At 62.9% G+C, this 57,019-nt stretch carries 53 protein-coding genes (1 of these 53 running past the window's edge); 14 read left to right on the forward strand and 39 right to left on the reverse strand.

The genetic code is table 11. The features are described 5' to 3' along the window. From tatC to LPB04_RS05385, 30 genes are all read right to left on the reverse strand, one after another. A protein-coding gene (gene tatC, locus LPB04_RS05240; RefSeq protein ID WP_193687682.1) for a twin-arginine translocase subunit TatC crosses the window boundary here: on the reverse strand, positions 1-661 show its 5' portion. It extends 98 nt beyond the left edge of the window; 661 of the gene's 759 nt are visible here — the first part of the coding sequence; the start codon lies at positions 659-661; its stop codon lies off the left edge, out of view. Continuing rightward, the gene (gene tatB, locus LPB04_RS05245) at positions 661-1,152 is read right to left on the reverse strand and encodes a Sec-independent protein translocase protein TatB (RefSeq protein WP_193687683.1); all 492 of its coding nucleotides are present in this window, start codon (positions 1,150-1,152) and stop codon (positions 661-663) included. The genes tatC and tatB overlap by 1 nt, the downstream gene beginning before the upstream one ends. Positions 1,153-1,167: 15 nt before the next feature. Further along, the gene (gene tatA / locus LPB04_RS05250) at positions 1,168-1,416 is read right to left on the reverse strand and encodes a Sec-independent protein translocase subunit TatA (RefSeq protein ID WP_193688860.1); all 249 of its coding nucleotides are present in this window, start codon (positions 1,414-1,416) and stop codon (positions 1,168-1,170) included. A 94-nt stretch (positions 1,417-1,510) separates the two neighbouring features. Beyond that, positions 1,511-1,885 carry a histidine triad nucleotide-binding protein gene (locus LPB04_RS05255; RefSeq protein WP_193687684.1) on the reverse strand — a complete coding sequence of 125 codons (375 nt, stop codon included), beginning with the start codon at positions 1,883-1,885 and terminating at the stop codon, positions 1,511-1,513. A 108-nt stretch (positions 1,886-1,993) separates the two neighbouring features. Beyond that, positions 1,994-2,335: a phosphoribosyl-ATP diphosphatase gene (locus LPB04_RS05260; protein WP_193687685.1), complete on the reverse strand. Its 342-nt coding sequence runs from the start codon at positions 2,333-2,335 to the stop codon at positions 1,994-1,996. Next, positions 2,332-2,763: a phosphoribosyl-AMP cyclohydrolase gene (gene hisI, locus LPB04_RS05265; RefSeq protein ID WP_193687686.1), complete on the reverse strand. Its 432-nt coding sequence runs from the start codon at positions 2,761-2,763 to the stop codon at positions 2,332-2,334. Before hisI ends, LPB04_RS05260 begins: the two co-directional genes overlap by 4 nt. A 2-nt stretch (positions 2,764-2,765) precedes the next feature. Further along, positions 2,766-3,527 (reverse strand): imidazole glycerol phosphate synthase subunit HisF, encoded by a 762-nt coding sequence (gene hisF / locus LPB04_RS05270; RefSeq protein WP_193687687.1) that lies wholly within the window; start codon positions 3,525-3,527, stop codon positions 2,766-2,768. Between the two features lie 18 nt (positions 3,528-3,545). Continuing rightward, positions 3,546-4,322, reverse strand: coding sequence for a 1-(5-phosphoribosyl)-5-[(5-phosphoribosylamino)methylideneamino]imidazole-4-carboxamide isomerase (gene hisA / locus LPB04_RS05275; protein ID WP_193687688.1), 777 nt, complete (start codon positions 4,320-4,322; stop codon positions 3,546-3,548). Between the two features lie 52 nt (positions 4,323-4,374). Further along, positions 4,375-5,016 (reverse strand): imidazole glycerol phosphate synthase subunit HisH, encoded by a 642-nt coding sequence (gene hisH, locus LPB04_RS05280; RefSeq protein ID WP_193687689.1) that lies wholly within the window; start codon positions 5,014-5,016, stop codon positions 4,375-4,377. A 4-nt stretch (positions 5,017-5,020) separates the two neighbouring features. Beyond that, complete coding sequence (gene hisB, locus LPB04_RS05285; protein WP_193687690.1) at positions 5,021-5,611, reverse strand: imidazoleglycerol-phosphate dehydratase HisB; 591 nt, start codon at positions 5,609-5,611, stop codon at positions 5,021-5,023. Positions 5,612-5,629: 18 nt separating this feature from the next. Further along, a complete protein-coding gene (gene hisC / locus LPB04_RS05290) occupies positions 5,630-6,727 on the reverse strand; it encodes a histidinol-phosphate transaminase (RefSeq protein ID WP_193687691.1) in 1,098 nt (365 codons plus the stop codon). Continuing rightward, positions 6,724-7,566 carry a DNA-methyltransferase gene (locus LPB04_RS05295; RefSeq protein ID WP_193687692.1) on the reverse strand — a complete coding sequence of 281 codons (843 nt, stop codon included), beginning with the start codon at positions 7,564-7,566 and terminating at the stop codon, positions 6,724-6,726. The genes hisC and LPB04_RS05295 overlap by 4 nt, the downstream gene beginning before the upstream one ends. Next, on the reverse strand, positions 7,563-8,891 hold the full coding sequence (gene hisD / locus LPB04_RS05300) for a histidinol dehydrogenase (protein ID WP_193687693.1): 1,329 nt from the start codon (positions 8,889-8,891) through the stop codon (positions 7,563-7,565). The genes LPB04_RS05295 and hisD overlap by 4 nt, the downstream gene beginning before the upstream one ends. Before the next feature lie 3 nt (positions 8,892-8,894). Beyond that, on the reverse strand, positions 8,895-9,578 hold the full coding sequence (gene hisG, locus LPB04_RS05305) for an ATP phosphoribosyltransferase (RefSeq protein WP_193687694.1): 684 nt from the start codon (positions 9,576-9,578) through the stop codon (positions 8,895-8,897). Between the two features lie 18 nt (positions 9,579-9,596). Continuing rightward, positions 9,597-10,847, reverse strand: a complete 1,251-nt coding sequence (gene murA / locus LPB04_RS05310) for a UDP-N-acetylglucosamine 1-carboxyvinyltransferase (RefSeq protein ID WP_193687695.1) — start codon at positions 10,845-10,847, stop codon at positions 9,597-9,599. Next, complete coding sequence (locus LPB04_RS05315) at positions 10,848-11,084, reverse strand: BolA family protein (RefSeq protein WP_193687696.1); 237 nt, start codon at positions 11,082-11,084, stop codon at positions 10,848-10,850. Between the two features lie 39 nt (positions 11,085-11,123). After that, a complete protein-coding gene (locus LPB04_RS05320) occupies positions 11,124-11,891 on the reverse strand; it encodes an ABC transporter permease (RefSeq protein ID WP_193687697.1) in 768 nt (255 codons plus the stop codon). Then, positions 11,888-12,808, reverse strand: a complete 921-nt coding sequence (locus LPB04_RS05325) for an ABC transporter ATP-binding protein (protein WP_193687698.1) — start codon at positions 12,806-12,808, stop codon at positions 11,888-11,890. The genes LPB04_RS05320 and LPB04_RS05325 overlap by 4 nt, the downstream gene beginning before the upstream one ends. Before the next feature lie 263 nt (positions 12,809-13,071). Beyond that, entirely contained in the window at positions 13,072-13,347 is a 276-nt protein-coding gene (locus LPB04_RS05330) for an STAS domain-containing protein (RefSeq protein WP_193687699.1), read from the reverse strand. Between the two features lie 2 nt (positions 13,348-13,349). Next, entirely contained in the window at positions 13,350-13,997 is a 648-nt protein-coding gene (locus tag LPB04_RS05335) for an MlaC/ttg2D family ABC transporter substrate-binding protein (RefSeq protein ID WP_193687700.1), read from the reverse strand. Positions 13,998-14,076: 79 nt separating this feature from the next. After that, positions 14,077-14,877 (reverse strand): MlaA family lipoprotein, encoded by an 801-nt coding sequence (locus tag LPB04_RS05340; protein WP_407943878.1) that lies wholly within the window; start codon positions 14,875-14,877, stop codon positions 14,077-14,079. Continuing rightward, positions 14,874-15,347, reverse strand: coding sequence for an outer membrane lipid asymmetry maintenance protein MlaD (mlaD, locus tag LPB04_RS05345; RefSeq protein WP_193687701.1), 474 nt, complete (start codon positions 15,345-15,347; stop codon positions 14,874-14,876). The genes LPB04_RS05340 and mlaD overlap by 4 nt, the downstream gene beginning before the upstream one ends. Positions 15,348-15,403: 56 nt before the next feature. Continuing rightward, positions 15,404-16,186 (reverse strand): lipid asymmetry maintenance ABC transporter permease subunit MlaE, encoded by a 783-nt coding sequence (gene mlaE / locus LPB04_RS05350; protein WP_193687702.1) that lies wholly within the window; start codon positions 16,184-16,186, stop codon positions 15,404-15,406. Continuing rightward, entirely contained in the window at positions 16,183-16,986 is an 804-nt protein-coding gene (locus LPB04_RS05355; protein WP_193687703.1) for an ABC transporter ATP-binding protein, read from the reverse strand. The genes mlaE and LPB04_RS05355 overlap by 4 nt, the downstream gene beginning before the upstream one ends. A gap of 271 nt (positions 16,987-17,257) precedes the next feature. After that, positions 17,258-18,721 carry a glutamate synthase subunit beta gene (locus tag LPB04_RS05360; RefSeq protein WP_193687704.1) on the reverse strand — a complete coding sequence of 488 codons (1,464 nt, stop codon included), beginning with the start codon at positions 18,719-18,721 and terminating at the stop codon, positions 17,258-17,260. Positions 18,722-18,802: 81 nt separating this feature from the next. After that, positions 18,803-23,524, reverse strand: a complete 4,722-nt coding sequence (locus LPB04_RS05365; RefSeq protein WP_193687705.1) for a glutamate synthase-related protein — start codon at positions 23,522-23,524, stop codon at positions 18,803-18,805. Positions 23,525-23,795: 271 nt separating this feature from the next. Then, on the reverse strand, positions 23,796-24,506 hold the full coding sequence (locus tag LPB04_RS05370) for a transposase (RefSeq protein ID WP_193687706.1): 711 nt from the start codon (positions 24,504-24,506) through the stop codon (positions 23,796-23,798). A 195-nt stretch (positions 24,507-24,701) separates the two neighbouring features. Further along, complete coding sequence (locus LPB04_RS05375; RefSeq protein ID WP_193687707.1) at positions 24,702-25,382, reverse strand: response regulator transcription factor; 681 nt, start codon at positions 25,380-25,382, stop codon at positions 24,702-24,704. Between the two features lie 16 nt (positions 25,383-25,398). Next, positions 25,399-26,577, reverse strand: a complete 1,179-nt coding sequence (locus LPB04_RS05380) for a PAS domain-containing sensor histidine kinase (RefSeq protein ID WP_193687708.1) — start codon at positions 26,575-26,577, stop codon at positions 25,399-25,401. A 261-nt stretch (positions 26,578-26,838) separates the two neighbouring features. Next, entirely contained in the window at positions 26,839-29,955 is a 3,117-nt protein-coding gene (locus tag LPB04_RS05385; RefSeq protein ID WP_193687709.1) for a DEAD/DEAH box helicase, read from the reverse strand. Between the two features lie 223 nt (positions 29,956-30,178). On the opposite strand from LPB04_RS05385, the gene LPB04_RS05390 reads away from it, so the two are divergent. Together LPB04_RS05390 and LPB04_RS05395 are read left to right on the forward strand one after the other, a co-directional pair. Further along, entirely contained in the window at positions 30,179-32,533 is a 2,355-nt protein-coding gene (locus tag LPB04_RS05390; protein ID WP_193687710.1) for a Tex family protein, read from the forward strand. 1 nt (position 32,534) lies between these two features. Continuing rightward, positions 32,535-32,999: a GNAT family N-acetyltransferase gene (locus LPB04_RS05395; RefSeq protein ID WP_193687711.1), complete on the forward strand. Its 465-nt coding sequence runs from the start codon at positions 32,535-32,537 to the stop codon at positions 32,997-32,999. A 78-nt stretch (positions 33,000-33,077) separates the two neighbouring features. On the opposite strand, the gene LPB04_RS05400 is transcribed toward LPB04_RS05395, so the two are convergent. Next, a complete protein-coding gene (locus tag LPB04_RS05400; RefSeq protein WP_193687712.1) occupies positions 33,078-33,386 on the reverse strand; it encodes a hypothetical protein in 309 nt (102 codons plus the stop codon). A 147-nt stretch (positions 33,387-33,533) separates the two neighbouring features. Between LPB04_RS05400 and grxD the strand changes: the two genes are divergently transcribed. Then, on the forward strand, positions 33,534-33,845 hold the full coding sequence (gene grxD / locus LPB04_RS05405) for a Grx4 family monothiol glutaredoxin (protein ID WP_193687713.1): 312 nt from the start codon (positions 33,534-33,536) through the stop codon (positions 33,843-33,845). Further along, positions 33,845-34,441 carry a UbiX family flavin prenyltransferase gene (locus LPB04_RS05410; protein ID WP_193687714.1) on the forward strand — a complete coding sequence of 199 codons (597 nt, stop codon included), beginning with the start codon at positions 33,845-33,847 and terminating at the stop codon, positions 34,439-34,441. The genes grxD and LPB04_RS05410 overlap by 1 nt, the downstream gene beginning before the upstream one ends. An 8-nt stretch (positions 34,442-34,449) precedes the next feature. On the opposite strand, the gene LPB04_RS05415 is transcribed toward LPB04_RS05410, so the two are convergent. The 3 genes from LPB04_RS05415 to LPB04_RS05425 form a co-directional block, all read right to left on the reverse strand. Beyond that, complete coding sequence (locus LPB04_RS05415) at positions 34,450-34,620, reverse strand: hypothetical protein (RefSeq protein ID WP_193687715.1); 171 nt, start codon at positions 34,618-34,620, stop codon at positions 34,450-34,452. Between the two features lie 116 nt (positions 34,621-34,736). Continuing rightward, positions 34,737-35,150, reverse strand: coding sequence for a hypothetical protein (locus LPB04_RS05420; protein ID WP_193687716.1), 414 nt, complete (start codon positions 35,148-35,150; stop codon positions 34,737-34,739). A 301-nt stretch (positions 35,151-35,451) separates the two neighbouring features. Beyond that, positions 35,452-36,507 carry an MBL fold metallo-hydrolase gene (locus LPB04_RS05425; protein ID WP_193687717.1) on the reverse strand — a complete coding sequence of 352 codons (1,056 nt, stop codon included), beginning with the start codon at positions 36,505-36,507 and terminating at the stop codon, positions 35,452-35,454. Between the two features lie 150 nt (positions 36,508-36,657). Between LPB04_RS05425 and LPB04_RS05430 the strand changes: the two genes are divergently transcribed. The 7 genes from LPB04_RS05430 (at position 36,658) to LPB04_RS05460 (ending at position 44,049) form a co-directional block, all read left to right on the forward strand. After that, a complete protein-coding gene (locus tag LPB04_RS05430) occupies positions 36,658-37,092 on the forward strand; it encodes a MerR family transcriptional regulator (RefSeq protein ID WP_193687718.1) in 435 nt (144 codons plus the stop codon). 132 nt (positions 37,093-37,224) lie between these two features. Then, positions 37,225-38,409 (forward strand): isovaleryl-CoA dehydrogenase, encoded by a 1,185-nt coding sequence (locus LPB04_RS05435; RefSeq protein ID WP_193687719.1) that lies wholly within the window; start codon positions 37,225-37,227, stop codon positions 38,407-38,409. A gap of 80 nt (positions 38,410-38,489) precedes the next feature. Then, on the forward strand, positions 38,490-40,274 hold the full coding sequence (gene aceK / locus LPB04_RS05440; RefSeq protein WP_193687720.1) for a bifunctional isocitrate dehydrogenase kinase/phosphatase: 1,785 nt from the start codon (positions 38,490-38,492) through the stop codon (positions 40,272-40,274). 35 nt (positions 40,275-40,309) lie between these two features. Beyond that, the gene (locus LPB04_RS05445; protein WP_193687721.1) at positions 40,310-41,509 is read left to right on the forward strand and encodes an acetyl-CoA C-acyltransferase; all 1,200 of its coding nucleotides are present in this window, start codon (positions 40,310-40,312) and stop codon (positions 41,507-41,509) included. Between the two features lie 148 nt (positions 41,510-41,657). Then, complete coding sequence (locus LPB04_RS05450; protein WP_193687722.1) at positions 41,658-42,326, forward strand: SDR family oxidoreductase; 669 nt, start codon at positions 41,658-41,660, stop codon at positions 42,324-42,326. Between the two features lie 30 nt (positions 42,327-42,356). Next, complete coding sequence (locus LPB04_RS05455) at positions 42,357-43,484, forward strand: acyl-CoA dehydrogenase family protein (protein WP_193687723.1); 1,128 nt, start codon at positions 42,357-42,359, stop codon at positions 43,482-43,484. A gap of 13 nt (positions 43,485-43,497) precedes the next feature. Continuing rightward, a complete protein-coding gene (locus tag LPB04_RS05460) occupies positions 43,498-44,049 on the forward strand; it encodes a GNAT family N-acetyltransferase (RefSeq protein ID WP_227496627.1) in 552 nt (183 codons plus the stop codon). Here the strand turns inward: LPB04_RS05460 and LPB04_RS05465 are convergent. The 3 genes from LPB04_RS05465 to LPB04_RS05475 all read right to left on the reverse strand — a co-directional run bounded on the left by LPB04_RS05465 (position 44,042) and on the right by LPB04_RS05475 (position 49,918). Next, positions 44,042-45,103, reverse strand: coding sequence for a S66 peptidase family protein (locus LPB04_RS05465; RefSeq protein ID WP_193687725.1), 1,062 nt, complete (start codon positions 45,101-45,103; stop codon positions 44,042-44,044). The two genes, LPB04_RS05460 and LPB04_RS05465, sit on opposite strands and share 8 nt — an antisense overlap. A gap of 75 nt (positions 45,104-45,178) precedes the next feature. Continuing rightward, complete coding sequence (locus tag LPB04_RS05470) at positions 45,179-47,944, reverse strand: TonB-dependent receptor (RefSeq protein WP_193687726.1); 2,766 nt, start codon at positions 47,942-47,944, stop codon at positions 45,179-45,181. A gap of 186 nt (positions 47,945-48,130) precedes the next feature. Then, a complete protein-coding gene (locus LPB04_RS05475; RefSeq protein ID WP_193687727.1) occupies positions 48,131-49,918 on the reverse strand; it encodes an ABC transporter substrate-binding protein in 1,788 nt (595 codons plus the stop codon). 216 nt (positions 49,919-50,134) lie between these two features. On the opposite strand from LPB04_RS05475, the gene LPB04_RS05480 reads away from it, so the two are divergent. The 3 genes from LPB04_RS05480 (at position 50,135) to LPB04_RS05490 (ending at position 55,585) form a co-directional block, all read left to right on the forward strand. Then, a complete protein-coding gene (locus LPB04_RS05480; RefSeq protein WP_193687728.1) occupies positions 50,135-51,373 on the forward strand; it encodes a nucleoside recognition domain-containing protein in 1,239 nt (412 codons plus the stop codon). A gap of 8 nt (positions 51,374-51,381) precedes the next feature. Continuing rightward, the gene (gene dacB, locus LPB04_RS05485; protein WP_193687729.1) at positions 51,382-52,842 is read left to right on the forward strand and encodes a D-alanyl-D-alanine carboxypeptidase/D-alanyl-D-alanine endopeptidase; all 1,461 of its coding nucleotides are present in this window, start codon (positions 51,382-51,384) and stop codon (positions 52,840-52,842) included. Positions 52,843-53,125: 283 nt separating this feature from the next. Beyond that, a complete protein-coding gene (locus LPB04_RS05490; RefSeq protein ID WP_193687730.1) occupies positions 53,126-55,585 on the forward strand; it encodes a TonB-dependent receptor plug domain-containing protein in 2,460 nt (819 codons plus the stop codon). A gap of 99 nt (positions 55,586-55,684) precedes the next feature. Here LPB04_RS05490 and LPB04_RS05495 read toward each other — a convergent pair whose 3' ends face one another. Both LPB04_RS05495 and LPB04_RS05500 read right to left on the reverse strand, forming a co-directional pair. Continuing rightward, the gene (locus tag LPB04_RS05495; protein ID WP_193687731.1) at positions 55,685-56,299 is read right to left on the reverse strand and encodes a hypothetical protein; all 615 of its coding nucleotides are present in this window, start codon (positions 56,297-56,299) and stop codon (positions 55,685-55,687) included. Positions 56,300-56,318: 19 nt separating this feature from the next. Next, positions 56,319-56,936: a hypothetical protein gene (locus LPB04_RS05500; RefSeq protein ID WP_193687732.1), complete on the reverse strand. Its 618-nt coding sequence runs from the start codon at positions 56,934-56,936 to the stop codon at positions 56,319-56,321. Positions 56,937-57,019 lie beyond the last annotated feature (83 nt).

The raw sequence follows: 57,019 nt of genomic DNA on the forward strand, positions 1-57,019 counted from the left end.
GCTGGCTGACCACGTCGGGCGGGGTGACGATCGCCGCGATGACGAAGGCGCCGACGATGATATAGGGACGCACGGATTTCAGTTTTTCGATGCTGACGATCCCCATCCGCACCAGGATCACGACCACCACCGGCACCTCGAAGGTGGCACCAAAAGCCAGGCACATCGACATCACGAAATCGAGGTAGTTCTCGATGTCGGGCATCACGGCGATCGAGGTCGGCGCGAATTCGGAAATGAAGTGGAACACGCGTCCGAACACGAGGAAATAGCAGAAGGCGACGCCGGCGATGAACAGCAGGGAGGACGAAATCACCAGCGGCAGCACCAGCCTCTTTTCGTGGGCGTACAGCCCCGGCGCCACGAAGGCCCACAGCTGATAAAACACCCAGGGCAGCGCCACGATCAGCGCGAACATCAACGTCACCTTCATCGGCACCAGGAAGGGCGAGACGACGCCGGTGGCGATCATCTTCGCGCCCGGGGGGAGCGAGGCGATCATCGGCATGGCGAGGAAGTCGTAGATTTCCTTCGGCCCCGGCCAGATGAACAATCCGATGCAGACGATCGCCACGCCGATGATGGCTTTTACCAGGCGGTCGCGCAGTTCGACGAGGTGGGAGATGAAGGTTTCTTCGACTGGCGCTTCTTCGGTGGTCATTAGAAAAAGGAAGTATTGGATTTCACGCCGGGCCGGAACTTGCGCACGCGTGCGGCGCCCGACAATACCCGGGTCTTGCCGCCATGGCGGTGCTTGTACCAGGCCGGCACGGCGCTTGAACGCACCAGCTTCTTGCGGCGGAAGTCCCTGGCCTTGCGTTCGAGGTCGTCCATGCTGGCGCTTGGCGCCGGCGCATTCGGCTGGATGTCGCCGTGCCAGGCCGATTCGACCTCCTGCAGGGTGCTCGACATGTGGTGCTCGACGTCGGACTTGAATTCGGCGGCGCTGTCGGCCACCTCTTTCTGCAGGTTGCGCAGTTCGTCGAGCTGGATCTCGCGGCTGACCTCGGACTTGACGTCGTTCAGGTAGCGCTGGGCGCGGCCGTACAGGGTGCCGGCCATGCGCGCCACCTTCGGCAGCTTTTCAGGGCCGATCACGATCAGCGCCACCACACCGATGATGGCGATCTTCGACAGTCCCAGGTCGATCATACGGCGGCGACCGGATTACGAACGGTGCTTTTCGCGGGTCTCGACGTCGATCGTCGACTTGTCCGCGACCTGCTGGGTCGGGTGGACGGTGGTCGTGGTCGTCGTCGTGTTGACGGTCTTCTCTTCCTCGCCCTTGACGCCATCTTTAAAGCCTTTGACGGCCTTGCCGATGTCGGAACCGACATTGCCCAGCTTCTTGGTACCGAACAGCAGCACCACCACGACCAGCACGATTACCCAGTGCCAAATGCTCATCGAACCCATCATTATCTCCTCAGTGGGCGCAGGCGCCCGCAATCATTGAAGCGTACCGCGCCAGTATAAGCCATGCAGGCGCCAGTGATGCCTAGAAAAAGTCTCAGGTACCCAGGCCGCGCCATGGGCGCGGACCGCCGTACACGTGCAGGTGCAGGTGATAGACTTCCTGCCCGCCGTTCGGGCCGCTGTTGATCAGGGTTTTATAGCCGCCGCCGCGCTTGCCGTCGGCAGCGGTCGTCACGGCGATGCCATGCTCAAGCGCCAGCTTGGGCGCCAGCGCCAGCATCTTACCCAGCAGGGCCGTATGCGCGTCCGTCGCATCGGACAGGGTGTCGATGTGCTGCTTCGGGATCACCAGCAAATGCACCGGGGCGGCCGGATTGATGTCCTTGAAAGCCAGCACCTCGTCGTCTTCGAAGACGACCTCGGCCGGGATCTGCCTGGCTGCGATTTTGCAGAAAATGCAATTATCCATCTTGTCTCCAGTCTCTGTGGCTGCGGCGATGAGGCCGCAGGTCAATCCGATCAATCTTATCCGAGAACAATGACCTTGGAATGACAGATCGCTTAAGGGCGATCTGGGTCAAGCATCTTTGCGCGCTGCTTTTTCGGCGAGCCCGGATAGCCCTTCACGGCGTGCCAGTTCGTCCAGCACCTGCTGCGGCGTGAGGTCGAATTTCGCCAGCAGCACCATCGAATGGAACCAGAGGTCGGCCACTTCGTAGAGCAGGCCGGATGCGTCCCCGGAGACGCGCGCGTCCTTGGCCGCCATCACGGTTTCGGTCGCCTCTTCTCCGATCTTTTTCAGGATCGCGTCGTCGCCTTTGCTGAACAGTTTCGCCACATACGAGGTCGCAGGGTCGCCGCCGTGTTCGGGTTTGCGCGATTCGATCGTTTGCGCCAGGCGCGCCAGGGTCGTGCTCATGGGGTCTTCTTTGGGTTGGTATAGATCGTTTCCGGATCCTGCAGCACGGGTTCCACCGCTTGCCAGTCTTCGCCGTCGAATTTCTGGAAGAAGCAGGAGTGACGGCCGGTATGGCAGGCGATGCCGCCGGCCTGCTCGATTTTCAGCAGGACCACGTCTTCGTCGCAATCGAGCCGCATCTCCAGCACCTTCTGGGTGTGGCCCGACTCTTCTCCCTTGTGCCACAGCTTCTTGCGGGAACGGCTCCAGTACACGGCTTCCCCGAGTTCCGCGGTGCGCGCCAGGGCGTCGCGGTTCATCCAGGCGAACATCAATATGTCGCCCGTCGACGCTTCCTGGGCGATCACCGGCACCAGGCCGTTTTCGTCCCAGCGTACTTTTTTCAGCCATTTCGCATTGGCCGCCGCGCTTGTCGATGAATTCGGCATGCTTACTCCAGGCGCATCGGGATACCGCGTTCGGCCATGAAGCGCTTGGCCTCCTGGACCGTGTGCTGCCCGTAGTGGAAGATCGACGCGGCCAGGACCGCATCGGCATGGCCGTCAATGACGCCGTCGGCCAGGTCCTGCAGGCTGCCGACGCCGCCCGAGGCGATCACGGGAATCCCGACCGCATCCGATACGGCGCGCGTCAGGCCCAGGTCGAAACCGGATTTCGTGCCGTCGCGGTCCATGCTGGTGAGCAGGAGTTCGCCCGCGCCCAGTTTTTCGAGTTGGATCGCCCACTCCACCGCATCCATGCCGGTGGCGTTGCGCCCGCCATGGGTGAACACTTCCCAGCGGCCGGGAGCCACCTGCTTGGCGTCGATCGCCACCACGATGCACTGGGAACCGTGCTTTTGCGAGGCGTCGAACACCAGTTGCGGGTTCTGCACGGCCGAGGTGTTCATGCTGACCTTGTCGGCGCCGGCATTGAGCAGGCGCCGCACGTCCTCGACCTTGCGCACGCCGCCGCCTACCGTCAATGGAATGAACACGGTGGAGGCCACCGCTTCGATGATCGGCAGGATCAGGTCGCGGCCGTCGGAGGAAGCGGTAATGTCGAGGAAGGTGATTTCGTCGGCGCCTTGTCCGTCATAGCGGCGTGCGATCTCGACCGGATCGCCGGCGTCGCGCAGTTCCGTAAAATTGACGCCCTTGACGACGCGGCCGCCGGTCACGTCGAGGCAGGGGATGATGCGTTTTGCCAGCATAGTCTTTCCAGAGGCTTGTTAAGCCTGTTCGCCCTCGGTCAGTTCGTCGGCGCGGGCCTGGGCCGACGCCAGGTCGATCGTGCCTTCGTAGATCGAGCGGCCGCAGATCACGCCTTCGATGCCCTCGTCCTGCACCGCGCACAGGGCCTCGACGTCGGCCAGGTTGTGCAGGCCGCCGGAAGCGATGACGGGGATGCGCACCGCCTGCGCCAGGCGCACGGTCGCTTCGATGTTCACGCCGCCCATCATGCCGTCGCGGCCGATGTCGGTATAAATGATCGATTCGACGCCGTAGCCCTCGAATTTCTGCGCCAGGTCGATCACTTCGTGGCCCGACATCTTGCTCCAGCCGTCGGTGGCCACTTTACCGTCTTTGGCGTCGAGGCCGACGATGATGGAGCCGGGGAAGGCGCCGCAGGCGTCGTGCAGGAAGCCCGGGTTCTTGACGGCGGCGGTGCCGACGATGATGTAGCTGATGCCGTCGTCCAGGTAGCGCTCGATGGTGTCGAGGTCGCGGATGCCGCCGCCCAGCTGGACCGGGATCTCGTCGATGCCGTTCTGCTCCGCATACTCCTGGACCATTTTGAGGATCGATTTGATCGCCGGCTCGTTCTTCGGTTTGCCCGCGAAGGCGCCGTTCAGGTCGACCAGGTGCAGGCGGCGCGCGCCCCGTTCCAGCCAATGCAGGGCCATTTGGGCGGGGTCTTCGGAGAAGACGGTGGCGAGGTCCATATCGCCCTGTTGAAGGCGAACGCAGTGACCGTCTTTCAGGTCGATGGCGGGGATCAGCAGCATGGTCGTAGTGAGTAATTAAGCGGTGGAGTGGACGTCGACGTGAAAATGAGAGTCACGGCTTCCAGTGGATGAAATTGCGGTACAGGCGCAGCCCGGCGGCCGCGCTTTTCTCGGGGTGGAACTGGGTGGCGACGATATTCTCGCGCGCGACGGCACAGGTGTACAAGCCGCCGTAATCGGTTTCGCCGATGGTGTCGTCCTCGACTTCCGGCGCAACATAATAACTGTGCACGAAATAAAAATAGCTGCCGTCCTCGACGCCTTCCCACAGCGGGTGGGAGCGGGTCTGGCGCACGCGGTTCCAGCCCATCTGCGGGACCTTGAAGCGCGAGCCATCGTCCTGCACTTTTCCATCTAACTGGAACCGCACGACTTTACCCGGCAGCAGGCCCAGGCCCGGCGTACCCCCATTTTCTTCGCTTTCGTCGAACAGCATCTGCTCGCCGACGCACACGCCCATCACCGGACGGTTCTTCACCGCGCGCAGCAGCGCTTCCTCGGCGCCCGATTCGCGCAGGCTGTTCATACAGTCGCGCATCGCGCCCTGGCCCGGCAGCACGATGCGGTCGGCCGCATCGATGTCGGCGGCCAGGTTCGACACCAGGATGTCGGCTTCGGGCGCGGCGGCGCGCAGCGCCTGCGCTACCGAACGCAGATTGCCGAGGCCGTCGACCACTACGATCTTGTTGCTCATGGTGTTACAAACTGCCTTTGGTCGAAGGGATGATGCCGGCGGCGCGTTCGTCGAGCGTGGTCGCCATCCGCAGCGCGCGCCCGAATGCTTTAAAAACGGTTTCGCACTGGTGGTGCGCGTTCACGCCGCGCAGGTTATCGATGTGCAGGGTCACGCCGGCGTGGTTCACGAAGCCGCGGAAGAATTCGCCCGTCAGGTCGACGTCGAAAGTGCCGATCATGGCGCGCGTCCACGGGATGTGCATCTCCAGGCCCGGACGGCCGGAAAAATCGATGACCACGCGCGACAGCGCTTCGTCGAGCGGCACGTAGGAGTGGCCATAGCGGGTCATGCCCTTCTTGTCGCCGACCGCCTTGGCGATCGCCATGCCGAGCGTGATGCCGGTGTCCTCGACCGTGTGGTGGGCGTCGATGTGCAGGTCACCGACGGCCTCGACCTCGAGGTCGATCATGCCGTGGCGCGCGATCTGGTCGAGCATGTGGTCGAGGAAGGGCACGCCGGTGTTGAGTTTCTGGCGGCCGGTACCGTCGAGATTGACCGAGACGCGGATTTGCGTCTCGTTGGTGTTGCGGGTGATGTCTGCGGTACGGGTCATGAAAAGGTGCTCGTCGATTCAGGCGGCCTGGAGGGCGGCCTTGAGGGCATTCAGGAATGCGGAATTTTCTTCCGGGGTGCTGACCGTGACACGGATGCAATTGGCCAGCGATCCATGCATTTTACTCAAATTTTTGATCAGCATCCTTTCAGCCAGGAGTTTCGCGACCACATCCGCGGCATCGGGAACGCGCAGCGAGATGAAATTCGCAGCCGACGGAAATACTTCGACCCCGGGCAGGGCCGCCAGTTCGGCGGCGAGCCGCTCGCGCTCGGCATTGATCGCTGCCGCCTGGGCGTCGAGCACCTCGATATGGTCGAGCGCGAACTCGGCCGCGACTTGGGTGAGCACGTTGACGTTGTAGGGCGGGCGCACCTTCTCGAACTCGGCAAGCAGCTGGGGCGCGGCCGTCATGTAGCCGAGGCGGATGCCGGCCAGGCCGAGTTTCGAGACGGTGCGCATCACGACCAGGTTCTCGAATTCGCCGAGCCGGTCCATGAAGGTTTGACGCGCGAAGGGTTGATAGGCCTCGTCCAGCACGGCGATGCCGTTCTCGCCCAGCGCGTGCAGGATCGCTTCGATATCCTCGACGGCGAACAGGTTGCCGGTCGGGTTGTTCGGGTAAGCCAGGAACACGACGGCCGGCTTGTGCAGGGCGATCGCCGCCAGCATCGCTTCCATGTCGAGGGAGAAGTCGGGGTTCAGCTTGACGCCGACAAAGTCCGCACCCGCGAACTGGGCCGAGCGCGCGTACATGACGAAGGCCGGCACCGGCGCCAGGATCGCGGCGCGGCGCTCCTGGCTGGCGACGCTGGTGGCGACGATCTGGATCAGTTCATCGGAGCCGTTGCCAAGTAAAACGTCGTAGCCGGCCGGGATGCCGAGTTTGGCGCTGACCTTTTCCTTCAGGGTCGCGTAGGAGGCGACCGGATAACGGTTCAGCACGGCGTCGGCCAGGCGCTGGCCCAGTTCCTTGCGCAGTTCAAGCGGCAGCTCGTACGGATTCTCCATCGCGTCGAGCTTCATGTAGCCGGAAGAATCGGGCACGACATAGGCATGGGTGGTGCGGACGTCCGCGCGGATCACGTTGGCGATCAGGTTGTCGATAGAGCTCATGCTTGTTCCTCGGTGGCGCTGGCGGCGCGGATGACAGCCTTGGCTGCCCGCGCAATGCTCTTGCGCTGTTTGATGGTGGGTTGCGGTTCGGGCGCGGCGAGGCGCGCCTCGATGATGGCGCAGTATTCCGGGTTCAGTTCGAAACCGGCAAACTGGCGGCCCTGGCGGCGGGCCGCGATCGCGGTGGTGCCGCTGCCCATGAAGGGGTCAAGCACGACGCCGCCTGGTGGGCAGGACGCCTTGATCATGCGTTCGATGATCTCCAACGGTTTTTGGGTGGGGTGGTCGGCGCGCTCCGGATGCTCGCGGTGCAGGCGCGACACGCTCCATACATCTTTCGGGTTGTAGCCGACCTCCAGCCATTTCGCGCCGACGAAGATCGAGCGCGATCGCGCCTTTTTCGTCGCCGCATCGTAGGGGATGCGCACGGCATCGAGATCGAAATAGTAATCCTTGCGGTTCACGAAGAAGCCGATCGTGTCGTGCACGGATGAAAAGCTGCGCACGCTGCCGCCCATCGAGGGCACCCGGCGGTCCCAGATGATCTCGTTCATCATCGTCATGCGCTTTTTCAGCATCACGAAGATCTCGGGCGCGAAGCGCCAGGTCAGGAAGATGTACAGGCTGCCGTTGGGTTTGAGTTTCGGCAGCGCGGCGTCGATCCAGCTTTCGGTCCAGGCGAGATAGGCTTCCACGCTTTGCTGGTCGGAGCCGTTGCCGTAGTCCTTGCCGAGGTTGTACGGCGGGTCGGTCAGGATCAGGTCAATGGAAGCATCCGGGATGCGCGCCAGTCCCGCCAGCGCATCCTCGCAGAACACCTGGTCGACCCAGTCCGTCATGGCCGGGGCTTGGGCTGACTGAGGAGGCGTAGCTCGGCACTGCGCGCGTGCGCCTGCAGCCCTTCTCCATAGGCCAGCTCGGCCGCAACCTTGCCCAGGGTCTGGGCGCCCGCCTCGCTCACGTGCAGGATCGACGAGCGCTTCTGGAAGTCATACACACCCAGGGGCGACGAAAAACGCGCCGTGCGCGAGGTCGGCAGCACGTGATTCGGGCCGCAGCAATAGTCGCCCAGTGCTTCGCTCGAGAACTGGCCGAGGAACATCGCGCCGGCATGGCGAATCCGGTCGGCCCACTGCTGCGGGTGCTCGGCGGAGATTTCGAGGTGTTCGGCGGCGATGTCGTTGGCGATCGCGCAGGCTTCTTCCATGTCGCGCACTTTGATCAATGCGCCGCGGTCGCTCAGCGAGGTCGTAATGGTCTCGTGGCGCGGCATGGTCGGCAGCAGCTTGTGGATGCTCGCTTCGACTTGCGCGATGTAGTCCGCGTCCGGGCACAGCAGGATCGCCTGCGCCAGTTCGTCGTGCTCGGCCTGCGAGAACAGGTCCATCGCAACCCAGTCCGGATCGGTAGTGCCGTCGCACAGCACCAGGATCTCCGATGGACCGGCGATCATGTCGATGCCGACCGTGCCGAACACGCGGCGCTTGGCGGCGGCGACATAGGCGTTACCCGGACCGACGATTTTATCCACGGCCGGAATCGTCTCGGTGCCGTAGGCCAGCGCGGCCACGGCCTGGGCGCCGCCGATGGTGATCACGCGCGTCACGCCGGCAATCGCGGCAGCAGCCAGCACCATCTGGTTTTTCACGCCGTCCGGAGTCGGCACCACCATCACGATGTCTTTTACCCCAGCCACCTGCGCCGGGATCGCGTTCATCAATACCGACGACGGATACGCCGCTTTACCGCCGGGTACATAGATGCCGACGCGGTCCAGCGGCGTGACGCGCTGGCCGAGGACCGTGCCATCGGGCTCGGTATAGCTAAAACCGTTCAGTTCCTGCTTCTGGCGTTCGTGGAATGCACGCACGCGCTCGGCCGCTGTCTGCAGCGCCTCGCGCTGGGCAGGCGGCAGCGCGTCGAGCGCCGCTTGCAGTTCTTCCTGCGACAGGTCGAAGGCGGCCATGCTCCCGGCGCTGACGCGATCGAACCGGTTCGTGTATTCGAGCACGGCAGCGTCGCCGCGCTGCTTCACGTCAGCCAGGATTTTACTGACGGCCGTTTCGATCGCATCGTCGGTCGCGGCCTCGAAAGCCAGCAGCGCATGCAGCTGCTGCGTAAAACCGTCGTGGGTGGAGTCGAGTTTGCGGATCTGTACAGCCATGGGTCAGCCTTGTTGCGGTTGGAGTGTCGAGGCCTTCTCAAAAGCCTCGATGATGGGTTGCAGGCGCGCGCGCTTCAACTTCAGCGCGGCCTGGTTCACGACCAGGCGCGAGGAGATCTCCATGATCTTCTCGACTTCGACCAGGTTGTTCGCACGCAGGGTGCCGCCGGTCGACACCACGTCGACGATGGCGTCCGACAGGCCGACCAGCGGCGCCAGTTCCATCGAGCCGTACAGTTTGATGAGGTCGACGTGCACGCCCTTGCTTGCGAAGTGCTGGCGCGCGGTGTTCACGAACTTGGTGGCCACGCGCAGGCGCGCGCCCTGGCGCACGGCCGTCTCGTAGTCGAAGCCGGCATTCACCGCCACCGACATGCGGCAACGGGCGATGTTCAGGTCGACCGGCTGGTACAGCCCTTCGCCGCCATGCTCGAGCAGCACGTCCTTGCCGGCCACGCCGAAGTCGGCCGCGCCATACTGGACATAGGTCGGCACGTCGCTGGCGCGCACGATCAGCACGCGCACGCCCGGGTCGTTGGTCGCCAGGATCAGCTTGCGCGAGGTTTCCGGATTCTCGGTGACGACGATGCCGGCCGCTTCCAGCAGCGGCAGCGTGTCTTCAAAAATCCGGCCTTTTGACAGGGCCAGGATCAGGCCCTGGTCCGTCGATTGTGTTGCGATGCTCATGGCGCCTTTACTTAATAATTACTTGATGCGCACGATGTCGGCGCCGACCTTCGACAATTTCACTTCCATGCGGTCGTAGCCGCGGTCGAGGTGATAGATGCGGTCGATCAGGGTCGTGCCCTGGGCTGCCATGCCGGCGATCACCAGCGAAGCCGAAGCGCGCAGGTCGGTCGCCATCACGGGCGCCCCGACCAGGCGCTCGACACCCTTGATGAAAGCGGTGTTCCCTTCGGTGGAAATAAACGCGCCGAGGCGATTCATCTCCTGCACGTGCATGAAGCGGTTCTCGAAGATGGTCTCGGTCACGCGGCTGGGGCCGGCGGCGATCGTGTTCACGGCCATGAACTGCGCCTGCATGTCGGTCGGGAAGCCGGGATACTCGGTGGTGCGGAAGGACACCGGCTGCGGCCTGGCATCCATGCGCGCACGGATCGTGTTGCTGCCGATGTCCATCTGCAGGCCGACTTCGCGCAGTTTATCGAGCGCGACGTCGAAGATATCGGTGCGGGTATTCGTCAGCACGATGTCGCCGCCGGTAGCCGCGACTGCGCACAGGAACGTCGCCGCTTCGATGCGGTCCGAGATCACGGCATGCTTGGCGCCATGCAGCTCGGAGACGCCCTGGATCACCAGGCGGTCGGTGCCGATGCCGTCGATCTTGGCGCCCATGGCGACCAGCAAGTTGGCGAGATCCGTCACTTCCGGTTCGCGCGCGGCGTTTTCCAGCACCGTCTCGCCTTCGGCCAGGGTCGCGGCCATCAAGAGGTTCTCGGTGCCGGTGACCGTGATCATGTCGGTCAGGATGCGCGCACCTTTTAATTTTTTCGCTTTGGCATGGATGTAGCCGCCTTCGATCGTGATCTCGGCACCCATCGCGCGCAGGCCCTTGATGTGCTGGTCGACCGGACGCGAACCGATCGCGCACCCGCCCGGCAGCGACACCTTGGCTTCGCCGAAGCGGGCCAGCAGGGGACCGAGCACCAGGATCGAGGCGCGCATGGTTTTCACCAGTTCATAGGGCGCTTCCAGGCTCGTGATGTTGGCGCCGTTCAGGGTGACGTTTTCGTCGTCCTGGCTGACTTTCAAACCGGTCTGCTCGAGCAGTTTCAGGATCGTCTTGACGTCGTGCAGGCGCGGCACGTTCGACAGTTCGACGTCGCCGGCGGTGAGCAGGCCCGCGCACAGGATCGGCAGCGCCGCGTTCTTGGCGCCCGATACCGCAATTTCTCCGTTCAGGCGTTTGCCGCCAACGATTTGAAGCTTGTCCATTTAGCCTCCGTATTCTTCAGGCGTCAGGGTTTTCATCGACAGCGCGTGGATCTCTTCGCGCATGCGATCGCCCAGCGCCGCATAGACCAGCTGGTGGCGCTGGATCGGGCGCTTGCCGGCAAACGCAGGCGAAACGATCAGGGCCGAGAAGTGACGGCCATCGCCCTCGACCGTCAAATGCGTGCATTGCAGGCCGTTTTCGATGTAGCTGTGGATCAGTTCTGGAGTGGTCGACACGATAATTCCTAAATATTAATGACGCCTTAGTGGCGTAATTTAGTGGCGTAACTTATAGCCGCCGCGCAGCAAATTGATCGCCACTGCCGCCAGCACCGCGAAGAAGGCGGAGACGATGGCAAGGCTGGTCCACGGCGAGATATCGGACTGGCCGAAGAAGCCGTGGCGGAACCCGTCAATCATATAAAAGAACGGGTTGAAATGCGAGACCGCCTGCCAGAATCCGGGCAGCGAGTGGATCGAATAGAACACCCCGGCGAGGAAAGTGGCCGGCATGATCAGGAAATTCTGGAACGCGGCCAGCTGGTCGAATTTATCGGCCCAGATACCGGCGATCACGCCCAGCGTGCCGAGTATGGCCGCGCCCAGGATCGCGAACACGATGATCCACAGCGGCGCCGCGAAACTCAGGTGCGCGAACCAGGCGGTAATCGCGAACACGCCCGCGCCCACGGCCAGGCCACGCACGACGGACGCGGCCACATAGGCCAGCAGGATTTCCCAGTGCGACAGCGGCGGCAGCAGGATAAACACCAGGTTGCCCGTGATCTTGGACTGGATCAGGGACGAGGACGAATTGGCGAACGCATTTTGCAGCACGCTCATCATCACCAGGCCCGGCACCAGGAAGGCCGTGTAATTCACGCCCGGATAGACTTCCACTCGCCCCTCGAGCACGTGGCCGAAGATCAGCAGGTAGAGCATGGCCGTCAGGATCGGCGCGGCGATGGTTTGCGTCGCGACCTTCCAGAAGCGCAGCATTTCTTTATAGAACAGGGTGCGGAAACCGACAGATACAAAACTCACAGCGCGCCCTTTTCCATGATCTGGATAAAAATGTCTTCGAGGTCGGCCTGCTGCAGCTGCATCTCGTCGATGACGGCGCCCGATTCGCGCAGCCGCGCCAGGATCGGCTCGACCTCGGCGTATTCGTTGACGCGCAGGCTGTATTTATTGCCGCTACCGTTCCCGTGTTCGTCGTGCGAGACCAGGTGGCGCAGGTCCTGAGGTAAATCGCCGCTTTTCAGGTGCACGATCAGCTGCGAACCGGACACGCGGCGCAGCAGCGCGCTCATCGTATCGAGTGCAACGACCTGGCCCGACTTCAGCATCGCCACGCGCTGGCACATGGCCTGCGCTTCTTCCAGGTAGTGGGTGGTCAGCACGACCGTGTGCCCACCCTCCCGGTTCAGGCGCGAGATGAATTTCCACAGGGTCTGGCGCAGCTCGACGTCGACGCCGGCGGTCGGCTCATCTAAAACGATGACGGGTGGTTTATGGACCAGGGCCTGCGCGACCAGCACGCGCCGCTTCATGCCGCCCGACAGCGCGCGCATGTTGACGTCGGCTTTATTGGTGAGATCGAGGTTTTCCATGACCTCGTCGATCCATTTGTCGTTGTTCTTGATGCCGAAGTAGCCCGACTGCAGGCGCAGGGTTTCGCGCACGGTGAAGAACGGGTCGAACACGAGTTCCTGGGGCACCACGCCCAGTTTTTTTCTCGCTTCGCGGAAATCGGTGACGACGTCATGGCCGTGGATCTGCACGCTGCCGACGTCGGGCCGGATCAGGCCGGCGATAGTGGAAATCAGGGTCGTCTTGCCGGCGCCGTTGGGGCCGAGCAGGCCGAAGAACTCGCCCTGTTCGATCGTCAGGGAAACGCCTTTCAAGGCTTTAAAGCCCTTGTAGCTTTTCTCGACGCTGTTAATCTGGATCGCTGTCATTGTTCTTTGGAGTGGCTGCGGCACAGGCGTGCGCAGGCCGGGCGGGGAAACGACCCATTATAGGGGAAATCGGGAATGCAAGAGCCCGGCGGCATTGGACATGCCGTAGGCATGGGATAGTACGAGGTAGTGTGATGAACGTTGACGGCGGTGTAACGTAGGGTGGGCACTTGTGCCCACGCGGTACGACAGGCGATACGCCGCATGCATTCAAACCTTACGCGTGGGCACAGGTGCCCACCCTACGTTACTGCCAACGTACACTAGGACCGTGCCAGCAACCCATCCAGCCCGTACAGCTGCGTCAACGCATCGATATTGCCCGGCACATTGATGAACGTGAGCTTCTGCCCCGCATCGCGCGCGCGGCGCTGCCAGGCCAGCAGCAAGGCCACGCCGGACGAATCGGCGGCGCGCACGCCGCCCAGGTCGAACACGGTCTCGCCGGCCCGGATCGCGGCGCAGCCCTGCTCCAGGGCCGCGTCTGCGGTCTCGAAGGTGAGGGCGTCGAGCGACAGCATCGGATTTGCTTCGGCCATGTTTACTTAGGGGCCTTCAAGGGCTTGCTGGCCAGTTGCTTGTTGCGGTCGGCCAGCTTGGTGATCAGGCCGTCGACACCCGACTTGTTGATCTCGGCAGCAAAGGTACCCTTGTAGGTCTCGACCAGCCAGGCGCCCAGCACGTTGATGTCGTAGATCTTCCAGCCTTGATTACCCTTGGCCAGGCGGTAGTTCAGGGTGATCGGCTCGCCGCGGGTGACGTTCACCTGCGAACGCACTTCGACGTCGGTATCGGTCGGCTCCGCGCGCATCGGCTTGAACTCGACGGTTTCGTTCTTGATCTGCGACAGCGCGCCGGAATAGGTGTAGACCAGCAGCGTGCGGAATTCTTCCGACAGGCGTTTCTGCTGTTCAGGGGTGGCCTGGCGCCAGAAGCGGCCGGCCGCCTGGGCCGTCATTTTTTCGGCGTCGACATACGGCAGGATCTTGGAATTGACGAGTTCCATGATCTTGTTGCGGTTGCCGGACTGGATGTCCTTGTCGGCTTTCACGGTCTCGATGACGTCGGCGCTGATGCGCTTGACGAGCACGTCCGGCGCTTCGTTGGTGGCCGGGGCCGGCGCGGCGATGACGCTGGTGGCGAAAGCGAGGGTTGCGGCGGTGGCGATGAGTTGGGCGATTGGTTTCATAAGCTCTCTTTTCTGGTCGTTTGCGGGAGTCTGTCGGGCGCCGCGTCAAGCGGCGTCCTACGGGCCTTGCTACATTCCATTACTTCCGCTGCGTTTCGGTTGCGTTCGAGGCCGGTTCCGGCACCACTTGCGTGTTCGATGCCGGTACGTCTTCCTTCGGCGCATCTTTCTGCGGTCCCGACTCGCCGTCGTACACACGGCTCTGGCGGCGTTGCAGGTAGCCGTCACGGATGAACTCGTAACGGTCGAGCGCGGCTTCCTCGAACAGGTTCGATGCTTCCAGCACCGATGCGCGCTGGTCGACCGCGCGCACGCCGATACCGATGTTACGCACGTTCACCGGATTCTTGTAGGCCCATGGATCGGCCCAGATATCGGCAGGCAATGCAGCGGTGTCACGAATCGTAGATGGGCCCAACAATGGCAACATCAAGTAGGGACCGGAAGGAACACCCCAGACACCCAGGGTCTGGCCAAAGTCTTCGTTGTGTTTCTGCATCCCCGCTTCCGACGCGATGTCGAGGATTCCGGCGATGCCGAAGGTCGAATTCAGCGCGAAACGCATGAAATCGGTCGCGCCGTCTGCGCCCTTGCCTTGCAGGAAGTTGTTGACCGAGCTCCAGGCGTCCGACAAGTTGCCGAAGAAGTTACTCACGCCCGTTTGCGCGAAGCCCGGCAATACCTTCTTGTAGGCGGTCGCGGCCGGCTTCAGGGCCACGCGGTCGACCGTGTCGTTGAACGCGAACGTTGCGCGGTTGAATTTTTCCAGCGGGTCTTGCGGATTGCTCGGGGTGGCGCAGCCGGACAGCACGGCGCAGCTTGCCGCGGCCAGTGCCAGTCCACGCCAGCGCGGCAGCGACGTCATGTTCTTCTTCTTCATTTACTGTCTTCCTTTCCTTCGGCAGCCTTGCTGTAGATGAACTGATTGATCAGGTCTTCCAGCACGGTGGCCGATTGCGTACGGTTGATTCGATCTCCGTCGACGAGGTTTTTCGTGTCGCCGCCCGGTTCGATGCCAATGTATTGCTCGCCCAGCAGTCCCGCCGTCAGGATCTTGAGCGACGAATCTTTCGGGAACTTGTAGTTCGGATCCAGGTCGAGGCGGACCATGGCCTGGTAGGTTTTGTCGTCGAAACTGATGTTGCCCACCCGGCCGACCACGACACCGGCGCTCTTGACTGGCGCCTGTGGCTTCAATCCACCAATGTTGTCGAACTTGCCGACGACGGCATAGGTCTCGGCAAACGACAGCGAGCTCATATTCCCGGCCTGCAGCGCCAGGAACAACACGGCGGCAGCGCCCAGCAGGACGAACAGGCCGACCCAGACATCGATGATTTTACGGTGCATAGTATTTCCTAGTATTCAGGCCGTCTGTGCGCGGCCAAACGAAACGATTTTTATTGTTACTGCGTGAACATCAGGGCGGTCATGACGAAGTCGAGGCCCAGCACCAGCAGCGAGGCGATGACGACGGTGCGCGTGGTGGCGCGTGCCACGTCGGCCGGGGTCGGCTTCACGTGGTAGCCCTGGAACACGGCGGTAAACGTCACGGCAATGCCGAACACGAAACTTTTGATGACGCTGCTGACTACGTCGCGGTTGACATCGACGCCGGCCTGCATCTGCGACCAGAAGGCGCCTTCGTCCAGGCTGAGCATTTTGACGGCGACCAGGTAGCTGCCCATGATGCCGACGGCCGAGAACACGGCGGCCAGCACCGGCATCGCAATCACGCCACCCCAGAAACGCGGCGCCAGCACGCGCTGCACCGGATTCACCGCCATCATTTCCATGGCCGACAGCTGCTCTCCGGCTTTCATGAGGCCGATCTCGGCGGTGAGCGAGGTGCCGGCACGGCCTGCGAACAGCAAGGCGGTGACGACCGGGCCCAGTTCACGGATCAGAGACAGGGCGGTGAGCGAACCGAGTTTTTCCTCGGCGCCGAACTGGATCAGGTTCACGTAGAACTGCAGGCCCAGCACCAGGCCGACGAACAGGCCGGAGACGATGGTGATGACCAGCGAGTAGTTACCAATAAAGTGAACTTGCTCGGAAATCAGGCTCGGACGGCGCCAGGCGCCGGGCGAAAAACGCAGCAGGTTGAAAAACGCGCGCGTTGCAAAACCGAGGTTCTCGATCGATTCGCGCACGGTGGCGCCGGCGCCTTCAACGAAACGCATGATCATTTCTGCGCTCCCAGACCCAGGTCGTCGGCCAGCGACTTCCCTGGATAGTGGAAGGGCACCGGACCGTCCGGCTCGGCATTGACGAATTGTTTGACATACGGGTCCTGCGAGACGCGCAGCTCGGCCGGGGTGCCTTCGGCGACGATCTTGCCGGCCGACATGAAGTACACATAGTCCGCGATGGCGAAGGTTTCGTTCACGTCGTGCGAGACCAGGATGGACGTGGAGCCGAGCGCATCGTTCAGGTTGCGGATCAGGTTGGCGGTCAGGCCCATCGAGATCGGATCGAGGCCGGCGAATGGCTCGTCGTACATGATCAGTTCAGGGTCGAGCGCGATCGCGCGCGCCACGGCAACGCGACGCGCCATGCCGCCCGAGATTTCGCCCGGTTTCAATTTGGAAGCGTTGCGCAGGCCGACCGCGTTCAGCTTCATCAGCACCAGGTCGCGGATCAGCTCTTCCGGCAAGTCGGTATGCTCGCGCAGCGGGAAGGCGACGTTGTCGAAAATGGTGAGATCGGTAAACAGCGCGCCGAACTGGAACAGCATGCCCATCCGGCGGCGCAGGCGATACAGCCCCTCGGTGCGCAGCTCGTGCACGACCTCGCCGCCGACCCGGACTGCGCCGCGCTGCGGACGGATCTGTCCGCCAATCAGGCGCAGCACCGTGGTCTTGCCGCAGCCGGAACCACCCATCACGGCAATGAGCTTGCCGCGCGGGAAATCCATGCGCAGGTTCGACAGGATCTTGCGATCGCCGTAGGCGAACTCGAGATCACGTATTTCTACAAGGTTAGACACAGGGGGGATAGTCGGATTTTGGGAATCCCGTATTGTAGTGCAGAAACTGCAATCCCTGCTTGGGACAGCCCCGTTTCACTCCGGGTTCCGACGCGTGGCTACAACACTAATAACCGAAAAGTCAGATATTTCGTGCCGCAAGTCATTGTTTTTGTTGAGATATGCATATGTGTCAACGTTGCAGTTTGTTGACAGGAAACAACATTCCTACGGTGCAGCAAGCATTGCACGTTCCGTCCGATGGGCTCGAGAGCCCATCGGAGGCAGACACTTAGCGCGGCAGTACCGACGAGCCCATCAGGAACTCATCCACTGCGCGCGCGCATTGCCGCCCTTCGCGAATCGCCCACACGACCAGCGACTGGCCGCGGCGCATGTCGCCGGCGACAAAGACTTTCGGTACCGAGGTCTGGTAGCAGGCTTCGCCGTCGGTCGTGGCGCGCGCGTTGCCGCGCGCATCCTTCTGCACGCCGAAGGCGTCCAGCACCTGCTGCACCGGCGACACGAAACCCATGGCCAGGAACACGAGGTCGGCCTTCATCTCGAATTCGCTGCCGGCGACTTCGACCATCTTGCCGTCTTTCCACTCAACACGGCAGGCGATCAGCTTTTCGAGTTTGCCGTTTTTACCCTCGAAGCGTTTCGTGGCGACGGCGAAATCGCGTTCGCAGCCTTCCTCGTGCGAGGACGAGGTGCGCAGCTTGGTCGGCCAGTAGGGCCACACGAGGGGCTTGTTCTCGTGTTCGGGCGGCATCGGCATCAGTTCGAACTGGGTGACCGTCGCTGCGCCATGGCGGTTCGAGGTGCCGACGCAGTCGGAACCGGTATCGCCACCACCGATCACGACCACATGCTTGCCGGTCGCCTTGATCTGGTCTTTCAGCTTATCGCCGGCGTTGACCCGGTTTTGCTGCGGCAGGAAATCCATCGCGTAATGCACACCCTTCAGCTCGCGTCCCGGCACCGGCAAATCGCGCGGCTGCTCGGCGCCGCCGGCCATGACGACGGCGTCGAACTCATTGGCGAGATCTTCCGGGAAGATCGTGTCGCGCGCCATGTTGCTGACGGCAGCAGGGAAATCCTTGCCGATCAAGACGCTGGTGCGGAAGGTCACACCCTCGGCCTGCATCTGCTCGATGCGGCGGTCAATTAAACCCTTTTCCATCTTGAAGTCGGGGATGCCGTAGCGCAGCAGGCCGCCGATGCGGTCGCTCTTCTCGAACACGGTGACGTCGTGGCCGGCACGCGCCAGTTGCTGGGCGGCGGCCAGGCCCGCTGGGCCGGAACCGACGACGGCAACTTTCTTGCCGGTTTTGACCAGGGCCGGCTGCGGCACGACATAGCCGTGCTCGAAGGCGGCGTCGGCGATTTTTCGCTCGATCGACTTGATGCCGACCGGGTCGTCGTTGATGCCGAGCGTGCAGGCCGCTTCGCAAGGTGCCGGGCAGATGCGGCCGGTCACTTCCGGGAAGTTATTCGTCGAGTGCAGATTGTCGATCGCCGCACGGTAATTGTTGTGATACACCAGGTCGTTCCAGTCGGGGATCTGGTTGTTGACCGGGCAGCCGGTGTTGCAGAAGGGGATGCCGCAATCCATGCAGCGCGCGCCCTGCACCTTGGCCTGGCCGTCGGTCAGGGTGATGGTGAATTCCTTGAAATTCTTGACGCGTGCGGCAGGTTCCAGGTGATCTTCTTCCTGCCGTTGAAATTCCATGAAGCCGGTGATTTTGCCCACGTTTTATCCTTTTAATTTCGATGCATTGCAGCTGGTTGAATGCGTGGGCGGAGGACCGCCCACCCTACGATCACGTTCTCGTCATGCCGCGAGTTCGATCTTGTCGTTCGCTTCTTCCATGCTGCTGTTGTGCATTTCTTCCAGCGCGCGCTTGTAGTCGGTCGGGAAGACTTTTACAAATTTGCCGCGGCTGTTGGCCCAGTCGTCGAGCAGGTTGCGGGCGCGGGTGCTGCCGGTATATTTAAAGTGGCGTTCGATCAGGCGGCGCAGGATGACTTCGTCCGATTCGCGGTCGGTACCGCGGCTCTGGCTGTGCCAGCCCGAAACATCGCCCTGCTCTTTCGTCGAGACGACGCGCTCCAGGTTGACCATGGTCGTGTTGCAGCGTGAAGCGAACTCGTCCTTCGGATCGTAGACATAGGCCACGCCGCCCGACATGCCGGCCGCGAAATTGCGTCCGGTCTCGCCCAGCACCACGACCGTACCGCCGGTCATGTATTCGCAGCCGTGGTCGCCGCAGCCTTCCACCACCGTCGTGGCGCCCGAATTACGGACGGCAAAACGTTCGCCGGCCACGCCGTTGAAGAAGGCTTCGCCCGAAATCGCGCCGTACAGCACGGTGTTGCCGACGATGATGTTGTCCACCGCCCAGCCGCGGAATTCCGTATTCGGGCGCACGATCACGCGGCCGCCGGACAGGCCCTTGCCGACGTAGTCGTTGCCTTCGCCCACCAGGTCGAGCGTGATGCCGGCTGCCAGGAAGGCGGCCGCCGACTGGCCGGCCGTGCCCTGCAGCTGGATGTGGATGGTGTCGTCCGGCAGGCCGGCGTGGCCATAACGCTTGGCCACTTCGCCCGACAGCATGGTGCCGACCGTACGGTTCACGTTACGCACCGGAGAAATGAACGAGACGCGCTCGCCCTTCTCGAGTGCCGCTTTCGCCTGTGCGATCAGTTTATGATCCAGCGCCTTGTCCAGGCCGTGGTCCTGCTCACCGGTATGGAACAGGTTGTGCGGCGAGTCGGTCTTCGGCTGATAGAAGATGTTCGAGAAGTCCAGGCCCTGCGCCTTCCAGTGCGTGATCGCCTTCGATTTATCGAGCAGGTCCGAGCGGCCGATCAGTTCGTCGTAGGTGCGGATGCCGAGCTGGGCCATCAGCTGACGCGCTTCTTCGGCGACGAAGAAGAAATAGTTAACAACGTGCTCCGGCTTGCCCTGGAACTTGGCGCGCAGCACCGGATCCTGGGTGGCGACGCCGACAGGACAGGTGTTCAGGTGGCACTTGCGCATCATGATGCAGCCTTCGACCACCAGCGGGGCGGTGGCGAAACCGATTTCGTCGGCGCCGAGCATGGCGGCGATCACGACGTCGCGGCCGGTCTTCATCTGGCCGTCGGCCTGGACGCGGATGCGGCTGCGCAGACCGTTCAGCACCAGCGTCTGCTGGGTCTCGGCCAGGCCCAGCTCCCATGGCGTGCCGGCATGTTTGACGGACGACAGCGGAGAAGCACCCGTGCCGCCGTCATGGCCGGCAACGACCACGTGGTCCGCTTTTGCTTTCGACACGCCCGCAGCGACGGTACCGATACCGACTTCCGACACCAGTTTCACCGAGATCGAGGCGTTCGGATTCGCGTTTTTCAGGTCGTGGATCAGTTGCGCCAGGTCTTCGATCGAATAGATGTCGTGGTGCGGCGGCGGAGAGATCAGGCCGACACCCGGCACCGAGAAGCGCAGGGAGGCGATGTACTCGGAGACCTTGTGGCCCGGCAGCTGACCGCCCTCTCCCGGTTTCGCGCCCTGCGCCATCTTGATCTGGATCTGGTCGGCCGAACTGAGGTACTCGGCGGTAACGCCAAAGCGGCCCGAGGCAACCTGCTTGATCTTCGAACGCAGCGAATCGCCTTCTTCCAGCGGAATGTCGACGGCCACGCGGTCGGCACCGATCACGGATGCAAGGGTCTCGCCCTTGCTGATCTTGATGCCCTTGAACTCGTTCAGGTAACGGCGCGGATCTTCGCCACCCTCACCCGTGTTCGACTTGCCGCCGATGCGGTTCATGGCAATGGCGAGCGTCGCGTGCGCTTCCGTGGAGATCGAACCGAGCGACATCGCGCCGGTGGCGAAACGCTTGACGATCTCTTTCGCCGGCTCGACCTCTCCCAGCGGAATCGCTTTACTTGGATCGATCTTGAACTCGAACAGCCCGCGCAGCGTCAGGTGACGGCGGCCCTGCTCGTTGATCAGCTGGGCGTACTCTTTATAAGTATTGAAATTGTTGGCACGGGTCGAGTGCTGCAGCTTCGCGATCGCATCCGGCGTCCACATATGGTCTTCGCCACGTACGCGGAAGGCGTATTCGCCGCCCGTGTCGAGGGCATTGGCCAGCAGCGGGTCGGCGCCGAAGGCGAGACTGTGCAGGCGCAGCGCCTCTTCCGCCACTTCGAACAGGCCGATCCCTTCCACGGTCGACGAAGTGCCGCGGAAATATTTATCCACGAGCGATTTGTTCAGGCCGACGGCCTCGAAGATCTGGGCGCCGCAATACGACATATAGGTCGAGATGCCCATCTTCGACATCACCTTCATCAAACCCTTGCCGATCGCCTTGGTGTAGTTGTAGCAGGCGACGTCCGGCGCCATTTCGTGCGGCAGATGCTGGGCCAGATCGGCCAGCGTTTCCAGCGCCAGGTAGGGGTGGACGGCTTCCGCGCCGTAACCAGCCAGCAGCGCGAAGTGGTGGGTTTCGCGGGCCGAACCGGTCTCCACAACGAGGCCGGTCGAGGCGCGCAGGCCGCGCACCACCAGGTGCTGGTGGATGGTCGACGTTGCCAGCAGCGCAGGAATCGCCACGGTCTCGCTCGAGACGGCACGGTCCGAGATGACCAGGATGTTGTGGCCGGATTTCACGGCGTCCACTGCTTCCGCGCACAGCGAGGCCAGCGAGGCTTCGATGCCCTCCTTGCCCCAGCTGACCGGGTAGCAGATGTTCAGTTCATACGATTTGAACTTGCCGCCGGTGTGCAGGCTGATGTTGCGCAGGCGCGCCATGTCGTCGAAACCAAGCACCGGCTGCGACACTTCCAGACGCATCGGCGGATTGACGTTGTTCGTGTCCAGCAGGTTCGGTTTCGGACCGATGAAGGACACCAGCGACATCACCATCGCTTCGCGGATCGGGTCGATCGGCGGGTTCGTCACCTGGGCGAACAGCTGCTTGAAGTAGTTATATAAAGGTTTCAGTTTGTTCGACATGACCGCCAGCGGCGAGTCGTTGCCCATCGAACCGGTCGCCTCTTCGGAGAGGACCGCCATCGGCGCCATCAGGAATTTCAGGTCTTCCTGGGTATAGCCGAAGGCTTGCTGGCGGTCGAGCAGGGAAATCGCCGCTTTTTCGCCCTGGGCCGGGGTGTCTTTCATCCGGTTTTGTGCCAGCTGCGATTCGGACAATTTGATTTCGTTGAGCTTGATGCGCACCGACTTGATCCACGCCTTATATGGCTTGGCGTTGGAATAGGTGTCCTTCAGTTCCTTGTCGTCGATGATGCGGCCCGCTTCCAGGTCGATCAGGAACATCTTGCCTGGCTGCAGTCTCCACTTCTTGACGATGCGCGATTCCGGGATCGGCAGCACGCCCGACTCGGACGCCATCACGACCAGGTCGTCTTCGGTCACGACATAGCGCGCCGGACGCAGGCCGTTGCGGTCCAGGGTGCCGCCGATGTGGCGGCCGTCCGTAAACGCCATGGCGGCGGGGCCGTCCCACGGCTCCATCATCGCGGCGTGGTATTCGTAGAAGGCCTTGCGGTTCTCGTCCATCGACGTGTGGTTTTCCCAGGCTTCGGGAATCATCATCATCATCGCCTGGGCGATCGGGTAACCCGCCATCACGAGCAGTTCGAGCGCATTGTCGAAGCAGGCGGTGTCCGACTGGCCTTCGTAAATCAGCGGGAACAGTTTATTCAGGTCCTCGCCCAGCACGGCCGACTTCATCATGCCTTCGCGGGCACGGGTCCAGTTGAAGTTGCCTTTGACGGTATTGATTTCTCCGTTGTGGGCGATCAGGCGGTACGGGTGGGCCAGCGGCCACTCCGGGAAGGTATTCGTCGAGAAACGCTGGTGCACCAGGGCCAGGGCCGAAACGCAACGCGGATCCTGCAGGTCCTTGTAGTAAACGCCGACCTGGTCGGCCAGCAGCAGGCCCTTGTAGACGATGGTGCGTGCCGACATCGAGGGCACGAAGAATTCCTTGCCGTGCAGGAGTTTCAGGGCCTGGATGGCGTGGCCCGAGGATTTGCGGATGACGTACAGCTTACGCTCGAGCGCGTCGGTGACCATGATGTCCGGTCCGCGGCCGATGAAGATCTGGCGGATGACCGGTTCCTTGGCGCGCACGGTAGGCGACATCGGCATCGCTTCGTCGACCGGTACATTGCGCCAGCCGAGGACGACCTGCCCTTCGATGCGCACGGCGCGCTCGATTTCCTGCTCGCAGGCGATGCGCGAGGCGTGTTCCTTCGGCAGGAAGACCATGCCGACGCCATATTCGCCGGGTGGCGGCAGCTCGACGCCTTGCTTCGCCATCTCGTCGCGGAAATACTGGTCGGGGATCTGGATCAGGATGCCGGCACCATCGCCCATCAGCGGGTCGGCGCCGACGGCGCCCCGGTGATCCAGGTTTTTCAGGATCAACAGCCCCTGATCGATGATCGAATGGCTTTTGTTGCCCTTGATATGGGCGATGAAACCGACACCGCAGGCATCGTGTTCATTGGCAGGATCGTATAAACCTTGGGCAATCATTGGGACTCTCCACAGCTTTTTCAGGGGTTGAAGGCCGAGAATAGTGCAATGCAACAAAGACGGCAAGGAGAACAATGGGGGTCAGAGTCGAATTAATTCGGCTATTTGATCTGCATGGCATAAATAGGGACAGGTACAATGTCGTAAAAATCAGCGCGTTCAGTCATTTTTTATTCGACAGACGCCCATCAAGAAAGCAACAAATTGCTTTGCTTAAAACGTGTGCAGTAGATGATTGCGCGTTCCGGCTGCAAAACCGAACGCGCGGGCGTCAAGGCTGGCTCGCCGTCGAGGAAGGTGTTTTGAATGGGCGGCCGCGCTTAGCCGGCAGGATGCGGCGCTGGGTCTGACGTTCGAGTTCAAGTTTAAATGCGTGCGAGCCGAGGGGCTGGCCCTTCTGGACGGCGTTCGCGACCTGTGCCAGCTCGTCCGCACCGATGCCCTGCTCAACCAGCTCGATATACGCCGCTTCGCGCTGGAAGGGCGTGTTGCCCAAGCCCCAGAACAGGGCGTGATCGGTGACGACGGGGTCCGCATGCACGCCGGCATGGTGGCGATAGCTCGACCACGGATAAGCGGCCGGCTCGCCTGCCTCTCCCTCGCGCAGTGGCGCCAGCTCGATGAAGCGGCTGCACATCAGGATGTGGCGGTCGGATTCGACCACGGCGGTACGAAAACGCCCTTCGAACAGCCCGCCGGCGCGCGCGTATTTGCTGTTGTACCAGGGAACATACAGGCGGCCGAGCTTTTGCATCATCGCCGCCAGGCCTTCTTCCGTTTCGGGCGTGGCCAGCAGGTGCAAGTGGGTCGGCAACAAGGCGTAGGCGTGGATCGCGACTTTGTAGAAGCGGGCGGCTTCGGCCAGCCAGCCGAGGAAACGCTCGTAATCCTCGGGCTCGCGGAAGATGCGCTGGCGGTCGTTGCCGCGCTGGAGGATGTGGTGGGCTTGCTTGGGGAGGATGAGGCGGGGTTGGCGGGCCATGGTGCACAGTCAGGGAACAGATGGCCGTATTTTAGCGCGGCACCCTGACCATGTCCCCCATTTATTTAACTGCCGCGGATTCGCGCATTGACTTTGTCCCGATTTGTAGGGGTCATCGTGGCCAATGGCCGCGGTGGCGGAATTACCGGGCATGCCCGGTGAACCCGGCATCGAGGCCACTGGCCTCGATGCCTCCTACGCCAAGGTAAACCCTGCCGACAGGCTATACCCTTCGCCATACGCGCTGCGCAGCGGCAGCTCCTGCCCCAGCACCGTCCTCGTCTTCTTGCGCAGGCGATACACCAGCATGTCGACGCGGCGGCTGGCATCCGGATCGTCTCCCCCCATGCCGGCCACGATGGTGGCGCGGGGGACCGGGCGGGTGTTGATCGTCAGCAGGTGCAGGAAATTGAATTCCTTCTCAGTCAGATCGATCACCTTGCCCATCAGCTCGAGCTGGCGCGCACTCACGCGCAAGGTCCATTTCACGGGCGCCGGGGCCGGTTCGGCGGGGCGCACGCGGCGGCCCAGCGCTTCGATGTGGGCCGCCAGTTCCGGGAACTTGATCGGTTTCGTCAGGTAATGGTCGGCGCCGAGCTGCAGGCCGAGGATGCGGTTGTCGAAGGCCACGCGTCCGGTCAGCACCAGCAGGCCGATTTCCGGGTACAGCTGGCGCATGCGCGGGATGACCGTAAAACCGTCTTCGTCTGGCAGGCCCAGGTCGAGCACGACCACGGCGGCAGGGGTGCGGGTCAGCGCGGCCCACATCTCGCCGGCCGAGGTGGCAATGGTGACGTCATGCTCGAGTTCGCGCAGGAAATCGGCCATGTCCCCGGCGTAATCGCCGTTGTCTTCCACAATCAGTATCTGCGTCATTGTTTTACCGCGTTTTTCATTGTGTATTGCCAGATGGTGGCAGGGCCATTGCCGCGAACGGCGCCGGATTATCGGTGCTGGCGCCCTGGCGCGCAAGCAGCTTCGCGGCGCCGGCCACCGGCAGCCAGATACGGAACTCGGCGCCACCGTCGCTCGGGGTGACCAGGCTCAGCACCCCGCCATGCACTTCGACGATCGAGCGCGCCATGTACAGGCCCAGGCCGCTGCCCGGCATGCCGGCGGCGTTGCGGCCACGATAGAACTTGTCGAACAGGTGGGGTTGTTCGTCTTGCGGCACGCCGGGACCGTGGTCGCGCACGGCCAGTTCGATGCCGCTTGCCGCCAGGCGCCCGACCAGTACGACCGGAGACGTTGGCGGCGAATACGCGATCGCATTATCGATCAGGACCTTCAGCGCCAGGCGCAGGCCTTCCGGATCGCAACGCAAAGTTTCGGGCAGTTCGTGCGCCTGGATGCTGGCCACGCGCCCGGCCGCGCGCAGCTGAGCGGCACCCTCTTCCAGCAGGGTGCGCGGGGCCACCGTGGTCGGCTGGCGTTCGCTGCCGATGCCGGCCATGCGCTCGGGAGAGAGGTAATCGTCGAGCATGCCGATCAGGCGGTCGGTGGCCAGCGCGATCTTGCGGTAGCGTGCGCGCGTCGGCTCATCGGCCAGGGTGCAGGTGGCCTCGAGGCGCTGGATGGCGCCGTCGATGGTCGACAAGGGGGTGCGGAATTCGTGGTTCAGCATGCTGGCGAAGCGTTTTTGTTCGGCTTCGCGCAGGCGTCGCGGCGACAGGTCGCGCACCAGGCCGACCAGCGCCGCCGGCTGCCCGTCTTCACCGCACAGCAGGGAAGAGATGATTTCGACCGGTACCGGATAGCCATGCGCGCCCTGCAGTTCGGTTTCGCGCACCAGGCGCAGGCGGCTACGGTCGCCCGCGCGCAGGCGTTTCACGCGTTCCGGCAGCCCGGCGCACAGCGCCGCCAGCGGCCCGCCGCTCTGGAAGCCGGCAGTCACCTCATCCGGGGTATAGCCGATCAGTTGTTCGATCGATGGACTGACATAGCGCAGCTCGCCGCTGGCGCAATCGATGCTGAAGGCAATGTCGCCGCCGATCTCGGCGATCACGCGGAACTGCTCGGCCAGCGCCAAGCCGGCATGGCCGGAACAGTCGGTGCTGGCGCTGCGGTTCATCAAACACCTTCCAAAAAATAAGGGAGATCAGGCGCTCCAGGCGGGCGCCGCCAAAGAGTATATAGCCGAGAACGCCTTCCTGTACAGGCGGGGGTGTTGCAGCGCTGACGATTGATTAAAGTTGCCCAACTGGTCAATTTGTTCAATATGTTTGAATGTACCGTCATTCTTGCCGAATTCTATTCAGCACGCATGAAAATGTCGGAAAAGGCAAAAAAAATGCCCGCCGAAGCGGGCATGACCGGTCCTGCCGGGCTTGTTTTATTGCTCGTCGAGCGGGGCGAAGATCGCCTGCAGATCTTCCTGGGTCAGCGCCATCTTCTGCGACTCGCCTTCGGCCAGGATCGACTGCGCCAGTTCCGACTTTTTCTGCTGCAGCAGCTGGATCTTTTCTTCCAGCGTGCCCTTCGCGATCAATTTATACACGAACACCGGCTTGTCCTGGCCGATGCGCCAGGCGCGATCGGTGGCCTGATTTTCCGCCGCCGGGTTCCACCACGGGTCGTAGTGAATGACGGTATCGGCCGCAGTCAGGTTCAGGCCGACGCCACCCGCTTTCAAACTGATCAGGAAAATCGGCACTGCGCCCTGCTGGAAGGCGGCGACTTGCGCCGAGCGGTCGCGCGTTTCTCCGGTGAGGAGGGCGTAGCGGATGCCGCGCGCCGCCAGTTCTTCCTCGATCAGCGCCAGCATGCTGGTGAACTGCGAGAAGACCAGGATCTTGCGGCCCTCTTCCAGTAAATCGTCGACCATCTGCATCAAATCGGTCAGCTTGGCGGAGATGGCTGCCGTGTTCTTTTTCGACGGCATCGCTTTTACCAGGCGCGGATCGCAGCAGACCTGGCGCAGTTTCAATAATGCTTCCAGGATCACGATCTGGCTGCGGGCTACGCCCTTGCGGTCGATTTCCTCGCGCACCTTCTTGTCCATCGCCAGGCGCACGGTTTCGTAGAGGTCGCGCTGGGGGCCGGTCAGCTCGACCCGGCGCACCATCTCTGTCTTCTCCGGCAGTTCCTTGGCGACGTTATCTTTCGTGCGGCGCAGCAGGAAGGGACGGATACGGCGATTGAGTAACATGCGCCGCACCGGATCGTCCTGGCGTTCGATCGGGTGGCGGAATTGCGTATTAAAAGCTTTTTCCTCGCCCAGCAGGCCGGGCAGCAGGAAGTGGAACTGCGACCAGAGTTCGCCCAGGTGGTTTTCCAGTGGCGTGCCGGTCAGGCACAGGCGGTGGTTCGCATCCAGCGAGCCGGCCGTCTGCGCCGCTTTCGAGCGCGTATTCTTGATGTAGTGCGATTCGTCCAGGATCACCAGGTGGTAATGGTGCTCGCGCAGCTTTTCCTCGTCGCGCGGCAGCAAGGCGTAGGTGGTGAGCACGATGTCGGCCTGTTCGATCTGGTCGAACATGTCCACTCGTTCTTTGCCCTGCAGTAGCAGCACTTTCAGACTCGGGGCGAAGCGCGCGGCTTCTTCCTGCCAGTTCGTCATCAGGCTGGTCGGGGCGATCACCAGCGCCGGGCTGGTCAGGCGACCTGCCTCTTTTTCGGTCAGGATGTGCGCCAGGGTCTGCACGGTTTTACCGAGACCCATGTCGTCGGCCAGGATGCCGGCCAGGTCGTATTCACGCAGGAATTGCATCCACGACAGGCCGTCGAGCTGGTAGTCGCGCAGGGTGGCCTGCAGCCCGGCAGGCGGCGCCACCTTTTTGACGGAACCGAACTGGCTCAGCTTGCGGCCGGTCTCGCGCAACTGCTCGCCGCCGAACCAGCGCATCTCGACGCCGCGCGCGAGTTCCTCCAGGCGGCTCGCGTCCAGCGTCGACAGGCGCACGCGGTTCTTGATCTTGTCATTAAAATACAGCTCACCCAGCGTCGCCAGAATCGGTTTGACGCGCGCCCATGGCAGGGCGACCCGGAGACCTTCCGGCAGGGTCGCCAGCATCTGGTCGGTTTCACCATGGGCGGCGAGCACGGCCGGGTCGAAGTCAAGCGGGGCGTTGCGGATCAGCTGCACCAGCACCGGCAGCAGCGGCACGCGCTTGCGGTTGACGACGATGCCCAGTTCCAGCTCGAACCAGGCTTTACCGGCTTCTTCCGGCTCGTCGATCTCGGCATACCAGTCTTCCACCGGCACCACGTCATAGCGGTACTTGTTCGATTTTTGCAGGTGCCAGCCGGCATCCGACAGCGCATCGAGATCGTTTTCGGCAAAACGCAGCCAGTGCGCCTGGCTCTCCAGCTGCACCGCGCCGGCCAGGCTCGAGAGCGGCGTGGTCGCCGGTTTGCGGAAACCCAGTTCGGTCAGCTTGTCGAGCGCTGCAGCTTCGGCGGCGGCATCGCGGTCGATGATTTCGGTGACGTCGCCGATCTGGCGCACCACGCGCTGTGAAGGGTCGAAGGAGACGCGCTGGCCGTCGTAATCGAAGGACAGCACAGCGAAATCATGCCAGCGCGGCGCACCGCTGTCGGCCAGCGACACCGAATCGAGCAACAGGAAGGGTTGCGGCTTGACGTCATTGCGCAATCGTTGGGTCAGCGGCTGCGGCAGCGGCATCAGTTCCTGCAGGCCGTGGGCCAGCAGCAGTTGCGACACGCGTTTCTTGTCGTTGCCGGTCAGGACCGGCGCTTGCGCCACCAGCGCCTGCAGTTCGGCCAGCGAGATGTCGACCCCGCCGCGGTTCAGGGACAGGGGGCCGCAAGACAGGTTGTCGATGTACCACGGCGGATCGGTCGGCAGCATGTAGTCGATCAGGTCGGCGCCCGGGTGATTCGCGCCGTTCGCCGGTTCCACCGACCAGCCGAGCTTGGCGGCACGGCCCTCGTCGCGCCATGCCAGGTTCGCCTGGCGGATGGGGCCGGCCTGCAGCGGATACAGCAAGCCGTTCGTCATGTCCGACCAGGAATTGGCCCACAACAGTTTGCCCTGACGCAGCAGGAGGTCGAGCAGGATGGCGCCGACTTTGCCCTTGGGCTCGGTCGCGCTGGTGCTTTGCGAGGCGCCGCTGCGCATGGCGATGAAGAAGCGTACCAGGTCTTCGTCCTCGCCCTCCAGGTAGGCGGGCGGCGCCGACAGCAGCGAAAACACTTCGTTCACCGGGCTGGCGGCGGCGACTTCACCGTTCGGGCGCAGGCGCGCCTTGCACAGGCAGACGGCGACGTGGCGGCCGCCACTGGTGGGCGCCATCACATACACGAATTTATATTGAACGGCCTTCGGATCGGCGACTTCGGCGCTCAGCTTCGGTTGCGGGTGCGCCGCCGCCTCGACCCGTTGCAGCCAGGTCGTCACCGGTGCGGGCAGTGCGGGCGCGCGGGCCGGCGTCGCGCGCGGTGCCGGGGCATCGTTCGCGTGTTCGCGTGGGAAATCAACTGTGTGCATTGGGTCCTTGACCTGTATAAAAAAAAGACAACAACCACCATTATCTCTCATACGGGCACTTCAGTTTTGTTCGGAATCGCACGCACCTGAGAAATCTTTACAAAACGAAACGCCGTACCACATCGACGTTTCGCATGTTCGGCAGGGACTGTCAAGACTGGCGCTTCGTCCCCGTTTGCGTAACACTGCCCGCCTGACTCACGCGCTTCCATTACGGATTTCCATGCTGCCTTCCATCGAACAACGCCTCGCCATCGAACTGGCCGCCAAGCCGGCGCAAGTCGCCGCCGCCATTGCCCTGCTGGACGAGGGCGCCACGGTCCCCTTCATCGCCCGCTACCGCAAGGAAGCGACGGGCGGCCTCGACGACATCCAGTTGCGCCTGCTGGAGGAGCGCCTGCGCTACCTGCGCGAGCTGGAAGACCGGAGAAGCGCGATCATCGCCTCGATCACCGAGCAAAATAAAATGACGCCGGAACTGCTGCAACAGATCGCCCTGGCCGAGGATAAAACCCGCCTCGAGGATTTGTATTTACCCTATAAGCAGAAACGCCGGACGAAAGCGCAGATCGCCGTCGAAGCGGGCCTGGCCCCCTTGGCCGATGATTTATTGAATGACCCGGCCCGCAATCCGGAAGAGGAAGCCGCCAAATACTTGCGCGATGCGTTTACGAATGCCGACGGCGTGAATAACCCCGGCGTGGCGGATACGAAAACGGCCCTGGACGGCGCGCGCCAGATCCTGATGGAACGCTTCGCCGAAGACGCGACGCTGCTGCAATCGCTGCGCGAATACGTGCAGGAACATGGCGTCGTCGAATCGAAAGTGGTGGCCGGTAAAGAGGACGAAGGCGAAAAGTTCGCCGACTATTTCGATTACTCGGAGCCGCTGGCGACCGTCCCTTCGCACCGCGCGCTGGCCCTGATGCGCGGCCGCCGCGAGGGTATTCTCGACGTCGTGCTGCGCCTGGATACGGAAGCCGAAAAACCGAAGTGGGACGCGCCGCACAATCCCTGCGAAAGCCGCATCGCCGCCCGTTTCGGCATCAAGGCGCAAGGCCGCCCGGCCGACAAATGGCTGCTCGACACGGCGCGCTGGACCTGGCGCGTGAAAAGTTTCATGTACATCGAGACGGAACTCATGGGCGCGCTGCGCGAAAAGGCGGAGCTCGATGCCATCAACGTGTTTGCGCGCAATTTAAAATCCTTGCTGCTGGCGGCACCGGCCGGCCAGCGCGCCACCATGGGCCTCGATCCGGGCCTGCGCACGGGCGTGAAAGTGGCGGTCGTGGACGCCACCGGCAAAGTCGTCGACACCGCCACCATCTACCCGCACCAGCCCAGGAACGACTGGGACGGGTCATTGCACGTGCTGGGCCAGCTGGCTTTGAAACACAATGTGTCGCTGATCTCGATCGGCAACGGCACCGCCTCGCGCGAGACCGACAAACTGGCGCAGGATCTCATCAAAGCCCGGCCGGAGCTGAAACTGACCAAGATCGTCGTGTCGGAAGCGGGTGCTTCCGTGTATTCGGCCTCGGAATTCGCTTCGCGCGAACTGCCCGACCTGGACGTGTCGATCCGCGGCGCGGTGTCGATCGCGCGCCGCCTGCAGGACCCGTTGGCGGAACTCGTCAAAATCGATCCGAAATCGATCGGCGTCGGCCAGTACCAGCACGACGTCTCGCAGACCCAGCTCGCGCGCTCGCTCGACGCCGTGGTCGAGGATTGCGTGAACGCGGTCGGCGTCGACGTCAACACGGCTTCGGCGCCGCTGCTGGCGCGCGTGTCCGGCCTGTCCTCGAGCGTGGCGCAGAGCATCGTCAGCTACCGCGACATGAAGGGCGCGTTTTCCTCGCGCGCGGCTTTGAAGGCCGTGCCGCGCCTGGGCGATAAAACCTTCGAACAGGCGGCGGGCTTCCTGCGCGTGATGGGCGGAGAAAACCCGCTGGATGCGTCGGCGGTGCACCCGGAATCCTATCCGGTGGTGCAGAAAATCCTGGCCGACGTGAAACGCGACATGAAGGCGGTGGTCGGCGACAGTGGGCTCCTCAAATCGCTCAATCCGGCCAAGTATGCGGACGACAAATTCGGCGTGCCGACCGTGACCGATATTTTAAAAGAGCTGGAAAAGCCGGGGCGCGATCCGCGGCCCGAGTTCACGACCGCCACGTTTAAAGAAGGCGTCGAGGAGATCAGCGACCTGCGTCCGGACATGATCCTCGAGGGCGTGGTCACCAACGTCGCGGCGTTTGGCGCCTTTGTCGATATCGGCGTGCACCAGGATGGGCTGGTGCATATCTCGGCGCTGTCGAATACCTTCGTCAAAGATCCGCACACGGTGGTGAAGGCGGGCCAGGTGGTGAAAGTCAAAGTGCTGGAAGTCGATCCGAAGAGGAAGCGCATCGCACTGACGATGCGGCTGTCGGATACGGCGCCGCAGCCGGGTTCACAGCCGCAGCAGCGGGGTGACCGCGACGACCGCAAGCGCGTGGCCCAGCATCAGCGCCAGGAACGTCCGGCGGCGCAGGATGCGGGCGGGGCGATGGCAGCGGCGTTTGCCAAGCTGCGCAAATAAGATGGTGTGCGCGCCGGCGGACCCGGACAGTGCGGACGCGCGCGCGCTGATCGCCGAACTCGATGCGGCGCTGGCGGCAATATGCGGCGACAGCGGCTCGGGGTCCTTCGATCCGCTTGATGTGCGCGGGCCGGGCTCGGTGTTTCTCATGGCGCGCGATGGCGATGGGAAGGCGGTCGGCTGCGGTGCGCTGCGGCCGCTGGTACCCGGCGTGGCGGAACTCAAGCGGATGTATGCGCGGCCAGGGAGCGGCGCCGGGCGATATTTGCTGATGGCACTGGAAGAACAGGCGGCAGGGTTCGGATACCGTGAACTGTGGCTGTCGACGCGGCGGGTCAATCTGACGGCGCTGGCGTTTTATGCACGCAATGGATATGCGCCGGTCGACAATTACGGAAGGTACGTGGGACGCGAGCAGTCGGTTTGTTTAGGCAAATGCCTACCTACGCTGAACGTCAGACCTTGACAGCAGTAACGTAGGGGCCATCGTGGCCAATGGTCACGATGGCCCCTACGTTACGCGGCCGCCAAAACTTTACCCGGCTTATCCAAAGAACTGGGCCAGCTCGGGCACGCGTTTGATCAACACCCCCGCCACATACAGCGCCAGGCAAGCCAGGCCGATCTTGTTCATGCGTCCGCGGCTCAGCGCCGGCTGGCCGGTCTTTTTGATATGGAGCGCGTCGCGCAGCAGCACGGCCGCGTAGAGCGTCATCGCCAGGCCGGTAATGAACACGCCGGCGCCGTCGCCCCGGGCGCCGACGACCAGGTCGAAGATGCCCATGAAGCCGAGCACGGCGGCGATGACAAGATTAAAACCTGCCGAAGGGGCGGCGCTGGGGCGTTGTTGCATGAAACGAATCCTGAAGGTTGGTAGAAGAGTAAGCTGGCGATGATACCGCAATCGCAGGCAAGGGAAGTCGGCCTCGGCGCCGCACCGCGCGCGTCGATTTCTTATAGAATGGCGCCATCCATATCATTCTCACCGAAGGCAGATCACATGAGCGACGTACAAACCTGGATCAAAGACACCGTGACCAACACCCCGGTCGTGCTGTTCATGAAGGGCACCGCACAATTCCCGCAATGCGGCTTCTCCGGCCGCGCCATCCAGATCCTGAAGGCCTGCGGCGTCGATAACATCGCCACCGTCAATGTGCTGGAAGATCCGGAAGTGCGCCAGGGCATCAAGGACTTCTCGAACTGGCCGACCGTTCCGCAGCTCTACGTGAACGGCGAGTTCATCGGCGGCTCCGACATCATGAACGAGATGTACGAATCGGGCGAACTGCAGGCGATGTTCAAGAAGTAATGACGAGTACCCGGCCGCGTCGTATTGTCGTCGCCATCACCGGCGCGACCGGCGCGGTGTATGGCGTGCGCCTGCTGCAGCGTTTAAACGCGGTCCCCGGCGTCGAGACCCACCTGGTCGTCTCCGACGCCGCCTCCCTCACCCTGCACCAGGAAGTCGGCATGCAGCGGCGTGACGTGGAAGCGCTCGCCCACGTCGTCCATAAGAATCGGGAAATCGGTGCCTCGATTGCCAGCGGCTCGTTCCAGACCGACGGCATGGTGATCGCGCCCTGTTCGATGAAGACGCTGGCGGCCGTCGCACACGGCCTGGCGGACAACCTGGTGGCACGCGCGGCCGACGTCGTGTTGAAAGAAAGGCGACGCCTGGTGCTGATGGTGCGCGAAACGCCGTTCAACCTGGCGCACCTGCGGAATATGACGGCGGTAACGGAAATGGGCGGGATCGTGTTTCCGCCTGTACCGAGCTTTTATCATCGGCCGGCGAGCATCGACGAGATGGTCGACCACACGCTCGATCGCGTGCTGGATTTGCTGGGCATCGACAACGAGGCCGCGCCGCGTTGGCCCGGCATGCGCGGCACGCCGGAGACCTGAGGGGCTGTTCAGCGCTTCAGGTGGTCGCTGTCACCGGCCTTCTTCATTTCCCTTGCTTCCTCCAGCATCCTGCGCTGGGCGATGCGTTTTCGCATCACCTCGGCATGGCGCGCGGCCGTCATCGGCGGCGCGGTCATGAGCTCTTTCAGCTGGGCGGTGTTCATGTAATTGCTTTTCATTGGCGCACGATCCTCGGCTGTGAGAAGTCGATTATGCGCTAGTTCGACGCAATTTGGTCTACCCGACTCGGAAGAAAATTTGTAAGCAGAAACGCTGTCGCGAAGAAGGCCTCCGCTTACTTGGCGGGGGGCTGGTGGTTCAGGCGGACCAGCATGCGAATGAACTCGCGCGCCAGCTGGCGGTGGTGTTCGTCGAGCCGCTGCAGGTCGGCAATCAGCTTGACGTCGGCCGATTCGAAACGCGCGCTGGCGCCGCCTTCGGCTTGCGCTCCCGGGGCATCGGCGCCGCCGAAGCGCAGCCAGTCGGCCGGCACGCCCAGCCACTGGGCAATCATGCGCAGCTTTTCCTGGGTCGGAATGGCTTCGCCCACCAGCCACTTGCGCGCGGCGTGGACCGTGATCGGACGGCCTTCGAAGCGAATGTTAAATTCGCGCGCCAAGCGTGTCGGGCTGTCCGGCGAGTAATGGGCGTTTTTTAAAGCCTGCTGGAGACGCTCACTAAAGCTCTCCCGTTCGTTCGTGGAATTCATGATGGCACTATTTCATGCTCGACCATAAAAGTCAGTTAATGGGCTGTAAAGACCATCAATGACACCATTCGGGCCGATGACTTAACAAAGATGTGAAAATTGATGAGAATTTTCGCCGAGTTGGCGCATCATGCCACAAAATTTCCATTTGGCATGAATGTATCGTATCTGTGTTCGTACAGAAACAAACAGTTGTCGCGTGCGGGACACGCGCGCTCGGCCGGCCTGGCCGTTGCACCGGATCCGCGGGGGCGGGGAACCCCGGGCGGATCTGGCATATGAATACCTGTTACGTCAGCTGTCAGGTCAGCTGGAAGCGGATGATGCCGTCGTCTCCAGTTACCCGTTTTAACATACCATCATTCCAAAGTTTATGCAGGTGCGCGAGCGCTTCGCCGAGGGCAAAACTGAGCTGGTGGGCGTCGAGCTGGCGCCGGAACATGATCGGTACGATGTCCATCGCACTGCGCGGCGTCGTGCACGCTTCGAGCACCTCGGCCAGGCGCGCCACGTGGTGCGCGCGCAGCTGGGCAATGCGCGTGTGCAGCCCGCGGAAGGGTTTGCCGTGCGAAGGCAGCACCAGCACGTCCGCCGGCAGGTCCGCGAATTTATCGAGCGAATCGAGGTATTGCTGGAGCGGGTTGCCCTCGGGTTCGACGGCGAACACGGACACGTTGGTCGAAATGCGCGGCAAGACCATGTCGCCGGAAATGAGGACATTCAGTTCGTCCGAATACAGCGCCGCGTGTTCGGGCGAGTGGCCGAAACCGGTGATCACGCGCCAGTGCGCATTGCCGATCGCGATGCGCTGGCCATCCTGGATGCGGGTATAGGCGGCGGGCACGGCCGGCACAAGCGAGGGATAGTAACTGCGGCGGCTGCGCATCTGCTCGAGCATGGCGGGGTCGGTCAAACCGTGGCGCTCGAAATGGGGGATGGCCGACGGCCCGTCCACGCCCGGCAAGGCAGCGGCCATCATGCGCGCGAAGCCGAATTCGCCGGCGGTCAGCCAGAATGGCGCATCATGAAAACGGTCGCACAGCCAGCCGGACAGGCCGACGTGGTCCGGGTGGCAGTGGGTGGCGAGCACGCGCAGCACGGGTTCATTTTCCATGGCGCCCGCGAACAATTGTTCCCAGTGGGCGCGGGTGGCGTCGGTCGCCACGCCGCAATCGATCACGGTGTAGCCCTGCTTGCCTTCGCGTTCGTCGCGCAGCAGCCACAAATTGATGTGGTCGAGCGCGAACGGCAGCGGCATGCGCAGCCAACCCAGGCCGGGCGCCACCTCGCGCACGCTGCCTGCAGTCGGCAGTTCGTCGGCGAAGGGATAGGACAGTTCGGATTCGAGCGGATTCATGGTCGACAATCTTTCGTATTCGGGACGGGTGGTGCGCGCTACAATGTGGTTGACGTTGACGTAAACGGAAAACGTCAGGAGATTCTAAGCGATTCCAGGATTTGCCACTTTCAGCCGCCTTCTTTCAGCCGTATTCAGTACTCAACCGAAATGCCCACGACCTACACCATCGCCGAACTGGCGCGCGAATTCGACATCACGGCCCGCGCGATCCGCTTCTATGAAGACCAGGGTTTATTAAGCCCCAGCCGCGAAGGCGTGGGCGGGCGCAACCGCGTCTATACCCCGCGCGACCGGACCCGACTGAAACTGACCCTGCGCGGCAAGCGCCTCGGCCTGACGCTGTCGGAGATCAAAAGCATCGTCGACATGTACGAGTCGCCGAAGGACACGACGGCGCAGATCGACCGCTTCCTCGGCGTCCTGGCGCACCAGCGCGAAACGCTCGAGCAGCAGCGCGCCGACATCGAGATGGCGCTCGAGGAAATTTCCGCGCACGAGGAGGAATGCCGCCGGCTGCTGGCCAATGGCACGGCCGCCGGCGACGAGATCGACGCACCGGCGGGCGCCAGCAAGGCCGCCTGATGAAGAGCCTATCCCGGTAGGTGGGAGGAAGCAAAAAGGCTTTTTTTACCCGCTACTTGACGTTTACGTTAACGTCACACGCGAGTATGATTCACGGTGCCCAACCGCCAACCCGTTCACCGAGAGGACGACATGCTGCATCTTCCAGGCTTGACCTTTGACCATGGCGAAGACATCGCCGCACTGCGCGAAGCAGTCCAACAGTTCGCGGCGAGCGAAATCGCCCCGCGTGCCGCCGAGATCGACCGTACCGACCAGTTCCCGATGGACCTGTGGCGCAAGATGGGCGAACTCGGCCTGCTCGGCATCACCGTCAGCGAGGAATACGGCGGCGCCAACATGGGCTACCTGGCCCACATCGTCGCGATGGAAGAAATCTCGCGTGCCTCGGCCTCGGTCGGCCTGTCCTACGGCGCCCACTCGAACCTGTGCGTCAACCAGATCAAGAGAAATGGCACCGAAGAACAAAAACAGAAATACCTGCCGAAGCTGATCTCGGGCGAACACATCGGCGCGCTTGCCATGTCCGAGCCAAACGCCGGTTCCGACGTCGTCAGCATGAAGCTGCGTGCCGACCTGAAGGGCGATCGTTACGTCCTCAACGGCACGAAAATGTGGATCACCAACGGTCCTGACGCCGACACCCTGGTCGTCTACGCGAAGACCGATCTCGAGGCTGGCCCGCGCGGCATGACCGCCTTCCTGATCGAAAAAGGGTTTAAAGGTTTTTCGATCGCGCAAAAGCTGGATAAACTCGGCATGCGCGGCTCGCACACGGGCGAACTGGTGTTCCAGGATTGCGAAGTACCTGTGGAGAACGTGCTGGGCGGCGTCGGCAAGGGTGTGAATGTCCTGATGTCGGGCCTAGACTTCGAGCGCACCGTCCTCTCCGGCGGCCCGCTGGGCATCATGGCGGCCTGCATGGATTCGGTCGTGCCGTACATCCACGAACGCAAGCAGTTCGGCCAGGCGATCGGCGAATTCCAGCTGATGCAGGGGAAAATCGCCGACATGTATTCGACCATGATGGCGTGCCGCGCCTATGTGTATGCCGTCGGCCAGGCCTGCGACCGCGCGACCAACGCCGCGGCCGTACGCGCCCTGCGCAAGGATGCTGCCGGTGCGATTTTATATAGCGCCGAAAAGGCGACCTGGATGGCCGGCGAGGCAATCCAGGCCCTGGGCGGCAACGGCTATATCAACGAGTATCCGGTCGGTCGCCTCTGGCGCGATGCGAAACTCTACGAAATCGGCGCAGGCACCAGCGAAATCCGGCGCATGCTGATCGGCCGCGAGCTGTTTGGCGAGACGATGTAAATCGCAGGGTAGGCACCGCGTGCCTACCCGTTGCATTGCAATAAAATAGCCGCTTCATCAGCCCAGGCGCGAGACGAACGATGACACAAGTTGCGTTCCCTAAACTGCTGTCTTCCCAGATCGCATTCGACATCGCGCGCACCATCCTCGACGGCTTCGACAAGCACTACCGCCTGTTCCGCGAGGCCAGCCAGGCGGCAAAACGCCATTTCGAAACCGCCGACTGGGCCGTCGCCCAGCGCGCCGCGCGCGAGCGCATCGATTATTACGACAAACGCGTCGGGGAAGCCGTCGCCACCCTGGAAAACGATTACGCCCCCGAGGACCTGGTCGACGGCGTCTGGCGCGAAATCAAGCTGCACTATATCGGCTTGCTGTCCGGCCATAAGCAGCCGGAACTGGCCGAGACCTTTTTCAATTCGGTCAGCGTCAAGATCCTGCACCGTACCTATTACCACAACGATTTCCTGTTCGTGCGTCCGGTGATCTCGACCGAATACATCGAGACCGAAGAGCTGCAGCCGACCTACCGCGTCTACTACCCGGCCGCCGACGGCCTGCGCTTTGCATTGAAGCGCATCGTCACCAATTTCCAGCTGGCCTGTCCGTTCGCCGCGCTGGATCGCGACGTGCAGCTGGTCGAAGCGCGCATGCGCGAGGCCTTCGGTCTCGACCAGCTTGAACCCAACCAGCAATTCCAGGTGCTATCGAGCCTGTTCTTCCGGAACAAGGGCGCGTACATCGTCGGCCGCGCGATCAATGGCGCGCGCGAATACCCCTTCGTGATTCCCGTGCTGCACAACCGACGCGGAGAACTGGTGCTCGATACGGTGCTGACCGACCCGCTGCACATCGCCGTCCTGTTCTCTTTTACGCGCGCCTATTTTCTGGTCGACATGGAAGTACCGTCGGCCTATGTGCAGTTCCTGCGCAGCCTGCTGCCGCGTAAACCGAAGAGCGAAATCTATACCCTGCTCGGCCTGCAAAAACAGGGCAAGACCCTGTTTTATCGCGATTACCTGCAGCACCTGAAGCACAGCTCGGACCGCTTCCAGAGCGCGCCCGGCATCCGCGGCCTGGTAATGCTGGTGTTCGAGCTGCCCTCGTTTCCCTATGTATTCAAGGTGATCAAGGATTTCTATCCGCCGCCGAAAGAGACGACGCGCGCCCAGGTCAAGGAAAAATACCTGCTCGTGAAACACCACGACCGCGTCGGACGCATGGCCGATACCCTCGAATATTCGGACGTCGCCTTTCCCCTGCACCGTTTCAGCGAAGAGCTGCTGGCCGACCTCCGGCAGCACGCGCCTTCCCTGGTCGAGATCGAGGGCGAGCGCATCATCATCAAGCATTTGTATATCGAGCGCCGCATGGTGCCCTTGAATATCTACCTCGCCGAAGCGGGGCAGGCAAAGGATGAAGAACGCATCGAGCACGGCATTGTCGAATACGGCAATGCGATCCGCGATTTGGTCGCCGCGAACATTTTTCCCGGCGATATGCTGTACAAAAATTTCGGCCTCACGCGCCAGGGCCGCGTCGTGTTCTACGATTACGATGAAATCGAATATTTGACCGATTGCGTGTTCCGCGATATTCCCGAAGCGCGCAACGAAGAAGAGGAAATGGCGTCCGAGCCCTGGTACCCGATCGGCAAGCACGACGTCTTTCCCGAACAATTCGGACGTTTTCTTCTTGGGAATCCGAAGATCCGTCACTATTTCATGCAGCACCACGCGGACCTGTTGACGCGCGCCTGGTGGCAGTCCCACAAGGACCGCATCCTGGCGGGCGAAGTGCAGGATATTTTTCCGTACCCGCAGCAGATCCGTTTTCACCACCCGATCACCACCCCGGCGTTGTAAATGAAACCAGCGCCATCTTTTGGAGACTTACCAACATGAATGATCCAGTCGTTATCGTCGGCGCCGCCCGTACCCCGATGGGCGCCTTCCAGGGCGATTTTTCCTCGAAAACGGCGAGCGACCTCGGTGCGGTGGCAATCAAGGCCGCGGTCGAGCGCGCCGGCGTCGACCCGCAATCGGTCGAACACGTCTATTTCGGTAACTGCCTGATGGCCGGCCAGGGCCAGGCCCCGGCACGCCAGGCGCTGATCAAGGCCGGCCTGCCGCTGTCGACCGGCGCCGTGACCTTGTCGAAGATGTGCGGTTCGGCCATGCAGGCGGCGATCTTCGCCCACGACCAGCTGGTGGCCGGCAGCGCCGACGTCGTCGTCGCCGGCGGCATGGAGTCGATGACCAACGCCCCTTACCTGATCCCGAAAGCCCGCGGCGGCTACCGCATCGGCCATGCGCCGATGTTCGACCACATGATGCTCGACGGCCTGGAAGACGCCTACTCGCGCAACGAAAAGACGGGAGAAGGCCGCTCGATGGGCACCTTTGCGGAAGAGTGCGTGGCCATGTACCAGTTCTCGCGCGAAGACCAGGACAATTTCGCGATCACCTCGGTGAAACGCGCGCAAGCCGCTAACAACGACGGCTCGTTTGACTGGGAAATCGCCCCGGTCAGCGTGGCGGCCCGCACCGGCGAACTGCTGGTCGAAAAGGACGAGGGTCCAATGAAGGCCAAGATCGACAAGATCCCGTCTCTGAAACCTGCCTTCAAAAAGGACGGCACCGTGACGGCCGCATCGTCCTCGTCGATCAACGACGGCGCCGCCGCGCTGGTCATGATGCGCGAATCGAAAGCGAAGGAACTCGGCCTGACCCCGATCGCACGCGTGATCGGCCACGCCACCCACGCCCAGGAACCGAACCTGTTCACGACTGCCCCGATCGGCGCCATGCACAAGCTGTTCAAAAAGACCGGCTGGACGGCCGGCGACGTCGACCTCTTCGAGATCAACGAAGCCTTTGCCGCCGTGCCGATGGCCGCCATGCGCGACCTCGACATCCCGCACGAGAAGGTCAACATCCACGGCGGCGCCTGCGCGCTGGGCCACCCGATCGGCGCCTCGGGCGCACGCATTGTCGTGACCCTGCTGGGCGCTTTGAAAAAGACCGGCGGCAAGCGCGGCGTGGCGGCGCTGTGCATCGGTGGTGGTGAAGCGACCGCGATGGCAATCGAGATGGTGTAATTCAGGTTGTACCGCGTGGGCTCAAGAGCCCACCCTACGGTGCACCACTGCCGCGTAACCTAGGGTGGGCACTCGTGCGCACGCGGTCGAACCGCAATAAATCGCAACATGCATTCTGGCCGCGGACTAACCTGACGGGAATAAAATCATGCCTACTGCTTTGATCATCGGCGCCTCGCGCGGCATCGGCCACGAAATGGTTCGCCAATACCGTCTTGAAGGCTGGCGCGTGATCGCCACCGCCCGCAAAGCGCAAGACCTGGCCAATTTGGCGCAACTGGGCGCCGAACCACACGAACTCGACGTCACCAACGCCGACGCCATCGCCGGCCTCGGCTGGAAACTCGACGACGAAAAGATCGACACCGCCTGGTTAGTGGCCGGCCTGTACGGCCCGCGCCAGGACGGCTTTCCGACGCAAGCCGATTTCGACGCCGTGATGCACACCAACGTGCTGGCCGCGATGCGCCTGCTGCCGATCATTGCGCCCCTGGTCGCCGCGACGCGCGGAAAACTCGGCGTGCTGTCCTCGCAGATGGGATCGATCGGCGGGCGCCACAGCGCCAGCGGCTCGCTCTACCGCGCCAGCAAGGCGGCCCTGAACTCGGTGCTGCGCGACACGGCGATCACCTTCGGCCCGCAAGGCGCGACCTGCATCGCCTTCCACCCCGGCTGGGTGCAGACCGACATGGGCGGCGCCGGCGCCGCCATCAGCCCCGAACACAGCGTGCGCGACCTGCGCACCACCCTGGCGCAGGCGAGGCTGGACGCCAACGGCAGCTTCCTGAACCACGACGGCGCCCCGATTCCCTGGTAAGCCAAACACACAATAACGAGACAAGACCCCATGATCCTGACCGAAGAACACCAGATGATCCGCGACGCCCTGCGCAGCTTTGCGCAGGAACGCCTGGCCCCGCAGGCCGCCCGCTGGGACAAGGAACACTATTTTCCGAAAGCGGAACTGAAAGAGCTGGCCCAGCTCGGCGCCTTCGGCGTGGCGGTGCCGGAGCAGTACGGCGGCGCAGGCCTCGATTACGTGTCGCTGGCGCTGGTGCTGGAAGAAATCGCGGCCGGCGACGGCGGCATCTCAACCATCATTTCGGTCAACAACTGCCCGGTCTGCAGCATCGCGATGATGTACGCCAGCGAAGAACAAAAACAACAGTGGCTGGTGCCGCTGGCCCAGGGCGAACTGCTGGGCGCTTTTGCGCTGACCGAGCCGCATACCGGCAGCGATGCCGCCGCCCTGCGCACGACGGCAGTCCGCGATGGCGACGCGTATGTCATCAATGGCACCAAGCAGTTCATCACCAGCGGTAAATATGGCGATGTGGCGATCGTCATGGCGGTCACGGATAAAGCGGCCGGCAAGAAGGGGATCAGCGCGTTCTGGGTGCCCGTGAACACCCCCGGCTATATCGTCGCCGGGCTGGAGCAGAAGATGGGCCAGCATTCGTCGGACACGGCGCAGATCGTGTTCGAGAATTGCCGCATCCCCGCCGCCAACCTGATCGGCGAGGAAGGCATGGGCTACAAGATCGCCCTGTCCGGCCTGGAGGGCGGGCGCATCGGCATCGCCTCGCAATCGGTCGGCATGGCGCGCGCCGCGTTCGAAGCGGCGCTGGCCTATGCGAAAGAGAGAGAAAGCTTCGGCAAGCCGATCTTCGAACACCAGTCCGTGCAGTTCCGCCTGTCGGAAATGGCGATGCAGATCGAAGCCGCGCGCCAGCTGATCCTGCATGCGGCGTCCATGAAGGATGCGGGCCTGCCCTGCCTGAAGGAGGCGGCGATGGCGAAACTGTTTGCCTCCGAGATGGCCGAGCGGGTCGTCTCGAACGCGATGCAGGTGTTTGGCGGCTACGGCTATGTGGCCGACTTCCCGATCGAGCGCATTTATCGGGACGTGCGCGTGTGCCAGATTTATGAGGGCACCAGCGACATCCAGAAAATCCTGATCGCACGGGCACTCTGAGATGGGCGACGGGGTGCCGACCACGATCCACAGCGTGAGCGCCGCCGACCTGCCGGCCCTGTTCGTCTACCTCGACGACCACCTGCAGGACAACGGCCGCGCCGGCACGCCCCTGTTCCAGCCGATGGCGCGCGCCGATTCGCGCTTCCCGGCCGACAAGCGTGCCGCCTTTGCCATCGGTCTCGGGGCCGAGGTCGGGGCGCCGGGCTGGCGCCGCGCCTGGATAGCGCTCGATCGAGACGGCAGCATCTGCGGCCACGTCGACCTGCGCGCGCGGCCGGAGCGGGCGTCCAGCCACCGCTGCCTGCTCGGCATGGGCGTGCATCGCGACTGGCGCCGCCAGGGGCTGGGCGAACGCCTGCTGGCGCACGCCCTCGACTGGGCAGGCAGCCAGCAGGCCCTCGATTGGGTCGACCTCGAGGTGCTGTCCAGTAACCTGCCCGCGCGCCGGCTGTATGAACGCTGCGGCTTCAGGTTTGCCGGCGAATTGCCGGACCTGTTTCGCATCGATGGCGAGCAGCACGGCTATGTATACATGACCTGCCGGGTTCAGACGCTCAGCTGACCGCAGGCTCGAGCAGTGTCACCGTCTGCCGTTCGGTATCGAGCGTGGCGCGGATCCCCACCGGGATCGTGAACTGGTCGCGGATATGCCCGATCGAGTAACCCGTCACCGCCGGAATCGACAAGGGCTGCAGGTGGATGTCGAGCGTCTGGTCGAGCGTGAGCGAAATCTCTTCGTGCTCGGGGCCGCAGTCTTCGCAGACGCCGACCATCACCGCCGCGGCTTTTGAAAAGCCGACCGATAAATCGAGCTGGGTCATCCAGCGGTCGATCCGGTAGGGGGCTTCGTTGACTTCTTCCAGGAACAGGATGCAGTTGCGGAAATCGGCCGCATACGGCGTGCCGGCCAGCGCCGCCACCAGGCTCAGATTGCCGCCCATGAGCGGGCCGGTGGCCACGCCGCCGTGCACGGTGCGCAGCGCGAACTGCGGCTGCTCCAGGGCGCGCCGGCTGTTTTCCAGCGCCATCGGAATCGTATAGCTCGGCTGCGGGTCGCCCAGCACCGCCATCATGTGCTCGATCGCATACTCCGTCAGCGTCGACGAGGCCACCGGCCCATGAAACGTCACCAATCCGGCGTGCTTGTGGATCGCCAGGTGCAGCGCCGTGATGTCGGAGTAGCCCAATAAAATCTTCGGGTTGGCGCGGATCAGTTTGAAATCCAGATGGGCCAGCAAGGAGATGCAGCCCGAGCCGCCCCGGACCGGCCAGATCATCTTGATCTCCGGGTCGCCGAACATCGCGTGCAGGTCTGCGATCCGTTGCGGCACGCTGCCGCCGTAATTGCCGTTCACTTCGCGCAGGGAGGCGCCCTCTCGCACTTTCAGGCCGAGGGCCTCGATGTTGCGGCGCGCCTTGGCGATCGTTTTCTCGGTGGCGTAGCCGCCCGGCGCGATCAGGCCGACGGTGTCGCCGGGCTGCAGGCGCGGGGGTTTGATCAGGGGTTTCATGCGGGAACGGGGTGGGAGACGCCTGCGCGGCGCAGCCAGCGCGGCCGCCGGCAGCAGCGCACTGGCGGCGAGCAGGGAAGAAAAGGCGCGGCGGCTGATGGGCATGCGGCTCGGCTTACAAAAAAACAGCCCCGGGGAACGCGTGCGCGCTTCCCGGGGCTGCAGTCTATCTCACGGCAATCAGAAGAACTTGTACGTGAGGTTCAGGGTGTAGGCACGGCCACGCGGGTCGGCCACACGCGGATCCCAGCCGGCACCGACGACGTCGTCGACGTTGTGCGCGGTGAACGGCGGATCGCGGTCGAACAGGTTCTGGATACCGAAGGTGATCGACGTGTTTTTGAAGCCTTTATACGTCGTCGCCAGGCCAAAGCGGGTATAGCTCGACACGTCCGGGTCGAAACCGGCCGGTGGCGTGCCCTTGCCGCCGTTCGGCAGCTGGTCCTTGTAGCCCGAGGCGAAGTTATTGCTCACCAGGACGTTCCAGTCGCCGCGGCTCACGCTGAAGGTGGCGCTGTGTTTCCAGCGCAGGTACAGGTCGCGCGTGAAGAACTCGCCGACGTATTCCTTGTACGGCTGGCCTGGAATTTCAGCGAACTTGTAGCTGTCGGTCCAGGTGCCGTCCAGGGTGGCGTTCCACTTGAAGCCGTCGCCGAACTTGCCGTCGCCGCGCAGGCCGAGGTCGATACCGCGGGTCTTGGCGCCGGAGGTGTTGATCCAGCCGGCCTGGACATAATCGACCGTACCGTCCGCGTTGCGGATGATGTTGCCCGACAGCGCGACCGGGTTCTGCAGCACGATGCTGGCGCTGCGGTTCAGGATGCGGTCACGCATGTTGATCGCCCACCAGTCGAGCGAGGCGGAGAAGCCCTTGAACGGCTCGACGACGATGCCCAGCGTGCCCTGCTTCGAGGTTTCCGGTTTCAGGTTCTGGTTACCGCCCGACTTGAAGCCGAAGCGCTCCGGCGCGCAGAAACGCACGTCGCCCGGATGGGCTGCGCAACCGACAGTGTCGATCACGCCGCTCGACAGCTCACCGTCGAGCGAGCCGCTGTAGAGCTGGGTAAAGCTCGGCGCCAGGAAGCCCTTGTTGGCCGAACCGCGCAGCAGCAGCCAATTGGTCGGCTGGTAGCGGAAGGCGACCTTCGGATTGGTGGTGGCGCCGATCACGCTGTAATCGTCGCGGCGCACGGCCAGTTGCAGTTCCAGGTCCTTGGTGACCGGCACGATGAACTCGGCGAACAATGCCTTCACGTCGCGCGTGGCCTTCGGCAGGTTGGCATTGCCGGGCGAGAGCAGGATCGGCTCGGCGGCCACGTCCTGGGTGTACAGGTAGCTCTCGCGGCGGAAGTCGAAACCGGCCGCCATCGCCAGCTTGCCGGCCGGCAGCTGGAACAGCTCGCCCGAGACAGTGCCGTCGACTTGGGTCAGGGTCGTCTTGCCGGTCTGGAAGGCGCCGCGGTACTTGGTTGCTTCGATCGCATCCATTGCCGCCTGGGTCTGGCTGCCATCGACCGACCATGGGTTGACGATACCAGTGCCCAGGAGCTTAAAGAACGGCACCGTGTAAACGTAGCCGTCGAGCAGCTCCATGTGCGAGGTGCTCTGGGCTTTCGACAGGCCGAACTTGTAGTCCCAGTCCTTGACGGTCCCTTCGAAGCCGACCAGCAGGCGGGCGCTTTCGGTCGTGTTTTCTTGGGTACGGTTACCCGCCGGGTTGGCGCGCCATTTGTAGATGATCGGCTTGGTGCGGTCGAAGGTCGAAATGAACGACGACAGGTCCTGGTAGTACGGGCCACCGACCGGATAAGCGCTGTTCACGCCGTTCGCCGTCAGCGAGGTCGAAATCTGGGCCGGGGTCAGGATCGAGACGACCTGCGAGCGCGAACCGATCGCCTCGACGAACATCTTGTGGTCCGGCGCCAGCTTATACGTGCCGCGCAGCAGCAGGTTCGCCTGTTCCGACGGCGATTGCATCACGTAGTCGCCGCCGTAGTCGTAGGCGCAGGAATAGGTCGAGCGCAGCGGCGAGGTGACGTCCTTCCACAGCTCGGTCTGGTATTGCGACATGCCCTGGACCGTATCGCACTTGCCCTGGAAGCTCAGCGGATTGGCTTGCAAGTAGGTGTTGGTGCTGCCCGGGACCTTGAAACCGGTGCCGAGGGCGGTATTCGCGCCGGTCAGCTGGTTGGCGAAAGGCGTGCCGGTGGTATCGGGCGACAGGCCGCGCGCCGGCTGGAAGCCGTTGGCGAAATCGCGCTGGCGCGATTCCAGCTTTTCGTTTTTGGTATACGAAGCCGTGGCCATCACGTTGAAGCCATCGGTGTTCAGGTCGCCGTGGCCGACGATCAGCGAACCGCGGTGGATGTTGCCGCCGCCGGCTTCGGTGATGTTGGTATAGGCGGAGGCTTCAGCGCCTTGGTAGTCGGTTTTGAGGATGATGTTCATCACGCCACCGATCGCATCGGTGCCGTAGATGGCCGAGGCGCCATCCTTCAGGATCTCGATGCGCGCGATGGCCGCCATCGGGATGCTGTTCAGGTCGACGGCCTTGCCGCTCTTGCCGTGGGTCGGCGCGCGGCGACCGTTGATCAGCACCAGGGTACTGTTCGGGCCCAGGCCGCGCAGCGAAGCGAAGGAAGCGCCGCCACTGACGCGGTCGGCATCCGGGCCGAAGACGTTGTTGCCCGAAGTCGGGTTGTCGGCACCGGTGCCGTTGGCCGAAATCGTGGCCATCAGCTGTTCGGCCGACGTGATGCCCTGTTTTTGCAGCGTATCAAAGGTGATCACCTGCACCGGCAGGGCACCTTCCTTGGCGACGCGTTTGATGCTCGAACCCGTAATTTCGACGCGCGCGATCGGCGCTTCTTGCTGTACTTGCTGTGCAAGCACCGGGCTGGCGACCCCGATCAATGCAATCAGGTGGGCTAGTTTCTTTAACTTCACGCGTCTCTCCTAAGGTTCCGTCAATCTTTAATCAGGGCGGCTATCTGTCGCTCGGGCATCGCAATGTCATGGCATTACGTTATGTTGTCGCCCCGAGACTAGCCCGGCGCAAGGGCGCCAGCCAATGAAATAACCGGCGAGAAGTATAACTTCGAGGAATGTTTATAAGAGGAAATCTATCAAATTCTAACGGCGCTGCTGGGACAAGCGTGCCCTTTGCGCAACATCGACGTCCAGATAGCGCCAGGACGTGAATTCGACCGGATGACGCTTGTAGTTTTTTAACCACGGATGGCGGATGTCGGCTGAGACCGCATGGGTGAGCGGCACCCAGGGGTTATAGGCGTGGATCAGCTGGTTCATCTCGAAATACAGTTGTTGGCGGGCCGGGCCGTCGACCAGCTGGCGCGCCTGTTCGTAGCGCGTGTCGTAGGCCGGCAAGTTGAACCGCGCGTAGTTGGCGCGTCCTGCGTTGGGGCCGTACAGCAGCTGATAAAAATTGTCGCCGTCGGGGAAGTCGGCGATCCAGTTACTCTCGAACATCGTCACCTTGCCCAGGCGCGAAGCCTTGATGATCTCGGTCTTCTTGTCCGATTTGAAGACGACGCGCAGGCCGATCGCATTCAGGCATTTACGCCACAGCTCGTCGCGCAGGCGGCCGCCGACCGTCGCTTCGCTGTGCATGGTCAGCGTCAAGGGCTTGCCGTCCGGCGCGCGGCGGAACCCGTCCGCATCGCGCTTGCCATAGCCGTGGCGGTCCAACAAGGCGTTGGCGAGGGCGGGATCGTAGGGGACCGGGCTGCGGTAACCTGGATCGTAGCCGAGCACGTTCGGCGGCAGCGGCGACTCGGCCTTGATGGCAAACCCCTTCTTCAGGAGCGCGATGTCTTCCGCGCTGTTGTAGGCGAGCGAGATGGCGCGGCGCAGGGCGATCCGGTCTTTCGTGTAGCCGCCGAGCACCGGATCGTTCATGTTCATCCACATGTAATAGGTCTGCAGCACCGGAAAGCGCGACAATTGCATGCCGCGCTGGGTGAGCTCCGGTTTCAGCTGGCCGTCGCGGATCACCATGTCGGTCATCGATTCCGGCACCTGCTCGAGATAATCGTATTCGCCGTTCAGGAAGCCGAGCATGCGGCCCTGGAATTCCTCGGCGATTTTGACCTCGACCCGGTCGACGCGCGGCAGGCGTTTATTCGCCAATGCCGCGGCGATCGCCCGGTCTTCCGGGTCGATGCCGGGCGTGGCGCTGAACACGGCGGTCGAATACGGGTTCGCCAGCAGGACGATGCGGTCACTTCTCTTCCAGTCGCCGAGCATGAAGGGGCCGGTGCCAACCGGGTGGTTGCCGGCCTGGCCCGGATAGGCCTCGATGACTTCGCGCGCCACGACGCTCGACGCCGGCGTCGCCATATAGAACAGGAAATTATTGTCCGGCTCCTTCAGGCGGATGCGCAGGGTGTACTTGTCGAGGGCCTGCAGGCCGGGAATCGCGGTGCCGTAGCTGAACGTGGTTTTCAGGGCCTCGTCGCCTTCGAGTTTTCCTTCGAACATGTACGACCAGGGAGATTTGATGGCCGGGTCGTACAGGCGGGTGATGCTGTACACATAATCCTGCGCCGTCATCTCGCGTTTGATTCCTTTGAAGGCCGGGTCGGGCGTGAAATAAATGCCGGGACGGATCGTAAACGTGTAGGTGCGCTTGTCCGCGCTGATCTCCGGCATCTTCGTGAGCGTGTTCGGACGCAGCTTCACCGGGCGTGCCAGGTAGTCGTAGCGCAGCAGCGGGTCAAATAAATTTTCCAGCAGGGACAAGGTGGCGATGTCCGAGGCGGCGGCCGGATCGAGCCCGGTTTCGCTGGTCGACAGGAACATGTGCAGCACTTTTTCGCTTTTTTCCGCCGGGGCCGCCGGCGCGGCATGGACGGCGCCCGAGACGAGCAGCAGGGCAATAAGGGTGGCGCGAAGTGTCATGTGTGCAGGTCCTGGTTGAGCGTTGCGTATCATATGCGCGGTGCCGGGCACAGGCAAACGAAACGGAAGCCTCATAACTTTTGTGCATGGCGCGGCTGCATTCTTTCATCTATGAACTTTGCTCTGCGCCTATACTCTCCGCTGCACAATCGTGCGCACGAACTGCCGTGACTGTCGTTTGCGGCGCTTGAATTGCCCCGCATTACGGACCCACTCATGGCATTGAATTACATCTGGACTGGTTTTTTCCTCGTCGGTTTCCTGGCAGCGCTTGCCCAATGGATTTTTCTAGGCGACACAGAAATCTTCAAACGCATCGTCGACGGCACGTTCAGCTCAGCCAAGCTGGCGGTGATGGACATCGCCTTGCCGCTGGCCGGCGTGATGACGCTCTGGCTCGGCATCATGAACATCGGAGAGAAGGCCGGCGCCATCAACGTGCTGGCCCGTTTTATTGCCCCCTTCTTCTCGCGCATCTTCCCGGGCGTACCGAAAGACCACCCGGCCAACGGCCACATGGTCATGAATTTCTCGGCCAATTTGCTCGGCCTCGACAATGCAGCCACGCCTTTCGGCTTAAAAGCCATGGAAAGCCTGCAGACCCTGAATCCCAACAAGGATGAGGCGAGCAATGCCCAGATCATGTTCCTGGTGCTGCACACCTCGGGACTGACCCTGATTCCGCTGGCCATCATGGCCCAGCGCGCGATTCTCGGCGCGGCGAATCCCGCCGACATTTTTATTCCCTGCCTGATCGCGACCTATGTCGCCACCATGACCGGCATCGTCGTGGTCGGCCTGCGCCAGCGCATCAACCTGCTCGACCCGGTGCTGTTCGGCTGGATCGGCGGCCTGACGGCGCTGATCGCCGGCATGATTTATTACATGAGCAATTACCTGAGCAAGGACCAGATCCAGCTTTTTTCGAACGTGGCAGCCAACCTGATCCTGTTTTCGATCATCGTCGTCTTCATGGTCGGCGCCCTGCGCAAGAAGGTGAACGTCTACGAGGCCTTCATCGAGGGCGCCAAGGGCGGCATCCAGACTTCGCTGACGATCATCCCGTATCTGGTCGGCATGCTGGTCGCGATTGGCGTCGTGCGCAATGCCGGCATCCTCGACTTCGTCGTGCGCGGTTTCGAGTGGATCTTTAATCAATTCAACCTGCGCACCGAATTCCTGCCGGCCCTGCCCACTGCCCTGATGAAACCTTTGTCGGGTAGCGGCTCGCGCGCCCTGATGATCGACACCATGACGACGTATGGCGCCGACTCCTTCGTCGGGCGCCTGGCCTGCATCTTCCAGGGTTCGGCCGACACCACCTTCTATATCGTCGCCCTCTACTTCGGTTCGGTCGGCATCCGCAAGACGCGCTACGCGATTTCCTGCGGCCTGATGGCCGACCTCGCCGGCGTGATCGCCGCCATCTTCGTCGCCTACCTCTTCTTCGGCTAAGGAGTTTTATGATCCGCCAGCTTGCCCTCGCCGCCGCCCTGTTCTCCTGCCTGTCCGCACGCGCCCAGTTGCCGGAACCGGTAGCGCGCCTGCTGGCGGAAAACGGCATGACACCGAATGCCGTCAGCGCCCTCGTGCTGCGCGGCGACCAGGTGCTCGTGTCGCACCTGGCCGAGCGCCCGATGCAGCCGGCCTCGACGATGAAACTGGTAACGACCCTGGTCAGCCTCGAGCACCTGGGCCCGGTGTTTCGCGGGCGCACCGAACTGCTGACGAACGCCGACGTGAAGGGAGAAGTATTAAAAGGCGACCTGGTGCTGCGCGGCGGCGCCGATGCCGACCTGTCCGGTGAAGTCCTGGAAAACATGCTGCGCGCCCTGCACAACGCGGGCATCCGGCGCATCGAGGGCAACCTGGTGCTCGACCGCAGCCTGTTCAATCCGGCCCGGAGCGACATCGGCCTGCCGCCTTTCGACGAGTCGCCCGAAGCCTATTACAACGTCATTCCCGACGCGTTATTAGTCAACAAGAACATGCTGCAGATCGACATGCGCTCGACGGAGAAACGCATGCAGCTCGACATGCAGCCGGCGCTGAACGGGGTGACGATCGCCTCCAACATGAAGCTGGTCGATGCCGATTGCGCCAGGTGGGAAGACGGCTGGAAACTGCCGCAGGTCGTGCACACGGACGGCAAGATCAAGGTCGTACTGGAGGGCAGCTATCCAAAAAACTGCGCCAAGACCAACAGCATCAACGTGCTCGAGCGCGACGCCTATCTCGACGGTTTATTTCGCCTGAAATGGAAGCAGCTCGGCGGCAAATTGAACGGCAGGACGCTGGCGGGCAGCACCCCGATCGATGCCCGCCTGCTGGCCGAGCACCGTGCGCGCGCCCTGCCGGAAGTCGTGCGCGACACCAATAAACCCTCGGACAACGCGCTGGCGCGCACCCTGTTCCTGAGCCTGGGCGCCCTCGAGGCAGACCCGGTTCTGGGCAGCCGGCCGTTGCCGGTGACATCGGACCAGACCACTTATACTCGTGCCGACGCCACGATCCGTAACTGGATGCGCGCGCACGGCATCGACGACAGCGGCTTCGTGATCGAAAACGGTTCCGGACTGTCGCGCATCGAACGCATCAGCCCGCTGCAGATGGGCAGCCTGCTGCGTGCCGGCCTGCTCAGCAACTGGGCGCCGGAGTTCCTGGCCAGCATGCCGATCGCGGCAACGGACGGCACCATGCGCCGCCGCCTGAACGGCAGCCCGGCCGCCGGCCGCGCCCGCCTCAAGACGGGGACGCTGCGCAATGTGGTGGCGGTGGCCGGCTATGTGCCGGATGCGAGCGGCGTGCAGAACGTGGTGGTGGCGATGGTCAACGACGAGCTGGCGGGAGAAGGACGCGGGCGCGCGGTGGTCGACGCGCTGGTGGACTGGGTGGCGAAGTCGGGGCTGGTGACGCAGCCCTAGGCTTTCGTCGTGCACCTGCCCATTTGAAAACACCCTTCACCCCTACGGTGCTCCCCGGTTAATAACCACGCACCAAAAACGGGCACAAGCGATCCAGCTTACTGCCTTTTCTCTTGCTTCGCACCCAATATTGCTGTGGTGACACGCAAATACAACGCTCATGCAGGCTGCGTTGTATGGACAATCGTCAATTGTTAATATGACTTTTACGTATGGAAACATATCCATACCTTATGGTCGTATTTCCGAGCACGCCGTTTCGATATTCAAGAAAAGAGAGAACATGACGCGTCACCCTGCCTGCCATCCTTTCCGTCAAACCCTGCTTGCCACCGCCCTGCTGGCCGCGCTCTATCCTGCGGCTGCCCAGGAAACGACGAGCGCCGCCGCCAGCGCCGACGAGAACAATCCGGCCCGCGTCGTCGTGCTCGGTTCGCGCTCGAGCGCCAAGACCGCGCTCGATACGGCGGCGCCGGTGGGACTGATCAACGTGAAGGACATGCAGACTGCGGGTCCCCTGGAACTCGGTAAACTGCTGCAAACGCTCGATCCGTCGTTCAATTTCTCGACGACCTTCATCAGCGATGGTACCGACATCATCCGTCCGGCCACCCTGCGCGGCCTCGGCCCCGACCAGCTGCTGGTGCTGGTGAACGGCAAGCGCCGCCACCAGCAGGCGCTGGTCAATGTGCAACAGACCATCGGCCGTGGTTCGGCCGGCACCGACATCAATGCGATCCCGATGTCGGCGATCCACCACATCGAGGTGCTGCGCGATGGCGCGGCGGCCCAATACGGGTCCGATGCGATCGCCGGCGTGATCAACATCGTGTTGAAATCCCAGGTCAAGGAAACGCAGGTCAGCAGCTCGATCGGCACCACCTCCGAGGGCGACGGCGACATGATCTCGGCCAGCGCGAACACCGGCTTTGCGATCGGCGACGGCGGCTATGTGAACCTGTCGGCCGAGGGCCGCCGCCGCGGCGAAACCAACCGCGCCGGCGTCGACACCCTGCGCGTCGATCCGCCGCGCGTCACCCAGCGCATCGGCGACAGCCTGGCCAAGGATGCCTTCCTGTGGGTCAATGCCGGCCTGCCGATCGACAAGGACAGCGAATTCTATGCCTTCGGCGGCGTGTCGAAGCGTACCGGCGACTCCGCCGGCTTCTACCGTTCCAAGGGCGATGGCCGCAACGTCCCGGCCGTCTACCCGAACGGCTTCCTGCCGAATATTAAGACGACCGTGAAGGATGCCTCGTTCGCCGTCGGCTACCGCCGCGAGCTCGGCAACGAGTGGAAGTTCGACGCCAGCGTCAACCACGGCCGCAGCCAGCTCGGCTTCCACGAGCGCGAGTCGATCAACGTCAGCTACTGGTACGAGCCGAAGCCGGGCGGCGGCATCTATGCCGAATCGCCGCTCGAGGCCGATACCGGTACCCTGAAATTCAACCAGACCACCTTCAATGCCGACCTGCGCGGCCCGATCGACCTGGGCGGACGCAAGATTTCGCTGGCGACCGGTTTCGAATACCGCCGCGACAACTACCAGATCGAAGCGGGCGATCCGATGTCCTATCAGTACGGGCGTACGAACAACCCGGCCATCGTGATCCGCGACCAGAACGGCGGTATCGCCGCCTCGGGCGCCCAGGGCTTCCCTGGCTACACGCCATCGACCGAAGTCGACGATGGCCGCCACAACATCGCCCTGTATGTCGATGCCGAGCACAACCTGACCGAAAAACTGCTGTTGGCCGCCGCGGTCCGTTACGAAAAATACTCGGACTTCGGCAGCACCACGACCGGCAAGCTCAGCATGCGCTACGACCCGTCGCGCACCGTCGGCCTGCGCGGCAGCGTCTCGACCGGTTTCCGCGCGCCCTCGGTGCAGCAGAAATTCTATAGCTCGGTGTCGACCAACCTGAACGCGGCCGGCGTGCTGACCGAAACCCTGACCGCGCGCGAAGGCAGCGCCGTCACCCGCGCCTTCGGCATCGCACCGCTGAAAGAAGAAACCTCGAAGAACGCCAGCGTCGGCATCGTGCTGCGTCCGCTGCAGAACTTCTCAGTCACCGCCGACCTGTACCGCATCGATATCGACGACCGCATCGTCTTCTCGAGCAACATCGCGCCGGAAGCCGGCGCCGGTCCGATCCGCGCCATCCTCGACCCGCTGAAGGTCGGCCAGGCCCAGTTCTTCACCAACGCGATCGACACCCGCACCAATGGCCTCGACATCGTTGCCGAGCACACCACGCGCTGGACCGATTCGACCCTGGTGCTGTCCGGCCAGCTCGGTTTCAACAAGACCGAAGTCAAGGCGCGCCACTCGCAATCTCCGGTGCTGAGCGGCACCCAACTGTTCGACGACACGCAGGTGACGCTGATCGAACGCGGCCAGCCGCGCCAGCACCACGTGGTCGCCGCCGACTACACGACCGGCGCCTGGAACGTGAACACCCGCGCCAGCTATTTCGGCGCAGTGCAGGGCCAGGGCTTCACGCCCGGCTTCATCCAGACCTGGGACGCGAAGTGGCTGGTTGACCTGAGCGTGCGCTATGCCTTCAGCAAGCGCCTGACCCTGGCGGTCGGCGCCAACAACCTGTTCGACACCTATCCTACGGAGTGGGACAAGGTGCGCGCCGCGCCCTTCCCGCAGCTGGGCTTTACCCACTGCTGGGAAACCTGCCCGATCGGCATCAACGGACGCCAGATGTACGCCCGCGTCGACTGGGCGTTTTAATCTGCACCCGTGCTTGCCTGCCGGACGATCGTCCGGCAGGCAAGCCGGCTCCCCGCACGGCAAGCTGGTCTTGCCGTGCTCTCCCCTCCGCCCCCGGACCTAGTCAGCCGCCCGCACCCGCCTGATAAACCGCAGGTTGTCGAACACGCCAACGTGGAGTCCATCGCCGTCATCGAAACCGGCGGCGGCGCCGCGCAGCGTGCCGAGCTGTGGCGCCGGCAGAGGCTGCGCGAGCGCACTGGCCGCCGCCATGGCGCCGTACGCCAGCGCCAACGGATACTCGGCATCGTTTCCCAATCTGCCCGGCGTCCCGTAGGCAAGCCGGTAGAGCTCGGCCAGCACCGACGAACCGAGGTAACTGATGCCGTCGCGCGCATCGATCTCCGCGCTCCATTCCACATCGTCGTCATCATAAACAGGGCTGCTCGCGACATAGAGATCGGTCACGGGCTCGTTCTCCACGACCGGATTGAAAATGCCGAACCACAGTCCCTGGTGGCCCTGGTGGAGTACCCCCTCGCGCCATGCCGACCTTATCCATCCGTTCAGTTGGACGGCATCGGCCTCGAAATCGATGCGGCGTATGCGTTCCCAATCCGGATGGGGCAGCCGGCACGCGCAGGCGTCGACGAGCGCGTGCATGCGCTGGGCAATGCTGCCCGGTGCGGCCACGCTGTCCAGAATAATTTGAAACAAGCTGTCGTCGTAGGGCATGGTGTTTCCGTTCATCGGGTCAGGGTTTCGACGCCCGCGCAGCGCTGGGCGCCGGCTCCAGCCAGGGGGCGCCGGCGACCTCGGGTTTGGCTTCGACCAGCGCGACTTGCGCCTTGGTCGTTTCGCGGATCGTGCGCACCAGGTCGAGCATGGTCTGTTCCACGTATTTTTCCGGGGTGCCGAGTACCGCGCCGGTGGCACGCCGCGGCCAGGCCAGCCAGCCGCCCTCCTTTTTGGTGAAGGCGGCGTACATGTCGAGGTGGTAGCCGGTTTTATAGGGGTAGAGGCAGGCCACGATGTGCATGTCCTGGCTGCCGCGCACGTCGGGGCGCGCCTTGGCGGTCCAGCTGGCGCCGTCGCAGCTCGGGCCGCGTGCCGCGCCCGGGGTGTCGGCCATTTTGAAACGGCCGGGCTGGTCAAGCACCTCGGCCGTATCGGGCAGCGGCGTGGCCAGCGTGGCATTCAGGATATTCCGGCTGATGCCCTCGCTGGCCGCGTGCAGCACGGCCGGCCGAGGCGCATCGGTCTTGATATCGAATACCCGGACATACTCGACCGTCTGGTCGCGCGCCGCGAACATATCGCCCGTCGCCGTGCCGCAGCCCGCCAGCGCCGTGCCCACGACAACTGCCATCATCACTCGTTTCATGGCCTACCTCTCTTGTACGTTGGAAGAAGGGACCGCGCGAGGGAAAGAAGCAATGCAAAGAAGCGAGCTCG

Source organism: Massilia litorea (assembly GCF_015101885.1).
Classification (GTDB): Bacteria; Pseudomonadota; Gammaproteobacteria; order Burkholderiales; family Burkholderiaceae_D; genus Telluria; species Telluria litorea.

Excerpts from the sequence above, each read along its gene's own strand:
- tatB (WP_193687683.1), bottom strand. The coding sequence starts at position 1,152 with ATGATCGACCTGGGACTGTCGAAGATCGCCATCATCGGTGTGGTGGCG.
- tatA (WP_193688860.1), bottom strand. The coding sequence starts at position 1,416 with ATGGGTTCGATGAGCATTTGGCACTGGGTAATCGTGCTGGTCGTGGTG.
- LPB04_RS05255 (WP_193687684.1), bottom strand. The coding sequence starts at position 1,885 with ATGGATAATTGCATTTTCTGCAAAATCGCAGCCAGGCAGATCCCGGCC.
- LPB04_RS05260 (WP_193687685.1), bottom strand. The coding sequence starts at position 2,335 with ATGAGCACGACCCTGGCGCGCCTGGCGCAAACGATCGAATCGCGCAAA.
- hisI (WP_193687686.1), bottom strand. The coding sequence starts at position 2,763 with ATGCCGAATTCATCGACAAGCGCGGCGGCCAATGCGAAATGGCTGAAA.
- hisF (WP_193687687.1), bottom strand. The coding sequence starts at position 3,527 with ATGCTGGCAAAACGCATCATCCCCTGCCTCGACGTGACCGGCGGCCGC.
- hisA (WP_193687688.1), bottom strand. The coding sequence starts at position 4,322 with ATGCTGCTGATCCCCGCCATCGACCTGAAAGACGGTCACTGCGTTCGC.
- hisH (WP_193687689.1), bottom strand. The coding sequence starts at position 5,016 with ATGAGCAACAAGATCGTAGTGGTCGACGGCCTCGGCAATCTGCGTTCG.
- hisB (WP_193687690.1), bottom strand. The coding sequence starts at position 5,611 with ATGACCCGTACCGCAGACATCACCCGCAACACCAACGAGACGCAAATC.
- hisC (WP_193687691.1), bottom strand. The coding sequence starts at position 6,727 with ATGAGCTCTATCGACAACCTGATCGCCAACGTGATCCGCGCGGACGTC.
- LPB04_RS05295 (WP_193687692.1), bottom strand. The coding sequence starts at position 7,566 with ATGACGGACTGGGTCGACCAGGTGTTCTGCGAGGATGCGCTGGCGGGA.
- hisD (WP_193687693.1), bottom strand. The coding sequence starts at position 8,891 with ATGGCTGTACAGATCCGCAAACTCGACTCCACCCACGACGGTTTTACG.
- hisG (WP_193687694.1), bottom strand. The coding sequence starts at position 9,578 with ATGAGCATCGCAACACAATCGACGGACCAGGGCCTGATCCTGGCCCTG.
- murA (WP_193687695.1), bottom strand. The coding sequence starts at position 10,847 with ATGGACAAGCTTCAAATCGTTGGCGGCAAACGCCTGAACGGAGAAATT.
- LPB04_RS05325 (WP_193687698.1), bottom strand. The coding sequence starts at position 12,808 with ATGACAGCGATCCAGATTAACAGCGTCGAGAAAAGCTACAAGGGCTTT.
- LPB04_RS05330 (WP_193687699.1), bottom strand. The coding sequence starts at position 13,347 with ATGGCCGAAGCAAATCCGATGCTGTCGCTCGACGCCCTCACCTTCGAG.
- LPB04_RS05335 (WP_193687700.1), bottom strand. The coding sequence starts at position 13,997 with ATGAAACCAATCGCCCAACTCATCGCCACCGCCGCAACCCTCGCTTTC.
- LPB04_RS05340 (WP_407943878.1), bottom strand. The coding sequence starts at position 14,877 with ATGAAGAAGAAGAACATGACGTCGCTGCCGCGCTGGCGTGGACTGGCA.
- mlaD (WP_193687701.1), bottom strand. The coding sequence starts at position 15,347 with ATGCACCGTAAAATCATCGATGTCTGGGTCGGCCTGTTCGTCCTGCTG.
- mlaE (WP_193687702.1), bottom strand. The coding sequence starts at position 16,186 with ATGATCATGCGTTTCGTTGAAGGCGCCGGCGCCACCGTGCGCGAATCG.
- LPB04_RS05365 (WP_193687705.1), bottom strand. The coding sequence starts at position 23,524 with ATGATTGCCCAAGGTTTATACGATCCTGCCAATGAACACGATGCCTGC.
- LPB04_RS05370 (WP_193687706.1), bottom strand. The coding sequence starts at position 24,506 with ATGGCCCGCCAACCCCGCCTCATCCTCCCCAAGCAAGCCCACCACATC.
- LPB04_RS05375 (WP_193687707.1), bottom strand. The coding sequence starts at position 25,382 with ATGACGCAGATACTGATTGTGGAAGACAACGGCGATTACGCCGGGGAC.
- LPB04_RS05380 (WP_193687708.1), bottom strand. The coding sequence starts at position 26,577 with ATGAACCGCAGCGCCAGCACCGACTGTTCCGGCCATGCCGGCTTGGCG.
- LPB04_RS05385 (WP_193687709.1), bottom strand. The coding sequence starts at position 29,955 with ATGCACACAGTTGATTTCCCACGCGAACACGCGAACGATGCCCCGGCA.
- LPB04_RS05390 (WP_193687710.1), top strand. The coding sequence starts at position 30,179 with ATGCTGCCTTCCATCGAACAACGCCTCGCCATCGAACTGGCCGCCAAG.
- LPB04_RS05395 (WP_193687711.1), top strand. The coding sequence starts at position 32,535 with ATGGTGTGCGCGCCGGCGGACCCGGACAGTGCGGACGCGCGCGCGCTG.
- LPB04_RS05400 (WP_193687712.1), bottom strand. The coding sequence starts at position 33,386 with ATGCAACAACGCCCCAGCGCCGCCCCTTCGGCAGGTTTTAATCTTGTC.
- grxD (WP_193687713.1), top strand. The coding sequence starts at position 33,534 with ATGAGCGACGTACAAACCTGGATCAAAGACACCGTGACCAACACCCCG.
- LPB04_RS05410 (WP_193687714.1), top strand. The coding sequence starts at position 33,845 with ATGACGAGTACCCGGCCGCGTCGTATTGTCGTCGCCATCACCGGCGCG.
- LPB04_RS05415 (WP_193687715.1), bottom strand. The coding sequence starts at position 34,620 with ATGAAAAGCAATTACATGAACACCGCCCAGCTGAAAGAGCTCATGACC.
- LPB04_RS05420 (WP_193687716.1), bottom strand. The coding sequence starts at position 35,150 with ATGAATTCCACGAACGAACGGGAGAGCTTTAGTGAGCGTCTCCAGCAG.
- LPB04_RS05425 (WP_193687717.1), bottom strand. The coding sequence starts at position 36,507 with ATGAATCCGCTCGAATCCGAACTGTCCTATCCCTTCGCCGACGAACTG.
- LPB04_RS05430 (WP_193687718.1), top strand. The coding sequence starts at position 36,658 with ATGCCCACGACCTACACCATCGCCGAACTGGCGCGCGAATTCGACATC.
- LPB04_RS05435 (WP_193687719.1), top strand. The coding sequence starts at position 37,225 with ATGCTGCATCTTCCAGGCTTGACCTTTGACCATGGCGAAGACATCGCC.
- aceK (WP_193687720.1), top strand. The coding sequence starts at position 38,490 with ATGACACAAGTTGCGTTCCCTAAACTGCTGTCTTCCCAGATCGCATTC.
- LPB04_RS05445 (WP_193687721.1), top strand. The coding sequence starts at position 40,310 with ATGAATGATCCAGTCGTTATCGTCGGCGCCGCCCGTACCCCGATGGGC.
- LPB04_RS05450 (WP_193687722.1), top strand. The coding sequence starts at position 41,658 with ATGCCTACTGCTTTGATCATCGGCGCCTCGCGCGGCATCGGCCACGAA.
- LPB04_RS05455 (WP_193687723.1), top strand. The coding sequence starts at position 42,357 with ATGATCCTGACCGAAGAACACCAGATGATCCGCGACGCCCTGCGCAGC.
- LPB04_RS05465 (WP_193687725.1), bottom strand. The coding sequence starts at position 45,103 with ATGCCCATCAGCCGCCGCGCCTTTTCTTCCCTGCTCGCCGCCAGTGCG.
- LPB04_RS05475 (WP_193687727.1), bottom strand. The coding sequence starts at position 49,918 with ATGACACTTCGCGCCACCCTTATTGCCCTGCTGCTCGTCTCGGGCGCC.
- LPB04_RS05480 (WP_193687728.1), top strand. The coding sequence starts at position 50,135 with ATGGCATTGAATTACATCTGGACTGGTTTTTTCCTCGTCGGTTTCCTG.
- dacB (WP_193687729.1), top strand. The coding sequence starts at position 51,382 with ATGATCCGCCAGCTTGCCCTCGCCGCCGCCCTGTTCTCCTGCCTGTCC.
- LPB04_RS05490 (WP_193687730.1), top strand. The coding sequence starts at position 53,126 with ATGACGCGTCACCCTGCCTGCCATCCTTTCCGTCAAACCCTGCTTGCC.
- LPB04_RS05495 (WP_193687731.1), bottom strand. The coding sequence starts at position 56,299 with ATGCCCTACGACGACAGCTTGTTTCAAATTATTCTGGACAGCGTGGCC.
- LPB04_RS05500 (WP_193687732.1), bottom strand. The coding sequence starts at position 56,936 with ATGATGGCAGTTGTCGTGGGCACGGCGCTGGCGGGCTGCGGCACGGCG.